This window comes from Kosakonia sp. MH5 (genome assembly GCF_009935945.1).
Taxonomy (GTDB): domain Bacteria; phylum Pseudomonadota; class Gammaproteobacteria; order Enterobacterales; family Enterobacteriaceae; genus Kosakonia; species Kosakonia radicincitans.
In genome coordinates, this window is sequence record NZ_QODH01000001.1 from 114,483 (window position 1) to 170,638 (window position 56,156).

The 56,156-nt window shown below is 53.0% G+C and carries 61 protein-coding genes, 1 other RNA gene and 1 pseudogene (1 of these 63 only partly in view); 14 read left to right on the forward strand and 49 right to left on the reverse strand.

Translation table 11 applies throughout. The annotated features are described in order from the left end of the window. Positions 1-55: 55 nt before the first annotated feature. Positions 56-823, reverse strand: coding sequence for a basic amino acid ABC transporter substrate-binding protein (locus DK872_RS00520; protein ID WP_035889233.1), 768 nt, complete (start codon positions 821-823; stop codon positions 56-58). A 172-nt stretch (positions 824-995) separates the two neighbouring features. Between DK872_RS00520 and DK872_RS00525 the strand changes: the two genes are divergently transcribed. The 4 genes and pseudogenes from DK872_RS00525 to DK872_RS00535 all read left to right on the forward strand — a co-directional run bounded on the left by DK872_RS00525 (position 996) and on the right by DK872_RS00535 (position 4,253). Then, a complete protein-coding gene (locus DK872_RS00525) occupies positions 996-1,787 on the forward strand; it encodes an inositol monophosphatase family protein (protein WP_071920693.1) in 792 nt (263 codons plus the stop codon). A 295-nt stretch (positions 1,788-2,082) separates the two neighbouring features. Continuing rightward, a pseudogene (locus tag DK872_RS27950) lies at positions 2,083-2,214 on the forward strand (hypothetical protein); the annotation flags it as partial. A gap of 80 nt (positions 2,215-2,294) precedes the next feature. Then, positions 2,295-3,707: a pyruvate kinase PykF gene (pykF, locus tag DK872_RS00530; RefSeq protein ID WP_007374747.1), complete on the forward strand. Its 1,413-nt coding sequence runs from the start codon at positions 2,295-2,297 to the stop codon at positions 3,705-3,707. 309 nt (positions 3,708-4,016) lie between these two features. Beyond that, on the forward strand, positions 4,017-4,253 hold the full coding sequence (locus DK872_RS00535) for a major outer membrane lipoprotein (RefSeq protein WP_007374746.1): 237 nt from the start codon (positions 4,017-4,019) through the stop codon (positions 4,251-4,253). 69 nt (positions 4,254-4,322) lie between these two features. On the opposite strand, the gene DK872_RS00540 is transcribed toward DK872_RS00535, so the two are convergent. The 8 genes from DK872_RS00540 to DK872_RS00575 all read right to left on the reverse strand — a co-directional run bounded on the left by DK872_RS00540 (position 4,323) and on the right by DK872_RS00575 (position 11,403). Continuing rightward, positions 4,323-5,333 carry a L,D-transpeptidase family protein gene (locus DK872_RS00540; protein WP_161517857.1) on the reverse strand — a complete coding sequence of 337 codons (1,011 nt, stop codon included), beginning with the start codon at positions 5,331-5,333 and terminating at the stop codon, positions 4,323-4,325. 96 nt (positions 5,334-5,429) lie between these two features. Further along, positions 5,430-5,846, reverse strand: coding sequence for a cysteine desulfuration protein SufE (gene sufE, locus DK872_RS00545; protein ID WP_072440601.1), 417 nt, complete (start codon positions 5,844-5,846; stop codon positions 5,430-5,432). A gap of 14 nt (positions 5,847-5,860) precedes the next feature. After that, the gene (gene sufS / locus DK872_RS00550; protein ID WP_161517858.1) at positions 5,861-7,081 is read right to left on the reverse strand and encodes a cysteine desulfurase SufS; all 1,221 of its coding nucleotides are present in this window, start codon (positions 7,079-7,081) and stop codon (positions 5,861-5,863) included. Continuing rightward, on the reverse strand, positions 7,078-8,349 hold the full coding sequence (sufD, locus tag DK872_RS00555) for a Fe-S cluster assembly protein SufD (protein WP_161517859.1): 1,272 nt from the start codon (positions 8,347-8,349) through the stop codon (positions 7,078-7,080). Before sufD ends, sufS begins: the two co-directional genes overlap by 4 nt. Then, the gene (sufC, locus tag DK872_RS00560; RefSeq protein ID WP_007374741.1) at positions 8,324-9,070 is read right to left on the reverse strand and encodes a Fe-S cluster assembly ATPase SufC; all 747 of its coding nucleotides are present in this window, start codon (positions 9,068-9,070) and stop codon (positions 8,324-8,326) included. Before sufC ends, sufD begins: the two co-directional genes overlap by 26 nt. Positions 9,071-9,087: 17 nt before the next feature. Then, entirely contained in the window at positions 9,088-10,572 is a 1,485-nt protein-coding gene (sufB, locus tag DK872_RS00565) for a Fe-S cluster assembly protein SufB (protein ID WP_161517860.1), read from the reverse strand. Between the two features lie 8 nt (positions 10,573-10,580). Then, a complete protein-coding gene (gene sufA / locus DK872_RS00570; protein WP_161517861.1) occupies positions 10,581-10,937 on the reverse strand; it encodes a Fe-S cluster assembly scaffold SufA in 357 nt (118 codons plus the stop codon). A gap of 145 nt (positions 10,938-11,082) precedes the next feature. Then, on the reverse strand, positions 11,083-11,403 hold the full coding sequence (locus tag DK872_RS00575) for a hypothetical protein (protein WP_161517862.1): 321 nt from the start codon (positions 11,401-11,403) through the stop codon (positions 11,083-11,085). A 94-nt stretch (positions 11,404-11,497) separates the two neighbouring features. Between DK872_RS00575 and DK872_RS00580 the strand changes: the two genes are divergently transcribed. Beyond that, positions 11,498-12,283, forward strand: coding sequence for an alpha/beta fold hydrolase (locus DK872_RS00580; RefSeq protein WP_007374737.1), 786 nt, complete (start codon positions 11,498-11,500; stop codon positions 12,281-12,283). 778 nt (positions 12,284-13,061) lie between these two features. Next, the gene (locus DK872_RS00585) at positions 13,062-13,799 is read left to right on the forward strand and encodes an EAL domain-containing protein (protein WP_161517863.1); all 738 of its coding nucleotides are present in this window, start codon (positions 13,062-13,064) and stop codon (positions 13,797-13,799) included. A gap of 2 nt (positions 13,800-13,801) precedes the next feature. On the opposite strand, the gene DK872_RS00590 is transcribed toward DK872_RS00585, so the two are convergent. From DK872_RS00590 to DK872_RS00605, 4 genes are all read right to left on the reverse strand, one after another. Beyond that, positions 13,802-14,152 (reverse strand): hypothetical protein, encoded by a 351-nt coding sequence (locus tag DK872_RS00590; RefSeq protein WP_007374734.1) that lies wholly within the window; start codon positions 14,150-14,152, stop codon positions 13,802-13,804. A 69-nt stretch (positions 14,153-14,221) separates the two neighbouring features. Continuing rightward, positions 14,222-15,136: a kdo(2)-lipid IV(A) palmitoleoyltransferase gene (gene lpxP, locus DK872_RS00595; RefSeq protein WP_007374733.1), complete on the reverse strand. Its 915-nt coding sequence runs from the start codon at positions 15,134-15,136 to the stop codon at positions 14,222-14,224. Positions 15,137-15,348: 212 nt separating this feature from the next. Next, the gene (gene menI / locus DK872_RS00600; protein WP_007374732.1) at positions 15,349-15,759 is read right to left on the reverse strand and encodes a 1,4-dihydroxy-2-naphthoyl-CoA hydrolase; all 411 of its coding nucleotides are present in this window, start codon (positions 15,757-15,759) and stop codon (positions 15,349-15,351) included. Beyond that, complete coding sequence (locus DK872_RS00605) at positions 15,756-18,812, reverse strand: FAD-binding and (Fe-S)-binding domain-containing protein (RefSeq protein WP_071920686.1); 3,057 nt, start codon at positions 18,810-18,812, stop codon at positions 15,756-15,758. The genes menI and DK872_RS00605 overlap by 4 nt, the downstream gene beginning before the upstream one ends. Positions 18,813-19,020: 208 nt before the next feature. On the opposite strand from DK872_RS00605, the gene ydiK reads away from it, so the two are divergent. After that, positions 19,021-20,130 (forward strand): AI-2E family transporter YdiK, encoded by a 1,110-nt coding sequence (ydiK, locus tag DK872_RS00610; RefSeq protein WP_161517864.1) that lies wholly within the window; start codon positions 19,021-19,023, stop codon positions 20,128-20,130. A gap of 191 nt (positions 20,131-20,321) precedes the next feature. Beyond that, an RNA gene (gene rprA / locus DK872_RS00615) (antisense sRNA RprA) lies at positions 20,322-20,429 on the forward strand. An 11-nt stretch (positions 20,430-20,440) separates the two neighbouring features. Here the strand turns inward: rprA and DK872_RS00620 are convergent. The 4 genes from DK872_RS00620 to DK872_RS00635 form a co-directional block, all read right to left on the reverse strand. After that, positions 20,441-20,629, reverse strand: a complete 189-nt coding sequence (locus tag DK872_RS00620; RefSeq protein WP_007374728.1) for a hypothetical protein — start codon at positions 20,627-20,629, stop codon at positions 20,441-20,443. A 131-nt stretch (positions 20,630-20,760) separates the two neighbouring features. Next, on the reverse strand, positions 20,761-20,961 hold the full coding sequence (locus tag DK872_RS00625) for a hypothetical protein (protein ID WP_007374726.1): 201 nt from the start codon (positions 20,959-20,961) through the stop codon (positions 20,761-20,763). A 258-nt stretch (positions 20,962-21,219) separates the two neighbouring features. Next, entirely contained in the window at positions 21,220-23,592 is a 2,373-nt protein-coding gene (locus tag DK872_RS00630; RefSeq protein ID WP_035889217.1) for a glycoside hydrolase family 3 N-terminal domain-containing protein, read from the reverse strand. Beyond that, the gene (locus DK872_RS00635) at positions 23,589-24,998 is read right to left on the reverse strand and encodes an MFS transporter (protein WP_007374723.1); all 1,410 of its coding nucleotides are present in this window, start codon (positions 24,996-24,998) and stop codon (positions 23,589-23,591) included. The genes DK872_RS00630 and DK872_RS00635 overlap by 4 nt, the downstream gene beginning before the upstream one ends. A 368-nt stretch (positions 24,999-25,366) precedes the next feature. Between DK872_RS00635 and DK872_RS00640 the strand changes: the two genes are divergently transcribed. Then, positions 25,367-26,458, forward strand: a complete 1,092-nt coding sequence (locus DK872_RS00640; protein WP_007374722.1) for a site-specific integrase — start codon at positions 25,367-25,369, stop codon at positions 26,456-26,458. A gap of 93 nt (positions 26,459-26,551) precedes the next feature. On the opposite strand, the gene DK872_RS00645 is transcribed toward DK872_RS00640, so the two are convergent. The 12 genes from DK872_RS00645 to DK872_RS00700 all read right to left on the reverse strand — a co-directional run bounded on the left by DK872_RS00645 (position 26,552) and on the right by DK872_RS00700 (position 39,013). After that, positions 26,552-26,974, reverse strand: a complete 423-nt coding sequence (locus DK872_RS00645) for a hypothetical protein (protein WP_035943398.1) — start codon at positions 26,972-26,974, stop codon at positions 26,552-26,554. Positions 26,975-27,116: 142 nt separating this feature from the next. Next, a complete protein-coding gene (locus tag DK872_RS00650) occupies positions 27,117-27,791 on the reverse strand; it encodes a hypothetical protein (protein ID WP_007374721.1) in 675 nt (224 codons plus the stop codon). Positions 27,792-27,794: 3 nt separating this feature from the next. After that, on the reverse strand, positions 27,795-29,858 hold the full coding sequence (locus tag DK872_RS00655) for a tail fiber protein (protein WP_202625903.1): 2,064 nt from the start codon (positions 29,856-29,858) through the stop codon (positions 27,795-27,797). A gap of 62 nt (positions 29,859-29,920) precedes the next feature. After that, positions 29,921-32,383, reverse strand: coding sequence for a discoidin domain-containing protein (locus DK872_RS00660; protein ID WP_161517865.1), 2,463 nt, complete (start codon positions 32,381-32,383; stop codon positions 29,921-29,923). A 1-nt stretch (position 32,384) separates the two neighbouring features. Continuing rightward, the gene (locus DK872_RS00665; protein WP_161517866.1) at positions 32,385-33,287 is read right to left on the reverse strand and encodes a DUF2612 domain-containing protein; all 903 of its coding nucleotides are present in this window, start codon (positions 33,285-33,287) and stop codon (positions 32,385-32,387) included. Continuing rightward, positions 33,274-34,488, reverse strand: coding sequence for a baseplate J/gp47 family protein (locus DK872_RS00670; protein WP_161517867.1), 1,215 nt, complete (start codon positions 34,486-34,488; stop codon positions 33,274-33,276). Before DK872_RS00670 ends, DK872_RS00665 begins: the two co-directional genes overlap by 14 nt. Further along, complete coding sequence (locus tag DK872_RS00675; RefSeq protein ID WP_161517868.1) at positions 34,488-34,838, reverse strand: hypothetical protein; 351 nt, start codon at positions 34,836-34,838, stop codon at positions 34,488-34,490. The genes DK872_RS00670 and DK872_RS00675 overlap by 1 nt, the downstream gene beginning before the upstream one ends. Positions 34,839-34,899: 61 nt before the next feature. After that, the gene (locus DK872_RS00680; protein ID WP_161517869.1) at positions 34,900-35,502 is read right to left on the reverse strand and encodes a Gp138 family membrane-puncturing spike protein; all 603 of its coding nucleotides are present in this window, start codon (positions 35,500-35,502) and stop codon (positions 34,900-34,902) included. After that, the gene (locus DK872_RS00685; protein ID WP_161517870.1) at positions 35,499-36,389 is read right to left on the reverse strand and encodes a hypothetical protein; all 891 of its coding nucleotides are present in this window, start codon (positions 36,387-36,389) and stop codon (positions 35,499-35,501) included. The genes DK872_RS00680 and DK872_RS00685 overlap by 4 nt, the downstream gene beginning before the upstream one ends. Next, the gene (locus DK872_RS00690) at positions 36,382-36,672 is read right to left on the reverse strand and encodes a hypothetical protein (protein WP_161517871.1); all 291 of its coding nucleotides are present in this window, start codon (positions 36,670-36,672) and stop codon (positions 36,382-36,384) included. The genes DK872_RS00685 and DK872_RS00690 overlap by 8 nt, the downstream gene beginning before the upstream one ends. Beyond that, positions 36,669-37,313, reverse strand: a complete 645-nt coding sequence (locus DK872_RS00695; protein ID WP_161517872.1) for a phage baseplate protein — start codon at positions 37,311-37,313, stop codon at positions 36,669-36,671. The genes DK872_RS00690 and DK872_RS00695 overlap by 4 nt, the downstream gene beginning before the upstream one ends. A gap of 2 nt (positions 37,314-37,315) precedes the next feature. Further along, positions 37,316-39,013 (reverse strand): glycoside hydrolase family protein, encoded by a 1,698-nt coding sequence (locus tag DK872_RS00700; RefSeq protein WP_161517873.1) that lies wholly within the window; start codon positions 39,011-39,013, stop codon positions 37,316-37,318. A 170-nt stretch (positions 39,014-39,183) separates the two neighbouring features. Here DK872_RS00700 and DK872_RS00705 point away from each other — a divergent pair, with 170 nt between their 5' ends. Continuing rightward, complete coding sequence (locus DK872_RS00705) at positions 39,184-39,444, forward strand: type II toxin-antitoxin system RelE/ParE family toxin (protein ID WP_161517874.1); 261 nt, start codon at positions 39,184-39,186, stop codon at positions 39,442-39,444. A gap of 72 nt (positions 39,445-39,516) precedes the next feature. After that, positions 39,517-39,888, forward strand: coding sequence for a helix-turn-helix domain-containing protein (locus DK872_RS00710; RefSeq protein WP_035943390.1), 372 nt, complete (start codon positions 39,517-39,519; stop codon positions 39,886-39,888). 197 nt (positions 39,889-40,085) lie between these two features. On the opposite strand, the gene DK872_RS00715 is transcribed toward DK872_RS00710, so the two are convergent. From DK872_RS00715 to DK872_RS00785, 15 genes are all read right to left on the reverse strand, one after another. After that, complete coding sequence (locus DK872_RS00715) at positions 40,086-40,472, reverse strand: hypothetical protein (RefSeq protein WP_161517875.1); 387 nt, start codon at positions 40,470-40,472, stop codon at positions 40,086-40,088. After that, positions 40,472-40,876 (reverse strand): hypothetical protein, encoded by a 405-nt coding sequence (locus tag DK872_RS00720; RefSeq protein ID WP_007374705.1) that lies wholly within the window; start codon positions 40,874-40,876, stop codon positions 40,472-40,474. Before DK872_RS00720 ends, DK872_RS00715 begins: the two co-directional genes overlap by 1 nt. 6 nt (positions 40,877-40,882) lie before the next feature. Beyond that, entirely contained in the window at positions 40,883-42,037 is a 1,155-nt protein-coding gene (locus DK872_RS00725; protein ID WP_161517876.1) for a DUF3383 family protein, read from the reverse strand. Positions 42,038-42,045: 8 nt separating this feature from the next. Beyond that, a complete protein-coding gene (locus DK872_RS00730; RefSeq protein WP_161517877.1) occupies positions 42,046-42,570 on the reverse strand; it encodes a hypothetical protein in 525 nt (174 codons plus the stop codon). Next, a complete protein-coding gene (locus tag DK872_RS00735) occupies positions 42,570-42,989 on the reverse strand; it encodes a hypothetical protein (RefSeq protein WP_161517878.1) in 420 nt (139 codons plus the stop codon). The genes DK872_RS00730 and DK872_RS00735 overlap by 1 nt, the downstream gene beginning before the upstream one ends. Positions 42,990-42,991: 2 nt before the next feature. Then, positions 42,992-43,459, reverse strand: a complete 468-nt coding sequence (locus DK872_RS00740; protein ID WP_161517879.1) for a hypothetical protein — start codon at positions 43,457-43,459, stop codon at positions 42,992-42,994. Continuing rightward, complete coding sequence (locus tag DK872_RS00745) at positions 43,456-43,878, reverse strand: DUF4054 domain-containing protein (protein WP_161517880.1); 423 nt, start codon at positions 43,876-43,878, stop codon at positions 43,456-43,458. The genes DK872_RS00740 and DK872_RS00745 overlap by 4 nt, the downstream gene beginning before the upstream one ends. A gap of 29 nt (positions 43,879-43,907) precedes the next feature. Next, on the reverse strand, positions 43,908-44,261 hold the full coding sequence (locus DK872_RS00750; protein WP_161517881.1) for a hypothetical protein: 354 nt from the start codon (positions 44,259-44,261) through the stop codon (positions 43,908-43,910). A gap of 2 nt (positions 44,262-44,263) precedes the next feature. Beyond that, positions 44,264-45,214 (reverse strand): DUF2184 domain-containing protein, encoded by a 951-nt coding sequence (locus tag DK872_RS00755; protein ID WP_007374698.1) that lies wholly within the window; start codon positions 45,212-45,214, stop codon positions 44,264-44,266. 14 nt (positions 45,215-45,228) lie between these two features. Further along, positions 45,229-45,756 (reverse strand): hypothetical protein, encoded by a 528-nt coding sequence (locus DK872_RS00760; RefSeq protein ID WP_161517882.1) that lies wholly within the window; start codon positions 45,754-45,756, stop codon positions 45,229-45,231. Then, a complete protein-coding gene (locus DK872_RS00765) occupies positions 45,756-46,955 on the reverse strand; it encodes a DUF2213 domain-containing protein (protein ID WP_161517883.1) in 1,200 nt (399 codons plus the stop codon). Before DK872_RS00765 ends, DK872_RS00760 begins: the two co-directional genes overlap by 1 nt. Before the next feature lie 18 nt (positions 46,956-46,973). After that, positions 46,974-47,843 carry a phage minor head protein gene (locus DK872_RS00770; RefSeq protein ID WP_237656146.1) on the reverse strand — a complete coding sequence of 290 codons (870 nt, stop codon included), beginning with the start codon at positions 47,841-47,843 and terminating at the stop codon, positions 46,974-46,976. Next, positions 47,773-49,164 carry a DUF1073 domain-containing protein gene (locus tag DK872_RS00775; protein ID WP_161517884.1) on the reverse strand — a complete coding sequence of 464 codons (1,392 nt, stop codon included), beginning with the start codon at positions 49,162-49,164 and terminating at the stop codon, positions 47,773-47,775. The genes DK872_RS00770 and DK872_RS00775 overlap by 71 nt, the downstream gene beginning before the upstream one ends. A 2-nt stretch (positions 49,165-49,166) precedes the next feature. Then, complete coding sequence (terL, locus tag DK872_RS00780; RefSeq protein ID WP_161517885.1) at positions 49,167-50,807, reverse strand: phage terminase large subunit; 1,641 nt, start codon at positions 50,805-50,807, stop codon at positions 49,167-49,169. A gap of 232 nt (positions 50,808-51,039) precedes the next feature. Further along, positions 51,040-52,062 (reverse strand): terminase small subunit, encoded by a 1,023-nt coding sequence (locus DK872_RS00785; protein ID WP_161517886.1) that lies wholly within the window; start codon positions 52,060-52,062, stop codon positions 51,040-51,042. Positions 52,063-52,367: 305 nt separating this feature from the next. Here DK872_RS00785 and DK872_RS00790 point away from each other — a divergent pair, with 305 nt between their 5' ends. Continuing rightward, complete coding sequence (locus DK872_RS00790) at positions 52,368-52,547, forward strand: hypothetical protein (RefSeq protein WP_161517887.1); 180 nt, start codon at positions 52,368-52,370, stop codon at positions 52,545-52,547. A gap of 97 nt (positions 52,548-52,644) precedes the next feature. Here the strand turns inward: DK872_RS00790 and DK872_RS00795 are convergent, their stop codons facing one another. Both DK872_RS00795 and DK872_RS27955 read right to left on the reverse strand, forming a co-directional pair. Next, entirely contained in the window at positions 52,645-52,863 is a 219-nt protein-coding gene (locus tag DK872_RS00795; RefSeq protein WP_161517888.1) for a hypothetical protein, read from the reverse strand. A 273-nt stretch (positions 52,864-53,136) separates the two neighbouring features. Further along, positions 53,137-53,247, reverse strand: coding sequence for a hypothetical protein (locus DK872_RS27955; RefSeq protein WP_370520819.1), 111 nt, complete (start codon positions 53,245-53,247; stop codon positions 53,137-53,139). 82 nt (positions 53,248-53,329) lie between these two features. On the opposite strand from DK872_RS27955, the gene DK872_RS00805 reads away from it, so the two are divergent. Together DK872_RS00805 and DK872_RS00810 are read left to right on the forward strand one after the other, a co-directional pair. Beyond that, a complete protein-coding gene (locus DK872_RS00805) occupies positions 53,330-53,797 on the forward strand; it encodes a hypothetical protein (protein WP_161517889.1) in 468 nt (155 codons plus the stop codon). A 335-nt stretch (positions 53,798-54,132) separates the two neighbouring features. Next, the gene (locus DK872_RS00810; RefSeq protein ID WP_161517890.1) at positions 54,133-54,597 is read left to right on the forward strand and encodes a hypothetical protein; all 465 of its coding nucleotides are present in this window, start codon (positions 54,133-54,135) and stop codon (positions 54,595-54,597) included. Between the two features lie 286 nt (positions 54,598-54,883). On the opposite strand, the gene DK872_RS00815 is transcribed toward DK872_RS00810, so the two are convergent. The 3 genes in view from DK872_RS00815 to DK872_RS00825 are tightly spaced (each overlapping or abutting the next) and all read right to left on the reverse strand, a layout consistent with a single transcriptional unit that may run on beyond the window. Next, complete coding sequence (locus tag DK872_RS00815; RefSeq protein ID WP_161517891.1) at positions 54,884-55,429, reverse strand: hypothetical protein; 546 nt, start codon at positions 55,427-55,429, stop codon at positions 54,884-54,886. Further along, positions 55,426-55,869 (reverse strand): lysozyme, encoded by a 444-nt coding sequence (locus DK872_RS00820; protein WP_145954142.1) that lies wholly within the window; start codon positions 55,867-55,869, stop codon positions 55,426-55,428. The genes DK872_RS00815 and DK872_RS00820 overlap by 4 nt, the downstream gene beginning before the upstream one ends. Beyond that, positions 55,850-56,156, reverse strand: the 3' portion of a protein-coding gene (locus DK872_RS00825) for a phage holin, lambda family (protein ID WP_007374687.1). Its footprint extends 17 nt past the window's final position; 307 of the gene's 324 nt are visible here — the last part of the coding sequence; its start codon lies beyond the right edge, outside the window — the gene reads right to left on this strand; the stop codon is at positions 55,850-55,852. Before DK872_RS00825 ends, DK872_RS00820 begins: the two co-directional genes overlap by 20 nt.

The following is a 56,156-nucleotide window of genomic DNA, read 5'->3' on the forward strand; positions in this document are numbered from 1 at the left end:
AAAATGACGGCTACCGGAATGTTCACGGTAGCCGGAATAAAAAAGAAGCGAAGTGTTATTGCGCGGGCAATTCAGGCACGTGGTCGTCAAACCAGGTTTTATAAATTTTGGCGTAGGTACCGTCAGCCACAATTTTCTTCAGGCCGCTGTTAATTTTCGCCTGCAATTCGGTATTCCCTTTTGCCACCGCAATACCAAAATATTGACGTTCAAACTTCGCGTCAGGTACCAGTTTGAACTGTTTTTCCGGGTGCTGTTTGATGTAATACTTCACCACGCCCACATCGCCCACGGCCGCGCTGACGCCATCTTCGAATAACTCTTGCAGCATCAGCGGCGTGTTATCAAAGCGTTTAATCGCCGTGCTGTTTTTCCCCAACACGTCTGAAACCACGATATCGCCGGTGCTGGAGTTCACTACGCCGACTTTTTCATCTTTCAGTGACGCCAGAGAGGTCACTTTTGAGCTGGCCGGAACCACGATCGACTGCTCCGCCGGGAAGTAAGGCGCGGAAAAATCAACCATCTGCTTACGTTTGTCGGTAATGGTAATGCCGGAAATAATGATGTCGCGATCGCCGGAGCCCAGCGTGGCGAAGATCCCTTCCCACGGCGTGTTGATCAGCTTGATATTAAAATCCTCGGCTTTAGCGATGGCTTTAATGATGTCGATATCAAAGCCTTCTAACTGCTTCTGGCTGTTTTCAAACTCGAACGGACGATAAGTTCCCCCAGCGCCCACCACGTAAGTTTGCTGGGCAGCAAACGCACTGCTCGCCAGCGCAGCAAAAAGACAACCTGCCTGCATCCACTTCCTGAACATACACACCACCTTTTTATGCAAATTATGTGCATAAAAATACATATAAGCCGCTATGTATGCAATCTTTATTGTATACAATCAATAATCTGTCATTGGGTTATGCTACAACCAGAGATTCAAGGTTCGGAAAATCCACTTTCAGCGTTCAAACAAGACACCGGAGAGTTACGCAATGAATCATATTGTGCCTGATAGCGCTTTTTTGCATGAACTGGCCGATGCGGCAGATCAACAGACACTGCCGCGTTTTCGCGCGCAAACCAATCTGCATGTCGGCAGCAAACCCAAAGAGGGGTTTCGCTTCGACCCGGTAACCGACGCCGATCGCGAGGCGGAGCGCGTAATGCGCGACATCATCACCGCCCGCTATCCGGAACACGCCATTATGGGCGAAGAGTTCGGGGTGACGGGTTCTGGCCCGTTGCAGTGGGTACTGGACCCGGTTGATGGCACGCGCCCTTTTCTCTGCGGTTTGCCAGTCTGGGGAACGTTGATTGGCCTGACAGTTGAAGGCCGCGCGCGTATCGGCATGATGGACCAACCCTTCACCCGCGAACGTTTCTGGGCCGATGGCGAGCAGGCGTGGCATCAGGGGCCGCAGGGCACGACGCAGCTACAGACGCGCCGGGGAATCGCGCTTGAGCAGGCCATTTTCCACACCACCTCGCCTGAACCCGTGTCGCGTTTCCCGGCAATCAATTTTGCTGCGCTGGAAGCGAGTACGCTGATGATCCGCTACGGCGGTGAATGCTACGCGATGGCCATGCTCGCTGCAGGGCAGATTGATCTGTGTCTGGAATATGCGTTGCAACCATATGACATTGTGGCGCTGGTCCCCATTATCGAACAGGCAGGCGGCGTGGTGACAACATTAGACGGCGGGAGACCGGAATCGGGCGGTCATATCCTTGCTTCCGGCTGCCCTTTTTTGCACGAACAGGCATTACGTATCCTCAATCGCTAAATAACATCGCTAAAACGTTACAGCGTGCACACTTAACGTGTTTCACTTGTTGATATTTTATACGTTCAAATTTGTGAATCCGGGTCGCAGATTACCCCTGCTTTTATCCATTTGGCGGTAAAAGTGCAATTTTGGCGGTAAATCTGCGGATTTTATTTTTGGGCGAACTTAACACGTTGATAACACTTCGTTGTGAAACTGCACAGATGATTTTTGAAACACCGTTTTCATTTTCCTTTTCGCTGAAAATTGGCGTATAATGCCGACCTATTCACTCTTGAATGGTTTCAGCTGATTGAACTGTAAAACACCAAACTTAAATCATACTTTTCCCTGTTGGGCTGAAACTCAGGCACACATTACTCTGCACGCTTTTTTGATGTCACCTATCCTTAGGCAGTGGCATCGCTCTTTTCGTAACACAGGTTTGACTCCGGGGCCATTGCGCGCCAGCCGGAGCGTGAATTCCCAATCCTTCTCAACTCAAACTTAAAGACCAGAACTGTCATGAAAAAGACCAAAATTGTTTGCACCATCGGTCCGAAAACCGAATCCGAAGAGATGCTGGCGAAAATGCTGGACGCGGGCATGAACGTCATGCGTTTAAACTTCTCTCACGGTGACTATGCTGAACACGGCCAGCGCATCAAAAACCTGCGCAACGTATTGAGCAAAACCGGTAAAAAAGCGGCAATTCTGCTGGACACCAAAGGCCCGGAAATCCGCACCATCAAGCTGGAAGGTGGCAATGACGTCTCCCTGAAAGCGGGTCAGACCTTCACCTTCACCACTGACAAATCCGTGGTCGGCAATGCCGACACTGTTGCTGTGACCTATGAAGGTTTCACCAATGATCTGAGCGTCGGCAACACCGTTCTGGTGGACGATGGTCTGATCGGCATGGAAGTTACCGCAATCGAAGGTAACAAAGTTATCTGTAAGGTTCTGAACAACGGCGACCTGGGCGAAAACAAAGGCGTTAACCTGCCAGGCGTTTCCATCGCGCTGCCGGCGCTGGCTGAAAAAGACAAGCAAGACCTGATCTTTGGCTGTGAGCAAGGCGTTGATTTCGTTGCGGCATCCTTCATCCGTAAACGTTCCGACGTGGTTGAAATCCGTGAGCATCTGAAAGCGCACGGCGGCGAAAACATCCAGATCATCTCCAAAATCGAAAACCAGGAAGGCCTGAACAACTTCGACGAAATCCTCGAAGCTTCTGACGGCATCATGGTTGCTCGCGGCGACCTGGGCGTTGAAATCCCGGTTGAAGAAGTGATCTTCGCGCAGAAGATGATGATCGAGAAATGTATCCGCGCGCGTAAAGTCGTTATCACTGCGACCCAGATGCTCGACTCGATGATCAAAAACCCGCGTCCGACCCGTGCGGAAGCAGGCGACGTAGCGAACGCCATCCTCGACGGCACCGATGCCGTTATGCTGTCCGGTGAATCTGCAAAAGGTAAATACCCGCTGGAAGCCGTTGGTATCATGGCGACCATCTGTGAACGTACCGATCGCGTAATGACCAGCCGTCTGGACTACAACAACGACAGCCGTAAGCTGCGCATCACCGAAGCAGTTTGCCGTGGCGCCGTTGAAACCGCAGAAAAACTGGAAGCACCGCTGATTGTGGTAGCGACTCAGGGTGGTAAATCCGCACGCGCAGTGCGTAAATACTTCCCGGATGCGACCATCCTGGCGCTGACGACTAACGAAATCACTGCCCGCCAACTGGTACTGAGCAAAGGCGTTGTCCCACAGCTGGTGAAAGAGATCTCTTCTACGGACGATTTCTACCGTCTGGGTAAAGAAGTAGCGCTGCAGAGCGGTCTGGCCAGCAAAGGCGACGTCGTAGTGATGGTTTCCGGCGCGCTGGTTCCGAGCGGCACCACAAACACCGCCTCTGTCCACGTTCTGTAATAATAACCAGACAATTTAGACTGTTTAAAAAAGCGCCCTCGCGGCGCTTTTTTTATATTTCCGTCTCCAGCTTAAATAAAAAATCAAATCGGATTTCACTATTTAAGCAGCACATTATCTAAGATGAATCCGATGGAAGCCCGATGTTTTAACACACATTTTTTAACCATTTATTCAAAGTCGGTGCTTCTTTGAGCGAACGATCAAATTTAAGGGTATTCCCATCAAAAAAATATTCTCAACCTAAAAAACTTTGTGTAATACTTGTAACGCTACATGGAGATTAACTCAATCTAGAGGGTATTAATAATGAATCGTACTAAACTGGTACTGGGCGCGGTAATCCTGGGTTCTACTCTGCTGGCTGGTTGCTCCAGCAATGCTAAAATCGATCAGCTGTCTTCTGACGTTCAGACTCTGAACGCTAAAGTTGACCAGCTGAGCAACGACGTGAACGCAATCCGTTCCGACGTTCAGGCTGCTAAAGATGACGCAGCTCGCGCTAACCAGCGTCTGGACAACCAGGCTCACTCTTACCGTAAGTAAGAGTTCCTGTAATGAAATGGCGCACATTGTGCGCCATTTTTTTGCCTGCGATTTACCCCTTCCCTGCTCCTACTGCGTTACCGTTTCTGCCGTTTCCGTATTCATGGCTGCCGCTTTCGTGCTGTTTTGCACCGATAGCACGCTTTCAGGGCTTGCTGCCTGCTTTGCCGCAGGGATTGTCACCGGATAACCTGCACGACGGTACAGCGCTTTATCAATCGCGACTTTGTCGCCGCCCGCCTGGCTAATAAACGACGCCAGCGTTGGGGAGAAGGTTATCGGCAGCGTCTGGGTATTCTCTTCCACCGTCTGCGACAACGGGCGATGCACCTCAATATAGTGCCTGCCGTCCGGCTCAACCGCATACTTCACCGGCTCGTTGATGATAGTGACCTTTGTTCCCACCGAGACCTGGGCAAACAGCGCAGCGATGTCCGGCGCGTTCATACGCATACAGCCGGAACTGACGCGCAGCCCGACGCTGTCCTGCGCATTGGTGCCATGAATAAGATATTCGCCGTGACCTATCCCCAGACGCAGCGCAAAGCGCCCCAGCGGGTTATTGGGCCCGGCAGGGATTACTGGCGGCAATTCAATACCGTTCGCCAGTGAGCGTGCGCGGATGCCCGCTGTCGGTGTCCAGGTTGGATTAGGTATTTTCTGGCTAACCTTCGTCACAGACACCGGCGTTTCCAGCCCTTGCTGACCAATACCAAGGGGATAAACCTGAACGCTGTTTTTACCCGGCGGGAAATAATAAAGCCGTAGCTCCGCAAGATTGACCACAATACCTTCCCGCGGCGTATCGGGGAGCAACATTTGCGAAGGAATAGTGACCACCGTTCCCGGTTTTGGCACCGGGGCAATCGTGTCATTAGCTTCAATGATCAGCATTGCAGCGGTATCAAAATGACGGGCGATAGTTTGCAGGTTTTTATCCCCCGCCTGCACGGTGTACGTCTGGTTTTGACCGATGATACGGCTCCCGTTTCCCGGCAGGGTATATTCCGCCGCATGAGCCACCGAAAGAGCGCTAATCGCGCCAAAAAGACAGAGAGCTATCAAAGACACGCGTTTCATTGTCGTTCCTGTATTCACTGGCAAAACGCCAGAAAGCTGAAAACCAGCGAGGCGAAAAAACGCCTCGCATAACAGAATGAAAGCTTTTCTTTGAGTTTAGCTAATGTTGGCAGCTTTGGAGCGGATTGCGCGGATCATTGCTTCCAGTCCCTGCGAACGAGAAGGCGTGAGATGTTGTGTCAAAGAGAGTTTTTCGAACCACGGACGAACATCAAACGCGACGATGTCCTGCGGCGTCATCTGCTGGTAGAGCGCAAAAACGATGGCAATAAGCCCTTTAACAATCGCGGCATCGCTGTCGCCCGCCAGCTCAATCACGCCATCGTCATTACGATGCATAACAATCCAGACCTGGCTTTGGCACCCCTGGATAATGTTTTGCGGGTTATGTTCCTCGGCGCTCAGCACCGGCAACCGCTGTCCCAGCTCGATAATATAAAGGTACTTCTCTTCCCAGTTGGCACAGCGGGCAAAATTGCGCAGCAATTTCTCTTTATCGGGTAATGCGGCCATTCTCGCCTCTTTCGTTAGCCCAGCAACTGATGAATACGTTTCAGGCCAGCCACCAGACGATCCACCTCTTCTTGCGTATTGTACATGACCAGCGAAGCACGACACATCGCAGGCACATTGTAAAACGCCATCAGCGGCATCGCGCAATGATGCCCGGTACGAACGGCAATACCGTAATTGTCGAGGAAACTGCCGACATCATAAGCGTGATGTTTACCAAGGTTGAAGGCAATTACCCCCTGACGCTGCGCCGGGCCGTAGAGTGTTAAATCCGGCACCTCCGCCAGCGCCGCCAGCGCATAACGCATCAACGTCTGTTCGTACTCGCCAATCGCCTCAAGGCCCAATGCGGCCACATAATCGATCGCCGCACCCAGCCCGATAATCCCGCCAGTATTCGGCGTCCCGGCTTCAAACCGCCACGGCGCTTTCGCGTAGGTAGTGCCTTCCGTCAGGCTGACAGTGGCAATCATTGAACCACCACCTTCCCACGGCGGCATAGCCTGCAAAATATCCTCTTTGGCGTACAGCACGCCAATGCCGGTCGGGCCATACAGTTTATGCCCGGAGAAGACATAGAAATCGCAGTCCAGCGCCTGTACATCAACCGGGTGATGCATCACCGCCTGCGCGCCGTCCACCAGCACTTTCGCGCCCTGCTGATGCGCTAGCGCGATCATCTCCGCCACCGGGTTTTCCGTCCCCAGCACGTTAGAAACCTGAGTGATCGCCAGTAGTCGCGTGCGTGCGTCCAGCAGTGTCGGTAGCGCCTCTAATTGCAGAGTGCCATTCTGATTAAGCGGGATCACGCGCAACTGCGCCCCCACACGTTCACACAGCATCTGCCACGGCACGATGTTCGCATGGTGCTCCATCGCGCTGATGATGATATTGTCGCCGGCACGCACCTGGCTGTTGCCCCAGCTATTGGCAACCAGGTTGATCCCTTCCGTCGTACCGCGCACAAATACCAGCTCTTCCGGCAGACGCGCATTAAGAAACGCCGCCGCTTTCTCACGTACCTGTTCCATACGCTGCGTCGCTTCCGCGCTGAGGGTATGGATCCCCCGATGCACGGCAGCGTAACCGTGGCGATAAAACTCCGCTTCGGCATCAATGACCTGATTCGGTTTTTGCGCGCTGGCAGCGCTGTCGAGGTAAGCCAGCGGCGTTCCGTTCACTTCACGCAGCAGCACCGGAAAATCGGCGCGTACCGCGTTCACGGGAAAACTCATGCTACGCCCCCTGCCAGGCGCTGACTGATACGCGCCAGAACCTGTTGTTTTAAAGCTTCGTCGCGAATCACTTCCGTCAGTTCAGCGGCAAAAGCATGGATGATCATTTTCTGCGCCGCCTGCTGGTTAATGCCGCGCGAGCGCAAATAAAACATCTGTTCATCATCAATACGGCCAACCGTTGCGCCATGACTGCACTTCACATCGTCAGCATAAATTTCCAGTTGCGGTTTGGTATCCACTTCCGCCAGACGTCCTAACAGCAGATTGTTGTTGGTCATCTGGCCGTCGGTTTTAATCGCGTGTTGCGCAACATTGATTAAACCGTTGAACACCGCCCGTCCTTTATCGCTGACAATAGTTTTATGTAACTGGCGGCTGTTGCAGTAGCCTTTGTTGTGCTCAAGCCAGGTGCGGGTGTCGCACACTTCCGATTTCACCGGCATCGCCAGGCTGTTGATATTAAGCTGCGTATTTTCACCATTCAGCTGCGTACTGGTGTTATGGCGCAGCACCAGGCCACCAAGCAGGAAGCTATGGCTGTCAGCCGCCGCATCGGCTCCCAGCAGAAGATCGTTATGCGCAAAGTGATAGTTTTGCGGGTTTTCAAATGCCAGTTTCACATGGTGCAAATGCGCATTCGCCGCCACATTCATCGTCAGACGCGAACCGGTAAAGTGCGGCTGTTCGCTGAGGCTGACATAGTGCTCATAAATCGTTGCTTCAGCACCCTGCGCCAGTTCGAGATGATGACGATAGTGCGCGGTGTTCATCTCCTCGCCTGCCAGCCCCTGCGTAATATGCATCAGCAGCAAGGGTTTCGCCGGGCGTTGATTGCGCGCGACCTGAACCCACGTCACGTTCTGCGCCAGGCTTTCAGTCAGGTGCAGGAACATCTCCGGTTGCACCGGCGCGGGCAGAGAATGGCGCGCGTCGCTGAACGTCACGTCAAAACCGGAACCAGCCGTGTCATCGCTTAACTCTGCGCTGAATTGCCCATCGACAAACACCAGCCTGATGGCATCTACCGGCAGCGCCAGCGCGTCACGCTGCGCGGTATTTACCGTGGCGCTCGCGCTAACAAACTGGCTGTTCAGTAAGCCATCGAGCGGAGTGTATTTCCAGTTCTCCTGTTTGCGCGTCGGCAGGCCTAAGCGCAACATTTGTTGCAAATGTTGTTGCGCCACTTCCGAGCGCGCGCCGCCCTGGGTTTCGAACAGGTGATGCCACTGCTGCAGCGCGTTACTGCTGTTCGGTAAGCCAGCCATAGCCCTGCTCCTCCAGTTGCTTAACCAGCGTGAAATCGCCAGATTTCACGATGCGCCCCTGATACAACACATGCACAAAGTCGGGTTTGATGTAATCAAGAATTCGCTGGTAGTGCGTGACGATAATAAAAGCCCGTTTCTCATCGCGCAGGGCATTCACCCCTTCAGCAACGATTTTCAGCGCATCAATATCCAGCCCGGAGTCGGTTTCATCAAGAATGCAGAGATCCGGTTCCAGCACCGCCATTTGCAGAATGTCGTTACGCTTCTTCTCACCGCCAGAGAAGCCGACATTCACCGAACGGGTCAACAGATCTTCAGGCATCTTCAGCAGTTTGATTTTATCTTCCATCAGATCCTGGAAATCGAAGCGATCAAGCTCCTCTTTGCCGCGATATTTCCGCACTGCATTCAGTGCCGTCTGTAAAAAGAACTGATTGCTGACGCCGGGAATTTCTACCGGATACTGGAAGGCCATAAAGACGCCTTCACCGGCGCGATCTTCCGGTGACAACTCCAGCAAATCTTTGCCTTTAAACTCCACGCTGCCGCCGACGACTTCATAATCTTCACGCCCGGCGAGGGTTGCAGAGAGAGTACTTTTCCCGGAACCGTTCGGCCCCATGATGGCATGCACTTCACCAGGACGAACGTCCAGACTCAAACCGCGCAGGATTGCTTTATCTTCAACGCTTACCTGCAAATCTTTGATACTTAACATTTATTATCCTTTAATTCTTAACCGACGCTGTGTTCAAGGCTGATAGCCAGCAGTTTTTGCGCTTCAACGGCAAATTCCAGCGGCAACTCGGAGAAGACGTCTTTACAGAAACCGTTAACAATCATTGAGATAGCATCATCCTCGCTGATACCGCGTTGCAGGCAATAGAACAGTTGATCTTCACCAATGCGCGAGGTTGTGGCTTCGTGTTCAAGCTGGGCGCTGTTATTGCGGCATTCAACATACGGGAAGGTATGTGCACCGCAGTCCGGGCCGATCAGCATCGAATCGCACTGGGTAAAGTTGCGGGCATTCGCCGCTGTCGGCATGATTTTCACCAGCCCGCGATAGCTGTTCTGGCTATGCCCGGCCGAGATCCCTTTCGAAATAATGGTCGATTTGGTGTTCTTGCCGATGTGGATCATCTTGGTGCCGGTATCGGCCTGCTGATGCCCGCTGGTCAGCGCCACGGAGAAGAACTCGCCAATGGAGTTATCGCCGCGCAGAATGCAGCTCGGATATTTCCACGTAATGGCCGAACCGGTTTCTGATTGCGTCCACGACATCTTGCTGTTTTCGCCTTCGCACAGCGCGCGCTTGGTGACAAAGTTAAGAATGCCGCCGGTGTTGTTGTCGCCGGGGAACCAGTTCTGCACTGTGGAGTATTTCACTTCGGCATCTTTGTGGATGATCACTTCCACTACCGCCGCGTGGAGCTGGTAGCTGTCGCGCACCGGCGCGGAGCAACCTTCGATATAGCTGACGTAACTGCCTTCATCGGCCACCAGAATAGTGCGTTCGAACTGGCCGGTTTTCTCCGCATTGATACGGAAATAGGTGGACAGCTCCATCGGGCAACGCACGCCTTTCGGGATATAAATGAACGTGCCATCGGAGGCGACAGCAGCATTCAGCGCGGCGAAGAAGTTATCGTTCGACGGCACAACTGTGCCGAGGTATTTTTTCACCAGCTCCGGATGATCGTGGATAGCCTCACCGAACGAGCAGAAAATAATGCCCTGCTCCGACAGTTTCTCGCGGTAAGTGGTAGCAACGGAAACCGAGTCGAAAATGGCGTCTACCGCCACTTCTTTCCCTTCACGCACGGGTACGCCCAGCTGGTTAAACGCGGCTTCCACTTCATCGGTCAGATAGGCATTCGCGCCCGTCTGTTGCACTGCACCCGGCTGCGAGGCGCAAGTGTCATCGCAATTACCGCAGGACGGGGCCGAATAGTAGCTGTAGTCCTGATAGTTCAGCTTGTCATAGTGCGCTTTCAGCCAGTGCGGCTCTTCCATTTCAAGCCAGGCGCGAAAGGCACTCAGGCGGAACTCCAGCATCCACTCCGGCTCGTTACGTTTCGCCGAGATCGCCCGCACGACATCTTCATTGATGCCTTTCGCCAGCTCATCGGTGGTTAATTGCGTGAAGAACCCCTCTTTATAATTGAGGTTACCGGTCCAGATTTTGACATCGTCAGTTGCTTCAGTATTACGAGACATAGTACCGCCTATACCCCAAAGCTTTCGCCACAGCCGCATTCATGCTGGGCTTTCGGGTTATGAAATTTGAAGATCTGATTTAACCCTTCACGTACATAATCCACTTCCGTGCCGTCAATAAAGGGCATCGCCTGAAGCGGAACGTAAAGGCGCGCGCCTTCGGATTCGTACAGCAAATCGTCGGCATTCGGTTCCGTCACCGTATCCAGCACATAACCAAAGCCCGCGCAGCCGGTCTGCTTAATGCCGAGCCGCACGCCCAGCACGCCGGCCTGTTTGCTGACCAGCGTACGAATATGTTCAGCAGCGGCAGGCGTCATGGTCAGCCCGCGCCACGCAAAATCTTCCGGATTAAATGATTCCATCGCATTACCTCACATCACCAGATTCGAAGGGCTTGATGCTATGTTAGTGATAATAATTCTCACTTCAACCTCTTTCCCGCAGGGTTATTCCCCCGGTAGCCCCTTTTTTGGCTGTTGCTATAAGCATAGACGTTGCTGAAAGGCATTACAGATAAGTGAAAAATTGTTTAATAAATTGATAAATAATGACTTTAAATAGCCAGCCGCAGACAGTCCGGTGAAAAAGATAAGATGTATAGGCAATACCTATTTTTGAGATAGGATCGAAAAAAAACGTCGCATTAAAAACGTAGCGGATTATCAAAAAGTTATCGGCATCACCGAACTGACGCACAGACTCCACTTTTCCCCCTTCATCTTCGACAATCGCCATAAAATCCATAGTGGTATGAACATAAATCGCGATGGAAGAGACGGCGCCATTTCCGGGAACGCATTGCTCACGGCTTAAGACGTTTCTCTGCAATTAGGATTTTCTCAGCCGACGTGGCGAAAATATCTCCTGTAAGATATCGCCTGGTTTAAATCCGGGCAGCGCCCTGCAAACATGGAGAGAGTTAATGAAGGCAACGATGTCATATTTAGATACTGGTTCAGGATTTCCCGTTTTACTCGGCCACAGTTATCTGTTCGATAAATCGATGTGGTCACCGCAGATTGAAGCTCTGGCTAAACAGTTTCGCGTGATAGCGCCGGATTTATGGGGCCACGGCGATTCTCCCGCCCTGCCCGCATCAACAACGTCGCTGGCGGATCTGGCCGCCGATCATCTGGCGCTGATGGATGCGTTGCAGATTGAGGAGTTCGCGGTGATGGGGTTGTCCGTTGGCGGCATGTGGGGAGCCGAACTGGCCGCTGCCGCGCCGCAGCGGGTAAAAGCGTTAATGCTGTTTGATACTTTTATCGGTGATGAAACCAGTGAAGCGCGCGAGCGCTACTTTGGCATGCTCAACGCCATTGACACCGCCGGTTTCATTCCGCCCGCTATGCTGGATTACATTGTCGGGCAATTTTATTCGCAGCATGCCGCACCGGCGGATGTCCAGCGGCTCACCGCGTATCTCTCTTCACTCACAGCGGAACAACTGCGCGGCAGTATCGTTCCGCTCGGTAAACAGATTTTTGGCCGCCCGGACAGGCTGTCAGTGCTGGATTCCATTCGTTGTCCGACACACGTTGCCACCGGTGAACTGGATCTGCCGAGGCCGCCGGTCGAAGGTCGTCTGATGGCAGAAAAACTGGGCTGCGATTTCACGCTGATCCCGAATGCTGCGCATATCAGCAACCGCGAAAATCCCGGGGAAGTGCTGAGCTTGATTGAGAATTTCCTCTCCAGACATTTATAACCTCCGTGATACTCCACTCCCCGCCGATGGAGAGTGGAGATCGCACGGTAAGTACACCGGTTTTAGTTCCACGCACTTTTTTTGACGTACAGCAATACCGTATAAAAATACCGTGACCGAATTTTGTTATTTTTGGGGCTCATCACACTTGTTGTTTGCATACGAAATTCATTAATCGCAAATTTGAAAAAGTTTATTACGCTTTCTGAGCAGATTTATCTCTTTAAGGCTTTGCCTCTCAAGGGTACGCAAACGCAAGAGTGATATTGCCTTAAAATGTCATTTTATTTTTACTCTCCGCTTTTCTGCGCCGATATACATATTAAAAATACATGTTTACGGACATCATCCATGACAGAAAAAAGATCAAAAAAAATGAACAACGGATCGCGCCGAGTGAGGCAGTAACAAGCCACCCTCCGGTCGAAAAGCGGTGATGTGCGCTAAAGTTTACACTTTTGGCAAATCATTCCGCAGGCGATAAGAACGCATTAATTTGCGTTGAGTCCACTTTCCTGTCCAAAAACAAGGAGATAAATAGTACAAAACGCAAATCATTAGTTGATAAACCTGACACAATAAAAATACTTAAAACAAAAGGCCACCCTTATTTATAGATTTAAGCGATCATTTTAATAATAGTAATAGATACAGACTATCGAAAAGAGAGGATCGATCATTCAAAACAATTTTCAAAGATTATGATTAGTTGTGTAAAATTGAAAAATTATATAGTGGTTAGACCTGTTCTTGTGAGTGGGGAGCTGAATCAGGGATAATGAATATAAAAACACTCGAAATTGCGGACAAAAAACTTAGCGTTACTGCAGAGTTCAAACCCGTCATGCACCTTTCTGGAAAAACTATTTTCCGCTACGAAGTTCTTGCCAAAATTTATAATGCCAGCGATCGTTGGCTTTCAGTGGAACAATCCTTCGATATTCTTGAGAGAGAAACCATTAAAGCCATTAGCGATTTTTTGTTTGAGACCGTCTGCGAACTGCTGAAAATGAAAGAAGGCATCACGGTTTCATTCAAACTTCCCGCTCGGTTAATGAATGATATGGCGTACCTTGCCAGCCTTTACCAGCAGTGTGGACATCATCACGTATCGCCGCAACGCATTGAGATTGAGATTGGCGAGTGGCTGACTGATATGCCACAGAGGCCTCGTCAGGCGTTTTTACAGCAGGCGAGAACCTATGGTTTTATGCTCTCGTTAGATGATTTTGGCGCCCGGGATGAAGCCGCCGACAGTCTGCGGCTGTTTCGCTTTGACACAATTAAACTCGCGCGAACGCTGGTCTACGGAATTGCCGCCAGCCCGGCAAAATTATCAACACTTCACAATTTGATCGACAAGGTGATCCCGGCAGGCACACATGTAATTTGCGAGGGTGTGGAACGTTCATCCGACCTTGCTCTGCTCAGCCGCTACAGCCATATCGGCATCGAGGGGTACATTTTCTCTCCCCCTTTAACCTTCAGTCAGTTGCGGCTGCTGGAAGACTTTTAACCTTACTGCCCTGCGTCTTTACGCGTACAGATGATAGCTTTGTCATCCGTGTGTTTGCTGTCCGAAAAGAAGAAGGCTTTTTTACCGCTGGAGAGCTGCGTGATGATGTTGATAGCGACCCAGTTGGTCTGGTTGTTCTGATCCTGGCTGTCGGTATAAATCAGCGAGCGACCAGTATAATCGTCAGAGATATTGAACGGCTTCTCTTGCGGATTGGTATAGCGGTGGCCGTTAACGGTAAGCCCTTCAGGCTCAACAACAGCGGTATATTCATCGCAGGAGAGGTTGATACCAGCGGCGAACGAACATGCGGAAAAGAGAGTAAAACTGCTGACCACAATAAACCTGATCATAAGCATCCCGAGTCAATTTTAACGCAATGATAATACAGCGCCCCGAAGCCGGGACGCAGAGAAAAGAGATCAGTTATAGAGCGAAGGTTCACCGAGCGGACGGGTTTTGAAGCGGCGATGGATCCACAGATACTGTTCCGGCGCGCGCAAGATTTCGCGCTCAATCACTTTATTCATATAACTGGCTGCCGCAAACTCATCCTCGCCAGGATAATCATTTAATGCAGGACCAATATGCAATGAATAACCTGAGCCATCGGTTTTGCGCACCATCGTCACCGTCAGCATTTTAGCGCCCGACAGGCGCGAAAGTACAAACGTGCCGTTGGTAGTGGCGGCATTTTTCACCGAGAAGAATGGCGCGAAGGTACTGCCCTTGCGGCCATAATCCTGATCCGGCGCGAACCAGACAGCTTCACCCTGTTTTAACGCATTCACCAGCCCTTTCAGGTTACGGCGGTCGATCATATTTTTATTTGAACGCATACGTCCACGCGTCTGTACCCACTCCATCAGCGGGTTGTTGTGCGGGCGATAGGTGGCCATCATCGGCTGGCACAATCCCATCACGCGGCCGCCCAGCTCCAGCGACATGAAATGCACGCCGACAACCATCACGCCCTGCTCGCTGGCCTGCGCGGCCTGTAAATGCTGGTAACCTTCAACATCAAACCAGCGGCGCACGCGCTTATCTGACCAGAACCATGCCATGCCGGTTTCAATTAACCCCATACCCAGCGACATAAAGTTTTTGGCAATCAGCGCATCACGCAGCGCTTCGCTCATCACCGGAAAACAGAGTTCAAGATTACGGCGCGCAATACGTTCGCGACGCTTCAGAAAACGGCGGGAGTGATGTCCAAGCCCTGCGCCAAGGCGGGCCAAAACGGGATAAGGAAGTTGAACGAGCAGCCAGAGCAAAGCCAGGCCGACCCAAGTCACCCAGTGGCGCGGGTGTAAAAATGAGAGTTTAAACGATGTCATCACTGTTACCTTAAAGCCTAAATTCAGTAGCGCTTAAGGAGACAATGAATCACTTCATCAGGTCATTATGCGTTACAGCTATTCGCCGCGGCAGAAGGTGCCGAAACGGTACATCCAGTGCCACGCACTATAGCACGAAGCGTTAAAGGGAGATGGAGAGAATAATGAAGAAAAGGTGAATATTTTCGGCGGATTGCTTCCGCCGAAACTGGTCAGACAATTGCAGTGGTCAGACGGGATGAGCAGCAAAGCCGCGACTGTTCATCAAACAGATCGATTTGCCAGACCTGATGACGTCCGCCCGTATGTAGCGCACGGCAAACGCCGCGCACCCGGCCGCTGCGCACCGAACGCAAGTGGTTAGCATTCACCTCCAGCCCGACCACTTTTTGATCCCCTTCGGTGCATAAATAACCAGCCACCGAGCCAAGCGTCTCCGCCAGCACGACCGACGCACCGCCGTGCAGCAGGCCAAACGGCTGGTGCGTGCGTTCATCTACCGGCATGGAGGCTTCCAGCGCATCATCCGTGATGCGCTCAAAACGAATATCCAGCAGACCAACCATATTGCCGTCGCCCATGGCATTGAGCGCTTCCAGCGTGACTGCACGTTTCCAGATCATCCCAGTATCTCCAGCAAAGCCTGTAATGGATGGCGCACCCCGTTACCCTCAACGCGCTTCACCTGGCTACGGCATGAGTAGCCGGTCGCCAGACAGCGGTTACGCGGCAGACGCTGTATCGCCTGGTGCCAGGAAAGCTCATAAATGCCCAGCGAACTGGCGTGGTTCTTCACTTCGTGGCCGTAAGTACCAGCCATACCGCAGCAGCCCACGCTGACATTTTCCAGCTTCGCGCCGAAACGAGCGAAGATCGTCGCCCACTGCCCCGTCGCGCCCGGCAATGCCGTCACTTCCGTACAGTGGCCAAACAGATACCACGGTTCACCGCTCACCGCGCGGGCCTCGACATGCTCCAGCGCCGCAGGCAACCACTCATGCACCAACTGAACATGGAAATCACCGCGCTTATCGCCCAGCGCCAGTTTGTACTCGTCGCGATAGCACAGCACCAGCGCCGGATCGACGCCCACCATCGGCATTCCCAGTTGTGCCACGCGATTGAGGAAATCGGCGGTCTTCTGCGCAGTTTTGGCAAAGCGATTGAGGAACCCTTTAATGTGTTGCGCCTTGCCGTTCGGCGAGAAAGGTAGCACCACCGGCTCAAAGCCGAGTTTCTCCACCAGCCGCACAAAGTCAGCCACCACCTGCGCATCGTAATAGCTGGTAAACGGATCCTGTACCACCAGCACCGTTTTCGCTTTCTGCGCCGCATTGAGCTGTTCAAGCTGCTCCAGCGTCATATTTGCCGTGCGGTGACCCACCATCTGACGCTGCAGGGAGGGCACCGACAGCAGCGGTAAATCGACCATGCCGATATGTTTGGCCGACAGCGAACGCACCCACGGCTGGCTCATAAAGAAGTTAAACGTCTTCGGCGCCCGCGCCATCAGCGGCGCATAGCTTTCTACCGTAGCAACCAGATGATCGCGCACCGGGCGCAGATAACGGCTGTGATAAAGTTGCAGGAAGCGCGAACGGAATTCCGGCACATCGATTTTAATCGGACACTGCGTGGAGCAAGCTTTGCAGGCCAGGCAGCCGGACATCGCCTCTTTCACCTCGTGCGAGAAGTCATACTCGCCACGCCGTGCATGCCAGCTGTTGCGGGTACGCTCAATCAATGTACGCAGGCTGGCGCGTTTCTCCGGCAGCTCTTTTTCCAGTTTCAGCGGATCAACGCCGCGATCCGCCAGCAAGCGCAGCCACTCGCGTACCAGCGTCGCGCGCCCTTTCGGTGAATGGATTCGGTTGGCAGAAATCTTCATCGATGGGCACATCGGGCTTTTCACATCAAAGTTAAAGCACAGACCGTTACCGTTACACTCCATCGCCCCGCGCCATGAAGTGCGCACCGCAATAGGAATTTGCCGATCCAGAGTCCCGCGTTTCACGTCATCCACCTGTTTCATTGGCGCATCCACGCCCTCTGGCGGACAAATTTTACCGGGATTCAGGCGATTCTCAGGATCGAATGCCGCTTTGATTTTTCGCAGCTCGCCATAAAGCTGAGCGCCGAAAAAGGCCGGGCTGTACTCGGCGCGGAACCCTTTCCCGTGTTCCCCCCATAGCAGACCGCCATATTTCGCCGTCAGCGCCACCACCTCATCAGAGATGGATTTCATCAATACTTCTTGCTGCGGATCGCACATGTCCAGCGCCGGACGCACGTGCAACACCCCGGCATCCACGTGACCAAACATGCCATAGCTCAGACCGTGGCTGTCCAGCAGCGCGCGGAACTCAACGATATAATCCGCCAGATGTTCCGGCGGTACGCAGGTATCTTCAGCAAACGGGATCGGTTTGGCCGCCCCTTTAGCGTTACCCAGCAGACCGACCGCTTTTTTACGCATCGCATAAATGCGCTCAATCCCGGCCAGATCCTCGCAAAGCTGCCAGCCAATGACCCCGCCTTCACCGTTGGCCATCAGCGCATCCAGCCGCTGGCACAGCGCCGCGACCTGGCCGTCAATCAATTCCTGATCGTCACCGGCGAACTCAACAATATTCAGGCCGAGCAGCGTTTTATCCGGCACATCGGTAATCAGCTCTTTTACTGAATGCCAGACGATATCTTCCCGTGCCAGGTTCAGGACTTTCGAATCCACGGTCTCTACCGACAGCGCGCGCGCTTCCACCATAAACGGCGCATTGCGCAAGGCGGAATCAAACGAGTCATATTTGACGTTCACCAGGCGACGCACTTTCGGTAGCCGGGTGATGTCGAGCCGCGCTTCGGTGATAAACGCCAGCGTTCCTTCCGACCCGGTTAACACGCGGGTAAGATCGAACTCAGTCATCTCATCATTAAAGACGTGACGCAGGTCGTAGCCGGTCAGGAAACGGTTCAGTTTCGGAAATTTATCGAGGATCAACTGGCGATTGTCGCGGCAGCGTTCAAGTACGGTTTTGTAGACGCGACCAATTGCCGTGTTGGCCTTGCCCAGCGTTTCCGCCAACGCCACCGGCATCGCCTGCGTGTCGAGAATATCACCGCCCAGTAGCACCGCGCGCACGCCCAAAACGTGATCGGAGGTTTTACCGTATACCAGTGAACCCTGACCAGAAGCATCGGTGTTGATCATTCCGCCGAGCGTTGCGCGGTTACTGGTGGAGAGCTCCGGCGCGAAAAAGAACCCGTAAGGTTTCAGGAACTGGTTAAGCTGATCCTTAATGACACCCGCTTCAACACGCACCCAGCCCTCTTCAGGGTTGATCTCCATGATGCGGTTCATATAGCGGGACATATCGACAATGATGCCCTGGTTCAGTGCCTGTCCATTGGTGCCGGTGCCGCCGCCGCGTGGCGTAAACACCAGCGTGCGGAAGCGTTCTTCCGCCGCCAGACGGGTTATCAGTGCAACATCGGATGTTGAACGGGGAAAAACGACTGCATCGGGTAATAACTGGTAAATACTGTTGTCTGTCGCCATCGTCAGCCTGTCGGCATAATTCGTGGCGGTATCACCTGTAAAACCTTGCTGCTCCAGTGCTTGCAAAAAATTCAGCACCAGCTGAACAACGCCGGGTGCCTGGGAAATCTGTGGGATCATTATGCTTGACCCTGCCTGATGGTGAGTGTTGTGAATAGTTAATCGTTTGCTTTAAGCATGCATCGTTGTATCACATTTTTTTCTTATACGCCCAGAGAATTGCAGGCACAATCGGGCTGGGCAAACGCGCTGAAATCATTAATCATTATCACGGGCGTCTTCCTGCAACGCCCACTCTTCAGCAACTTAATAAAGGTGTGTAAATCATATGGTTGATCTACGTCAGTCCAGGGATGTGCCGCAAGTGATGCTGTCGGTACTGTTTTTAGCAATCATGATTATCGCCTGTTTGTGGATTGTTCAGCCCTTTATCCTCGGTTTTGCCTGGGCGGGAACCGTAGTGATAGCCACCTGGCCGTTGCTGTTACGTCTGCAACACCTGCTATTTGGCCGACGCTCGCTGGCGGTGCTGGTGATGATGTTGCTCTTAATCCTGCTGTTTATTGTTCCCGTTGCCCTGCTGGTGAACAGCCTGGTGGACTCCAGCGGCCCGGTTATCCATGCCATTACCACCGGTTCGATGTCACCGCCCGATCTCGCATGGCTGCACAGCATTCCGCTGGTCGGTGAAAAGCTCTATAGCGGCTGGCATAACCTGCTCGATATGGGCGGCACCGCGATCATGGCGAAACTGCGGCCTTACGTTGGCGCAACCACTACGTGGTTTGTCGGCCAGGCCGCGCATATTGGGCGTTTTATGCTGCACTGCGGCCTGATGCTGTTATTCAGCGCCTTGCTCTACTGGCGTGGTGAGCAGGTTGCGCAGGGGATTCGCCATTTCGCCGTTCGTCTGGCGGCCAGGCGCGGCGATGCGGCGGTACTGCTCGCCGGTCAGGCTATCCGCGCGGTGGCGCTGGGCGTGGTCGTGACCGCGCTGGTGCAGGCGGTTCTGGGCGGAATCGGGCTGGCCATTTCTGGCGTCCCTTACGCTACGCTGCTCACCGTCGTGATGCTGATGACCTGTCTTATTCAGATTGGGCCATTGCTGGTACTGGTTCCGGCGATCATCTGGCTTTACTGGAGCGGCGATTCCACCTGGGGTACCGTGCTGCTGGTCTGGAGCTGCGTGGTCGCCACGCTGGATAACTTTATCCGCCCGGTGCTTATTCGCATGGGCGCAGACTTACCGCTGATTTTGATCCTCTCCGGCGTCATCGGCGGGCTGATCGCATTTGGTATGATCGGCCTGTTTATTGGCCCGGTGCTGCTGGCCGTCTCATGGCGTCTTTTCTCCGCATGGGTGAATGAAGTACCCGAACCGACCACGCGCCCAGAAGATATATTGAATGACGAGCAAAATTCGGGAGCCTCTTCCTGAAATAGTCTTAAGGCGGGGTAGCCCGCCTTAAGTAATTATTAAGCCACACTTATCATTTAAGATAATAAAATCTGGTCAGACCCCTCTGTAGCCCGCAGAATGCGGCATCTTCGGCATATATTCTTCAAGACTATTAAACTAATGAGACGAATCTGATCGACTCAAAAAATCAGCATGCCTACTATAAGTCCACGGTTATAAATCAACACCTTGGTTTATAAGCATGGAAATCCCCTGAGTGAAACAACGAATTGCTGTGTGTAGTCTTTGCCCATCTCCCACGATGGGCTTTTTTTTCACCTCAAAAACGTCACTTCGCATTACCGGCCACCGCGCATGTACCATTATCAAGCGCTGCGCCAACAGGCAGATAATCTAACGCTAAATGTACTGCGCTGACGTCCCGGCCATCACAGGCCCGTATATGATCATTATACGAGGCGCAGCCGTTGAGCACCGTACAGGCCAGTACAGCAATAACCATCAATAAACTTTTCATGCAAACCATTCCAGATAATACAGGTGAGTCAACATTGCATTTAAAAAAACGCACGCTGATGCAAAACAAAAAAATTAACGACTAAAGAGAGTTGGAGAAGTAGAAATAAATAGCAGAGATCGCGTAAATCCTTATCCCACTCTGCCAGCAAACAGATTGTGTTGCGCCAGAATATGATCAACCACATTGCGTAACCTTCCCTGCAACGCCATATAAGCCCGGCGATCGCCCGCGTAATTCACCCACATGGCACCTTCAGGTTCCACTTCCACAAAGCCTGTTTGCCCATTACAAATAAAATGAACGTAATGCCGTTCATGGTTTTTTTTCATATTACATTGCCTCGAAACACGCCGCTTAAATAAAGCATGAAATACTATGCGGGATAAATAAAAGTGAACAAAAGGGATTATATTCAGGGTAATTATCAATACAATAAATATATTCAGGATCGCGGCACAAATAGCTTACGATCACACGCATAGCTTACGTTTATGTGAGAAATAAAGTGGGCTTGTTATTTCTCACATGTATTTGTTATCTGCATGCTAACCAGAAAAACAGCCCACCTGGCGATGGGCTGCGGTTTGCTAGCGGTTGATTTCGCAGTGGCTCATCATCCTCCATGCGGCTGGCAGCACCCGCGTTTCACCGGTAACATTCACCGTTGCTGTCGCGCGTATATCTCCCGATGACGCGCCAGCCCGCAACTCAAACTCCCCCGGCTCGACGATGCGCTTGCCGTCGCGCCGCGTGAAATTGAGCATATCCACGGGCAGCGTAAAGGTCAGCGTTGCGGATTCTCCTGGCGAAAGGTCCACGCGCTGGAACGCTTTCAGCTCCTGTACCGGCCGCACCATCGAAGCCACTTTGTCGCGCACGTAGATCTGCACAACCTCGCCGCCGCTGCGTTCGCCAACATTGGTGACCCGAACCTGCAATGCGATCTCGCCATCAATAGCCACTTCCGGCGTTAACAACACCAGAGGCGCGTAATCGAACTGCGTCCAGCTCAGGCCGTAGCCGAACGGGTAGCGGGAGCCAAAATGGAAGGCGAACGGCGTCCCGCCGCTTTTCAGTTTGTGGTTGTAATAATAGGGCATTGCGCCCGCGCTTTTCGGCACGCTCACCACCAGCCGTCCCTGCGGTTCCGCGCGGCCGGTCAGCACATCGGCAATTGCGTAGCCGCCCTCCTGGCCCGGCGCCCATGCCATTAACCAGGCGGCGACACGCGTTTCCAGCCCTTGCAAGTTGTAAGGGCGCCCGCCGGTCATCACCACCACCACGGGTTTACCGGTCTCTACCAGTGCCTCAAGCAATCGCTGTTGTACGCCCGGCAGCGAAAGACTGTCCGTATCGGAGCCTTCACCCACCGTGCCGCTCTGGAATAGCCCGGCGAGATCGCCCACACAAGCAATCACCACATCGCTCTCCTGCGCTGCACGCACTGCCTGCGGGATCAGGCTTTGATCCATGGAAACCGGCGATTGCTGCATCGGTTTGCCGGAGGCATCGCCCGGGAAAACCGGCGCTCCCGCCATGCGTTTTTCAATGATATGGCAACCTTTCGCATAGCGAACATTGCCCTCGCCCAGCGCCTGGCGCAAGGCTGCCAGCGGCGTGGTAACCTGCGAGGTCTCTTCCAGCATATCGCTGATGATCAAATGTACCGGGAAGCTGTAACCGCTGAGCAGGGCCAGCGGATCGTCCGCTGTCGGGCCAACCACCGCCACTTTTGCTGCTCCTCGCAGCGGCAGAATGCCGTTGTTCTCCAGCAGGGTCAGCGAACGGGTTGCCACGTCACGCGCAGCCTGCCGCGCCGCATCAGACTGCAACACGATGCGACGCTCATCCGTATAGGGCTGTTCGAACAGCCCAAGGCGGAATTTAACCGCCAGCACGCGGGCGACAATTTCATCGATCTTCGCCATCGAAATCAGTCCGCGCTCAACCGCCTCCGCCAGATGACGGGCGCAGTCATCTTTCGGCAATTCAATATCCAGCCCGGCGTTGAAGGCTAATGCCGCCGATTCTGCCGCATCATGACTGACGCCGTGATGCTGATGGAGCAGGCTGACGCCGCCATAATCGGCAACAATAATGCCATCAAAGCCCCACTCTTCGCGCAGCAGCGTGGTCAGCAGAAAATGATCGCTGTGCCCAGGTTGATTATCGATGTCGTGATAAGCGGGCATCACCGAACCGGCTTTCGCCAGTTTGACAGCCATTTCAAAGGGCAACAAAAAGGTGTCGTTAAGTTCGCAAAAACCCAGGTGCACCGGCGCATGGTTGCGCGCGCCTTCGCTGAAAGAGTGGCCAACGTAGTGTTTAAGCGTCGCCAGCATATCGCCCCGCTCGCCCTGCAACCCCTCAACATAAGCGCAGGCCATCACGCCCACCAGCCACGGATCTTCACCAAACGTCTCCTCGGTGCGGCCCCAGCGCACATCGCGCGAAACATCCAGCACCGGCGCCAGCCCCTGCTTGCAACCGGTGCTGCGCGCTTCTTCGCCGATTTGCTGTGCGGTGCGTTTGATCAGCGCCGGGTCCCAGGTCGAACCATAGTTGAGCGATGAAGGAAATAGCGTGGCGTCTTTGCACAACAAGCCCACCAGGCACTCTTCGTGAAACAGCGCCGGGATCCCCAGCCGCGTCTCTTCTACCATGGTTTTTTGCAGCCGGTTAGCGGCTCTTACGCCGCTTTTCGCATCAACAATATGCGTACCGAGCGGACGGGTAATCTGCCCGATACCGCGCGTTAACCGTTCCGCCAGCGCCGCCTGGGCACTGACGCCAGCAAATTCGTCGCTCAGATCGCTGCGTTCACGGTGCTCGCCATCTTCTGACAGCACCAGCCACAACGCATGCATCTGGGCGAATTTCTCTTCCGGTGTCATCCTGGCAAGCAGATCGGCCACGCGTTCGGAAACCGGGCGGCCAGGGTCCTGATAAATTGCGCTCATCGGGTCACTCCTGTGTTACTGAAATCCGGGGAAGTTTGTGGGGTTGTCACTGAATTGCTGGCGTCGCGTTTGCGGATCAGTTCGCGGGCAATCGTGTTGGTCAGCTGGCTATTCAGTTTGTAGCGGGTAAGCAGCAGCACCATGCCAATAAATAGCAGACACGGGATCAGCGTAAACAACGCATTGATAGTGGTCAGTACGCTGGCCGTTTGCTGCGCCTGATTTGGTACATAATCCACCGCGCCCAGCACCCAGCCAACAACGGCGCCGCCCAACGCAAGACCGAACTTGATGGCAAACAGCGCCGTCGAGAACACCAGGCCATCAAGGCGTCGCCCGCTGCGGTGCTCTTCGTAATCCACCACATCGGAAAACATGGTCCACTGTAGCGGCGTGGTGAGATTCTGAATAAAGCTGAAAACAATGTTGAGGCCGAATATAAGCCACACTTGTGTGGGCGGAATGATAAATATCAGCGCGGCAAACACCACAAAGGTAATGATGGTCCACTGATAAGCACGAACACGATCAAATTTCCCTAACAAACGTGCGGAGAATAATGCGCCAAGCAGCGCTGCAATCATGCCGGAAACAATAAAGGTAAAGACCATTTCCGGGCGCTGTAATACATATTTGACGTAATACATAGTTGCCGAACCGCGCGTAACCACAGCGGTAAGCAGTAAAATATTAAACAGAAAAACAATGCGCCACTGGCTATTTTTCGCCAGTAATTTGAGATCGCTAAATATTGATCCTGAGCTGTCATTATGCGGCGTATAACGCTCACGGGTCATAAAGAAGCAGCCGAAGAACAGTAAAATACCCAGCACGCCCATCATACTCATAGCGTAAAAATAGCCCTTCTGATCGTTACCGTTACCGAGCTGCGCCACCAGTGGTAACGCAATCACCGTCACGATCAATCCGCCGATAAACGACAGGCAAAAACGCCACGATTGCAGGGAATGGCGCTCCTGCGGGTCCATGGTCAGCGCGCCGGGCATGGCGCAGTACGGTACATTTATCGCAGAGTAGATAAAACTCAGGATCGCGTAGGTCACGCAGGCATAGATGATTTTCGCCGTTGGACCGGCATCCGGCACATAGAAAGTGATAATGCAACTGACGCCAAACGGAATCGCAAACCATAGCAGCCAGGGGCGGAAACGTCCGTGACGGGTTTGCGTGCGATCGACCAGTGCGCCGATACAGGGATCGGCAAACGCATCAATCACACGCACCACCAAAAACATGGTGCCCATAATAGCGGCGGGTAAACCAAAAACATCGGTATAGAAATAAGCGAGAAACAGTGTGGCCGTTTGCCAGACCAGCGCGCTGGCCATATCGCCGAGGCCATAACCTATTTTATCTTTGGTACTGAGAACAGAGGTGAGGGTCATTTTTTATCAGCCTTGTGAGGTGAAAATGGATATTTCAACCTGACGCGAACAGGGCTTCGCGCCGCTTACTACAGGCTAAAGTATTAGAAGAAGCGCTCACCCGGACAATTGTGATAATTACCAGGCTTTTTACGTTTTTTAGTAATTGTGATCGCCGACGAGTTAGCGGCTAAAATAAAAAAATCCCCGACATTGTGTCGGCATCCGCATGCCAGACAACAAAATAAAATCAATAATAATCATAAAGATGAAAGCAATACTGATTATGTAACCAGTATTTATTTAGTGCATTTTTTCTCAATTCAGGCTAATTTTGTCGTCCCAGTCCCCCACACAGCACCCCACAGGACACCAGTAAGGAACGACATATGGCTTTTTACACGGTAGAGAAAAGAATCAAATCAGACGGCACCCTGCGCTACCGTTGCACTGTTGGGGTGAAAAAGGCTGGGAAATATATCTATCGTGAGAACAGGACATTTGGAAAATTGTCTCTCGCAAAAGCATGGGGAATAAGCAGGGTTTCGCATATAGAAAGCAATGGGATCCCTTCCGATGACCAGTCACCAAAAGTGACGCTGGGTGAACTTATACAAAAATACACAAGCCACCCAAACATAAAATACGGACGTTCAAAAGCTGATGTACTAAAACTGATATCCCGATCACCTGTAGCCAACGTTGCAGTTTCTGATTTGTCAGCAGGTACACTCATTGAGCATTGCGAGCAACGACGGGCCTGTGGTGCAGGTGCTGCGACGGTAGCACAAGATCTGGCTTATATTGGTTCTGTCCTTAAAGCGGCTAAACCGATTTTTAATATTGATGCAGACCTGCAGGCATATAGTCTGGCCAGGCAAAACCTTACGCAAATGAAAGTTATAGGGCCAACACAGAAGAGAAGTCGGCGCCCCACGCGCGAGGAATCTGAACAGATTATTGCCGGCTTAAGAAACAGAGAAATGACCTCCTATAAAAAAGTCCCTTTCTCTGACATTTTTTTATTTTCCATACTAACCTGCATGCGTATTGGGGAAGTTTGCAGAATTCAATGGGAAGATGTCGATATGCAGCAAAAGGCTGTTCTGGTCAGAGACAGAAAGGATCCGAGAAAGAAAGCCGGAAACCACATGCTGGTACCATTACTTGGAGAATCCTGGGATATATTGCAGAAACAACCAAAAATCTCAGAAAGAGTATTCCCCTTTAACAGTCGAAGTGTCACGCAAACATACCGCCAGGTGCGCGATAAGCTCGGTATAGAAGATTTACGCTATCACGATTTACGCCGGGAGGGCGCCAGCAGGCTATTCGAGTCAGGTTTTACCATTGAAGAAGTAGCCCAGGTCACAGGACATAAGTCACTGAATATCCTTTGGCAGGTTTATACCGAACTTTTCCCTAAATCGCTGCATGTAAGACTGGAGCAACTGAAAAAAGAAAGGCACGGACAGGTTTAAAGCATTACCAGACAGTCCCTGTCAGCCCCTTTCTACTATTTATTTAACGCTGCGATTCTCCCCTGCTGGAGTCCATTCAATACCCTTGCCGCATCATGCTCTTGCATACGTGTGATGTGGCGCATTTGATTGCACACTTCTACTGGTCACGATCTTTTCCGTGACACCAATTGATGCACGTTTAAGCGCCTGGTTGAATGCGATAACAGTGACGGGACGTTCTTTATACTTAACCCGGTTGGAATGACTCTGAAAGATAAATGTATCATCAGGATAAGCCTGTTTTCGTCTATTTATAATATTCAATACAGCAGTGGGAATATGTATAGATTTCTCTTTAAGGCGCCTTTTTTGCTTAATTATTAAATAATTACCTATAATATCACTATACTGCAACTCAACAATCCTACCCACACTTACAGGAATATAATAAAGGAAAAGCCACAGATCTGACCATGTATCGCTGATCAGCCTTAATTTGTAGTTAATAGCCGCAACTTCTTGAAACGTTAGCAAACCCTTATACCTGAGCTAATTTAGGACATCTGTTACACACTTTACTAAATTGCTGCTCAATAATAAAACCATGATACATCACATAACCACCTCCAGAATAAAAACATGAAAAGAGGTTATCACCCTGTGAAGTTAGAAAATGTCAGCTCAACGCATTCAGCACCATGTTTCCATTCGTGAAAATATACTCGTAATATTTTCTGTGCTGCTGGCTGTGCCAGCGCCAGCGGATACCGATCTGCCTGCCATAAAAGGCCGAATAATCATACCATCCGTATTTGATGTACATCTCTGTGCCAGTGCTGCTGGATGATAACTGGCTTATCCAGTCGCGCGGCGGCGGGCAGTGGTTAGACGGGTTAACCACAGCGATCACACCATTCATCCGGGTGTTGGTCACCACGCCATCTTTAAGCTCTACCTTAGTCCACATCTCATCCGCAGTCCCCGTGGACCAGACGCCGAAGGGCAGCACCTCCTGCGTATCGATGGCAATGATATCCAGCGCTGACCAGCCCACATCTGTGTTACTGGAAGAGAGATTTTCTTTCAGGGGAATTACCAGTTTGTCTATCTTCCAGGCGTTCTGCGTGGCGCTTTCGGATGTTCGCGAAAGGGTTAGCGAAGGAATGGTGGCGCCAGCCATGTCATAATCAGCGGATGGATCCGCATAAACGATATCAGGGAACACTTTCTTAAACGCCCCCCCGTCGTTCACCCAGGCTGTAACCACGGATTTAAATTCGCCGCCCTCGTTGATATTCAGCGCGCTGACAGGTGCAAAATCGCCCCCTGCAGTTTTACGGTAAATGGTCATGGTTCAGCTTTCCTCAATCTGGTACCAGATATGACCAGCAGCGTATCCGCTCGCGTCTGCGGGGGCTGCATCGGTCGATATGGTGTAACTCACCCCGATGTTTTGCCGAGCCGTTGCAACATCGGCCACGTCAGAGAGGTTATTTGCAGCTTCCAGATAATCCCCCGCACCATTTAATGACCAGTTACTGAACACCGGAGCGGCCGCCGTGGCGTCCTCGCAGTAACGGTGATAAACGTCCGTGGTGTTGTACGGGTAGTAAATCTGCCGGATGCCGGTTTCCGTGGTTCTGATAACGTCCAGCATGCCCGCCAGCGAAACGGGGTAATGCCGTTCCGTGGTGGCATTGCCCGTCAGGGACTGGAACTTACGCCCCGGAGAAACCACAGTGTTCAAATCCGCCGTGCCGAGCGATTGTGTATCCTGAGGAACGGCGCCAGTATCGGCCGCCGTCAGGGCGTCTTTTATTGCCAGCGCCCCCAGCCCCAGATTTTCGCGCGCGTCCGACTGCGCCTCCCTGCCGCTGGACGCAATTTCGGACAGGTTGTTGGCGATCAGAAGCCGGGTTTCCTGGATAACTTCCTCCGTTGCCGTGATCGTGATCGAATCCGTGACGCCGGAACTGGATCCGGTCAGTGACAGTGTGGCCGTACCCGCACCGCTGACCGTCAGCGTACCATCGGCGGATAATGTCGCCACAGATGCATCCGTGGACGCGGAGTTAACCGTCTCTGTGTAATTCGCCGGAGAATAGTTGATGGTCAGGGAATAGCTGTTACCGGCCAGCAGGCCTGTCGGTACTGCACCGATGTCTATCGAGGTCAGGTAAAGCTGTTGCGTGACTGCGGCTGTTGCCGTCAGGCCAGTGGAAATACTGGCGATGATGGTCTGGGTACCGGATTTGCCCGCCGTCGCGGTATACAGCCCGCTGCTGTTGATACTGCCCAGTGACGGATCGGATACTGACCATGATACCGGATATCCCGTAGCCAGCGCCGATGGCAAAATCGTGCCGGTAAACTGCTGCGAGGTTCCCGCGTTCATCGTCACCGAAGCCGGTCTGATAACAATGGCTGAGGGTGTTTCCGCGCCGGCCTCTGAGTCAGCCTTATCCGTTTTGATGATGTACATCGCCGCAACGTTTTTCGGGCGGGTTTCATCGCCGCCAGTCAGCAGATCGGCATTTGGAGAGTTATGCCAATTGGGGTCATCACCACCGGCGTAGCGAAACCCTCCTGGTCCGCCGGCATCTCCCAGACCATTCAGGCTGCCCACGTTATCAAAGCCAAGCCAGCGGGAATAATGATAGTGCTCACGAAACGCGTCGCTCTGAAATGACAGAATCGCACGGTTTGAATCCGGATCAACGGATGACCCGTGCGCCCATGCACGCACAAAATTACCGCGCCAGTCCGGCACACGCCCGGACGGGTACAGCGCAGCCAGTTCAGGGTTCTCTGCGGTATCGAATGTCTGGCCGTTCAGTTCCAGCCAGCCTTCTGGCGGCGTGGTGTTTCCCCACAGTATGATTGCCCCGACCGGCAGAATGAATGGAGCCATTGCGGTGGTAATGGTTTGATGTAACTGGTCATCCAGATAGTCGGCCAGTTGTTTTACCCGGCGAGGTGTCATTACCTGCGCGCTGCCATCACCGGCCAGAGCTTCCTGTTCGGTTGCCTCACGCTGAATATACAACTGCCATTTCGTCGCATCAGCACCCGGCGTTGCGGTGTTGTTGCTGACAAGCGACAGGTACATTACGCCGTTATAATCCACCACCACGCCCGCATCGTAACCGAAAGCGGCCCCGTTATTGTTCGCGGTAGTAATCCACTCGGGATAGCCGTTCGTCTGGTACTGACGAATCGCGCCGGTAATGGCGTTCAGCACCGCATTCATGGCCTCGCGCTCTACGGGTTTTGCGCTCGCATCCGCCCCCGGATCTTTTGCGTAGTCAGGCCCCCAGCCTGAGGGATAGCTCACGGAGCCATTAGTGGGTGCCGCGTCCGGGATGGTTTGTCGGTCACCGACCGATGCGAACGGTACTCGGAAAAATTTCTGATCCATTCAGTACTCCAGAAAATAAAAAAGGCCGCGATATGCGGCCTGAAGATGCGTTGAGTGGGTAGTTAGTCCGGGATTTGATACGCCAGCTTGTAATCACCGGCAGTGAGAGTTTTGAAACTGACGCTGTCCGCATACCAGCGGATTTCCACTTCCGCAGGCGTCTGTAACTTCCAGGCGGAAACTTCGTTCACACTGAGCACATTGCCGGTGATTTCCGCTTTATCGGCTGCCGCATCGGCAATATGCAGCGCGTAAGCGAAAGCCAGCCTATCAGGCACACCCGCAGGCCACAGTTGCGCCCACTGTACGGCAGTGAGGGCTGACACTGCTGCCGCGGCCATTCCCTGAGCGATTAATTTTTCGGCCCCCGCCGTATCGGCAGTCAGCCCCCCGATACTGACCCATGCCGTTCCGTCAAAAACAACGTAGTCGTTTAAATCCCTTGTCACGGCCACCCCTGTCGCGCCGGCACCGGACAGGCTGGCGGTAATAGTCGCACTGTTGACCGTGCTCCAGGCCGACGCGCCTGTCAGTTCCAGCGGCAGTGCAATCTGGTCATCAGGGGTTAATACCCCGCTGATTTCCACGCTTTCGCCGGTAACCAGTTTCCAGGCGTCGCCCAGTTGCTGCTGCATGGACTCCGTCAGGGTGACACTGGCCACGCCCTGATTTGCAATGACGGTACTGTCAATCGCGCCTGCAACCTCTGACAGCGCACCGCTGACCACAGTGTAATATTTGCCGTCACTGCCGTTTAACAGAAACCGGGTGGAGGGATCGCCCAGCAACTCGAGTTCACCCAGTGTCACAGACCCGGACTGGAATACGGCGGTCACCGTTAACCGGTAATAAAGCCAGGCGGCTGGCGCCGGAATAGTGACTGTTGTCTGCGCATCACCGACGTTACTGGTGCTTGTCCCGTTGGCCAGCAAGGTAAAGTTTGTGCCGTCATTGCTTCCATACAGGGCAAATGTTCTGGGGTTATTCTGGAAGGGCTGTGACACGGTCCGGTTTGTGATCCTGAAGCGGTTCACTTTTTTGGCTTCAGGTAATTTGATCTGAATCCATTGCGTCGGGCCGGATAATGTCACCCATGCAGTAGTGGCTACCCGGTCAAACGCAGAATAAGCCGGAGAGCCTGAATCATATACACTACTTGCACTCACCGTATATCCGGCAGGTGCGTTGTTGGCTGTCATTTTGGGAACGATGCTGTTGTCCGCATTGGTGGACAACACGAGGGATTTTCCCTTTTTAAGCACCTCCGCGCTGAACAGGCCACCCTCCGCAGCGGTGACGTAATTTAGCTGTGTGATCAGCCCCAGTTTAGCGTTAAAGACGATATCCGCCGTGGTATTAAAACCGGCCTCACTGCCTGCGGGGAAAGCGTCCTGAGTGTATGACTTATTCTGCTGCCCCTGCTCGGACTTCAGTGCGTAGGCACATAAATTAAAACCGGACTGTGGGGCAAAACTGAAGGAATGCACCTGGCCTGCTGTGGCACCGGCGCGGTCCACGACGATATAACCACCACCACCACCGGCACCACTGCCGGAGGCGCTGATGATAGTTTTCCCGCTGACCGGACTTTGCCCCAGCGTGATGCCGGACCCCGCTTCCAGCGAGTTAACGATGAGCGCCTGAGTCTGCTGCGTGAAATCAGCAATATCGGCGACGGCGTGCGTGTGCTGTGTGGCGGCAGCGCCCATCTGCGCTGGCGTCGGCGCCAGGTTACCGGAGCCGGTCAACGACAGACCGAACAGCGAGCGGATGTTGCTCCCGGACACCAGCACATCCTGCTTTGCGCTCCATGCCGATTTCTCTGCCGGGGTAACAAATTTCCGGTCAGCCGTCTCGTTAATCTGGTCAGCGCTGTAATCCCCCGCCTGTGCCGTCACGGCCCCGGTGCGCCCGAATACAGATGACACGCCGGAAACCGTGGCTGACTGGCCCTGCACCCAGTTTGCCGCCACTGCCGGGTTAGCGCCGCCATTGAGGTAAAACAGCGTGTCGATGTCCGCCTGAGCGCAGATAGTGAGGTTTGCCGACGACGCCAGCGCCAGACGTGCGGTCTGGTCAGCAGCAACAACATAACGTGATGCGATGGCGGAGAGCTGCGCCGCCGGGATTTTTCCGGAGGCGTCCAGTTGCAGCCAGCCGTTGCCGGTGTTCGCGAGTGACACCTGCACATAGCGCACATCACCGCGCGTCTCGTTGAAATACTGCGGATGCGGGTCAGCATCGTTTACGTGCGCCGTCAGCAGGCTATCCGCCGTTCCCGCCGGATCCGCGCCGACATCACTCACAGTCAGCGTGACGGTACCGGATTTACCGTTGACGGAGCGCACCTGCGCCGTCAGCAGGTTATCGACGCGCTGTTTCAGCCATTTCGTGCGGTTCGCCAGCCGCTGCGCCTGCTCGTTATCCGGGCCGATATCCACACCATCGTATCCGCGCGCGGGCGTATCCAGCTCCAGCAGCGGGATGTCGGCGGTGAATTCATTCAGTTCGGTGATACTCGGCATGTCAACCTCTGTGGGTGTGCAGGCCGTTATGTGTCACGGCCCCGTTGTGAAAAATGTTCGTTGTTACTTCTGCACTCTCAACGTCTTCCCATTCGCAGAGCGGCGTCCAGACCTGCGCGTGGGCAATGACGCTGAACGGCTCAGCGACCGGCGGCGTGACGGTAAACCGCCCTTCTGTATCCGTGATAGCACTCTGGAAAGTGCTGATACCGGATGCGGTGTAAATCATCGCCACATCGATATCTGAAACGGTGACACCCGGATTTGCCGTCAGCGTGCCGGATACAACATCACCGGACCAGATAAGCCCCAGTTGCAGCCCGGCATAAAATTTAACGCCATCACCGTGCCAGAACGGCGCGCGGAAATTGCTGTAGTGCTGGCCGAAACCGAAAGGCCTGTAAGTCAGGGTGCGGGCCTGTCTCATCCCGACGCCCTGCGGGCGGGGTATCAGATCGTAATCAGCAACGAGTTTTTGCGAACCAACATCCAGATATTCGAAAAATACCGGACGCATGGTCATATCCTGGCCATCCAGGATCCTTGCGGCTGTATTCAGGATGTAATCAGTAGCGCGTTTGATTTCATCAATCGTCGCGATGCTGTTGTTTTTAAATATTTTTGCTTTGATCATCCGGCGGAAAAGATCATCACTCACCGCCGCAGGTGCGCATAACGGGTAAAATGTCCCGACCGGCCGTTTGGTGTACCCCGCAATGCGGCCACAAATATTGAGTTGCTCACCTTCCGCGCTGTCGATATCCAGCATGACCTGTATTTTTGCCAGTTGATTCTCAATGCCGGCCTGCGCGATATCCGGCAGCGCCAGCAGCAGCGCAATCAGTTTCGGCGCGTTTTTGTACTGCCAGTAAGCCCGCGTCAGCGCCTTATTACGGTGTTGCATAAGACACCTCAATCGCGTCCATCGAGAACACGGCCAACTGGTTAAAAGCGATCGGAATGATGCCGTGAGTTACATCGCCAGCGCTGCTCCCGACGGTGATCGCAGCAACATAATCATCACTGCCAACAATTTTATTTACTGGCGTGTACAGGCGGCCCGCACCGATGGTTTCGCCGATACGAAACCCCTGCTTTGCGAATCCGTTTGTTTCAGGAAAGCCTTGCAGCGAGTAATCGATGATTGCCTGTTTGATTTCATCATCGTTGGCGCCGGACAGCGAATCAGAGACGATTTCCACACGGACATGAGCGGATACATATTCCGGCCTGAAGAACGTCGCATTGAAGGGGTTTCCGCCTGGCGTTGTTGTATCGATGCTAATCTGGTTCGGAATCCCCGTGTTATAGCGATTCAGCCCGCAACCAGGGTTTTTCCGCACCGCCAGCGTGGACACAATCTCATCCACAGCACCACCATCAATGAAAATCGCCATCGAATGGCCCAGCACGCCGTTTTCATCCGGAGCATCATCGACGTTTTCATAAATCCTCACCTTTTTTACACCGCCGAGATTGACCAGCGCGGCATAAATATTGTCAATCTGGTTATTGCCGGGCAGCGCCACAGACTCATTGCGCCGGATCCGGAAGGTATCATCGGTTTCCTCGTCCGCACCCAGCGATGCGGAATCCGGATTAGTAACGGATGTGATTCCGCCAACCGGCGTGGCAATGATCGACAGATTGTCACTGTTGGCTCCCTCCGCACCGGCAGTGGTACACGTCACGCTTACTGTCGCGATTCCGGCGTTACTGGTCGCGACCGTCGTATCGGTGGCCCACAGCGTCCCCGTTATGCGGTTACGCACCAGTGTGCCTGCGGGGATCTCCACAAGCGGCGTGCCAGTGAACACCACCGTAGCCGTGGAGAACGTGGAGTCCTGCCGCGTAATACCCGCGAATGCCGCAATGCGATCGAGTTGCTGGCCAACCGCTGAATTCGGGTCAGCAGAGTGATAGGCGTTAATAACACCTTCATCAAGATTTGCCAGCGTTTCGCACCATGCCGCAATAATCAGCCCGTCAGGTGATTCCGGGTTAATATTCCAGCCATCATCAATATCCAGATAGCGCTGACGCATTACGGTGAGATATGCATTCAGCGTCTGACCCACCGCGCCATCTTTGGTGATTTCCGCCATCAGATGATCTCCTCATTGAAGAACAATTCGAATTGCTCGTTATTGATGTCCACCAGTGAGGCGAAAACGGTTATTTTTCTGGTCTTCTGATCGATATCGAATTCAAACTGAGAGATGCCGATAACGCCTGGCGCGGTCAGGATACGTTGCTTGATACTGGCAGCAGCGATATCTGCCTGTGTTTTGCCGAGGATGTTCTGAAACCACGGGGTACCCTCCGTTGAATCAAGAAAATACTCCCTGAGGAACAAACGTAGACGGCGGATAATGCCCTGCCGCGTTGCCTCTTTCCCGGTCGCGAAATGGTCGCCATGTGTGACAATATCGCCATCCACAAAATTTCGGATCACGGATCAGACTCCATAAAAAACCCCGGCAAATGCCAGGGCGTGAAGTTGTAATGAGATGGATTCACTGTGGGCCATTGGTGTTACTTCCGCCTTTCTCAACACCACCATGAATGTGGTCGCTTCCGATGTTGATACCGTTGTGTGTCAGCCCACTCTCGGTAAGTTCCAGCGTTTGCCCGCCGCACGTCAGCATAATGCCGCCGTCGGTCAGATGGAGGCGAACCGAACCATCGCGATTGCTCATGCCGATCCCGCTGGACGGCAATCCGGGAATGGCCGTTTTTGCTGAGCGGTAACCGGGCGAGAAAAACGCGTCACTGGCGCTGAACATCCCAGGCCCGACAGGTTGTGCAGGTCCGCCCATATCCAGCCACGCATCAACCGATCGCTGGCTGAAATGGATATACCCTTCTGTGCCAGCGGGCAGTTCATGGAAAACAGCCCACTCTGGTGATCCTGAAAATCTGACAGGTACGTTAACCAGCAGCGGCAGGGTTTCGAGCGTTCCATCAGACATCTGGCGCTGAATGCCGCACTCAACCTGCGCACGCTGCGTGTCAGCATTAAAGGCAATGACATGCCCGGGCATACCAATCATAAGGTCGCTGATAATGCTCATCCCGGCAGAGTGGACAGCGCTGAATAACGGATTGGTGTTTTTCACTGAGCGGTGCTCCATAAGCATCGTAATGTCGTTCGCCAGTCGTCCCCCCAGTAATCCCCCTGATGCGTGGTGGACAGTACGCGAAACGATCCCGTGCGGCGCTGAATATTCGCCATGTCATTCAGACCCGTGTTGTACATGCCGCTGTAGTTGATGGTCCAGAAATCAGAACGGATTTTGATCAGGTCTCCGGGCTGGATGATGTGATTCATGCGAACATCCACCTCCAGTTCTTTTTGATACCAGCGCGGCGCGCCCTCCATGCCGTTATCGACATTGATTTCATACGTTGTCGGACGCGTAGCCCCATCGCGGATGATCACCGTCCGGTTTTCAGACAATAACCAGTCATAGCGCCACGCCGATTTCATTCTGTCGAGGAACGCGCGGCTGGAGGTGTAAGCCATTGTGTAACCGTGGTTGAAAACCGGCAAATCGGAAAAATCGCCTATCGTCTGCACCGGCTTCCCGAATGAACGCGCCACATCCTGAAGGATCTCGATGGCGCGCGCTTTCTCCCCCCAGGTTTTACCTGTGGACGCTTCAGTCCACATCACTGACCAGCAGTTGAGCCGTAAATAGACGCTGACACCGTCCCGCCCCACTTCGACGCTGTTTATCTGCCCGGTATAAATTTCACCTGAAGATTCATCGTACCCGGCGGACAGGCGCACCGTTCCATAGCGGAGGCGCTTTTTATCCCAGCGCTGTATAAGCTGCCGGTATTCACTGGAGACGCCATAAATCATGATCATGGCTGTCGCCACGCTGTCCTGTGGCATGTTGGTAATGAGGAACCGAACCTGCGCTGGCGGGTCGCAAATCAGCTTATTACCTTCCGCTGACGTAATTTCCAGATGATATGCGCGTCCAAATAATTTAGTCATTGGGATACCAGTTCAGGTTATTTGTTACGCCCAGATTGGCGACCGTGGGCTTTTCACCCTCCAGCACGATCTTGCCGATAGTACTGTTCAGACCTGCCAGCAGGTTCACTCCGACGTGCAGACCGCGCCCCAGAGTGATCGGCTCATTACTGGCATTCCGGATATCCACCACGAAATAGCCGTACCGCGTCAGCCAGCGGATATTGAACTGAAGCAACGAATCGTTGAGCGTTGTGGTAAAAGAAAAATCGGCAAGGCTCGCCGTCAGGGGAATGGTTTTCATTGCGGGGTTACCTCGCCCAAATGCACGTTCGCCTGCCCCTGTGTGGCCACTGAGTCACCTGCAGGAAGTTTGCTGTTTATCGTGGCCGGGCTGTCATTCCGGTTCTTTATCAACAGTGCGCGCATTTCGACGACAATTTCCTGTCCGCCCTCGTTTTCCTTGCTTTTCTGCACTCGGGTGTTGGTAATGATCAAGTTGTCGTAGGCGGAATTAATTCCTACGACCGTCAGTATTTGTTTTTTAGCCTGCAAATTACGCAGATCCAGCAGTGCCGATTCCGAACGTTTTGTACCCGATGCCGCAAGCGTCAGACCAACGGAGGATGCCAGCCCGGCCAACGCAGCCGCACCGCCCGCCAACAGCGAGCCGACGGCACCAGTTGCAACGCCAGCACCAACCCCTGCGACAGTAGAAAAAGCCCCTGCCTGTGCCGTCAGCGCCTTAACCGGGTTGTCGGAGATCGCTACCGTCATCGTGACCGTCATCGGTCGCGTTACGGCGTTGTCATTTGCCGTCTGTCCATTTTCCAGCAGATATTCGCTAACGTCAGTCCGCAGCTCGCTGGTCTCCTCCAGTATTGCGTCAAAAAAAATCCCGCCTATTTCCGGGCGGGACTTATTGAACACGCCGACGATTGACATGATCACCCTCTGTTTTTATTGAATGAACGCTCCAGCGTGTTCGCAGCTTCAACGACCACTTCCTCTGCAACATGCCTTACCTGTTTTTCATCCAGCCCCAGACCAGAAATATTAAACTCGTTTCGCTGGGTAACCTGCGCGGGCTGCGACGACTCAGAGCGGCTGACTGACGGGTTATAGGGTGCCTGACTGCGGCGCTGGACATAATCCGGCATATAGTAATTTTCCATTTCCTCCTGGCTGCGTTTGGGCTGAGCATAGGGAGATGACGGCAGCGACGCCCAGACACCACCGAGATGGTTTGTCGCCGTCATAAAGTCACCGCTGAGGACATTATCCAGTTGCCCCGCCCGCTGGATAAGCCACAGGGCCGCCATATCCTGGCTTCGTGGTGAAAAGTCGGTGAGACCCAGCGCCTGCGCCGCCTCATCCCATGATGTTTGCGTGAACTGATAACGCCCGGCTGCCGATGTCTGATTCATTGTTCCGTCTGTCTGCCGGAATGGTTTCAATACCCGTGGATGGTCAGACAGATCGCCGAACTGTTCACCACCAAACATCGTGTTATAGCCACCACCAGGAAGGGCGGCGGTTCCCTCAGCGCGTGAAATGGCATCCAGATAGGCGCGGGCGTTTGGGTTATCGATCGCGCCATGAAGATCACCGCCTTTTTTTTGTCTTAAATACGCCTCATAAGGAGTGACGCCTCCACCATCAGAGCGCCCACGGTTAAGTGCAGGGTTACTCATGGCGCGAGCATCTTTCTCATCAACAAAGGCGTTTCCGGGGGTAATCGCCGCTGCGGCGCCAACGGTAAATGGATTGAGAAGAAATCGGGATAACCACCCGCCCCCCGAGCCAGAAGAAGAGCCACCACCAAAGCCAAGCAGGCGCCCGCCGATTTTCAAAGCGCCAGCGGTGCCTGCGACACCACCTGCCGTAAGGAGAGCCTGTGAAACACCGGGGTTTTCTTTAATAAAACTATTAATGACATCAAGAACTGAATTAACGATCGGCAACAATTTACTGCCCATTGAGTAAGCGAGCACCTCAAAATTGCGGCTTAAATCTGCCATTTCGTCGTTAAATATTTGAGAGTTTTTTAATAACTGAGCATCAATTTTATACGGGTTTGCGTCTGATTTTGCCTGTGAATCACTGAGGAATTTTGGCCCCATTTCCAGCAGACGAGTAATCGGTGAGTCACGCCCCAGACCAGCCCCTTCCTGCAGGAATGCCCGTTGGTCGCGATTCATCTTCTGATAAGCATCGGACAGATACTGTAGCCCCTGATCCGGAGCCATATTCGCGAATTCGCCAGGGTTAAACGCACCGTTCCAGTACGCCTTATCATTCAGTTCCCCGAACCGGGCTTTGCGCTGTAAATCGGGGATCATTTTAGCGATATCGTGCGCAGCATCAGGAGAAAGATTAAGCCGTCGCATAGCCATCTCCAGCCCCTGAATCTGGCGGATCGTAAAACCGGTATTATTGCTGAGGCGCTGCATTTCCAGTGCAGAATTAGCAACACCACTGGTGAGCGCTTTCATGCCCATCCCAACACCAGCAATGGCGGCAAGTTGAAGCATTCCATCGGTGACGCTTTTTATGGCGGTGGCGCCTTTCTCGAATGATTTTGCATCAGTTTCAAGGCCAAGCGAGACCAACAGGGAATCAATGGTTCCAGCGTTTTCCGCCATTACTGTTCTCCTGGTACAAAAAAACCCGCAAAAAGAAGCGAGTACGAGTTAAAAATGGGGCTCACATAAGATAATAATAAGTAAATAAGGTTTCACCTTGACGGTTAAGACTTATTTTCTTATTATTCTCTTATACCAAGACGGTATGGCTCTTTAAAAACTGAGGGGTTATGGTTCAGGTTAGTTGGTCAAAACGGGCGCTAAAACAACTCGCAGCGATTGACATCAGATACCGTAAACGCATCAAGGACAAAGTGGGCGAACTGACTGACTTTCCCGATGTGACACTGGATCTGAAAAAACTCGAATCATCTGGCAAGCAGTACAGGTTAAGGGTTGGCGATTACCGCATTATCTTTGAGTTAATCGACGGCACACCACGAGTTTGCGAGATACTCGAAGTCAAACGCAGAACATCAACAACATACTGAGGCGGGGTTATCCCGCCTGAATCCCTGAGTTAAAGAGATTTCGCCAACCGAAATTAAATGTTGGAGTGACATATGAGCATACAGGTAATACACGACAGAAACGGTAACCCCGAGTACGCCGTGATCCCATACGAACTCTATCAACGCCTGATTAAAAACTCTGAGGATGACTCCCTTTATGAGAGCATCCCGTACAGCGCGGCTGACGATGATGACGTCACCATTCCTCATGAAGTGGTTAGCATCCATATCGATCAGGACGTGAGTATTCAGGCGGCGTGGAGAATCTTCCGTGGGCTGTCCCAACGAGAAGTTGCCGATTCCCTCGGCATCACTCAGGCAGCGGTTTCACAACTCGAATCACCGGACACCAGACCACAGAAACGCACCAGAAATAAACTGGCCGAACTGTATGGTTGCAAACCGGAACAGTTGATTCTGTAACAGATAGCCCGGAGCGCCGGGCTATCTCGTCTCTCTTTGTCTCTCAAACTGTTCAATCAGATCATCAAGCACATTGTGCATTGCCTGCACGTCGTCTATCGCATACGTCCCGTCGAGCATATCCGACCATTTCGCCAGTGGCGGACAGGCATCACCCGCCCCCACACATGGACGCCACAGAAACCAGTCTTTGACAGTTACTGAATGGTCGGCGTTGCCCCTGCGCCGTTTTCGCTCTGTTCGCTGAGCTGCCAGAAAGGGCCGACATTCTCCTTCAGCGCGCGGCCGAGCAACAGCAGGAAGTTATGCGCGGCGTCCTGAAAGAGATTTTCAGCCACCGGTACACCATCAGAATCGCGAACAATTTTGCCTTTCACGATACACAGTTCTTTCAGCCGGGCTGTTTTCACGCCATCCAGCGAAGCCATAGCAACGGTAATGCCCATCGGGGTCACCCCCTCTCCCAACAGCGGCAGAAGGCCAGCCTGCGCGGAAATCTGCAACATTTCCACCTGGTCTTTTGCCGATGCGGTCACACCACTGTACGTCGCGCCATCGATTTCAATTTCAATTTTGCGTCCCATCACGTTTCCTCACTGTCTGCAAATTCAAAAATAAACTGCTCGTCACTGACGCTTGTTTTACCACCGCGCCCCATTGAGCCACGGTTCACCAGAACGCCATCAAACCCCATGACGGTTTCTGCCGTGCCTGTCTGGAAAAACGTAAAGGAAGCATCCACGCCCGTTTTTGCCACTGCCAGAATCTGGCGCACCTGATCGCAACCGGGGATCAGGTTAATGGTGAGGCGCTTCGGGCGCGTCTGGCTGTCCAGGCGTACCGACGTTTTACCGATACCGCGTTTCAGAGTGGCGCGCGGCTCCAGATCCTCAATCGTGATCGGTGGATCTGTGTCGCCGAAATCGTCAATCGGAATACCGAACACGGTTAAATTGGCTCCGTCAGCGCCATACCGTTTCATTGTCATAATGTATTACTCCACGGTGATATTGATTTCAGCCACGTGCCCGGCGCGCGACAGAATGACCATCAGGGAAGTGGGCGGATAAACGCGCTGTTTGCGCTGGCTGGATGTCAGGCTGAGGACATCTTCAGGGGAGGACCGCAGCACAAAACCAAACTGCGCCGTTTTCGTCTGACCATCGTCGGGATCGACGTATGACCCCGAACCCAGCACACCGTTATCATAAAAACGTTTGCAGGTAGCCGTGATGGCAGACAGCAATCCGGCATAGTCGCGCGGCGTCAGCGCACGTTTTGAACCAGCGTTAGCGATGTAGTTATAGCCATCCACCTGAATATGGTTTTTCAGCACATCCAGATTGATCACGTCGTCGATAAACTCGCCATAAGACGACATCGATTTGCTGTTAATTACGCGGCTGTTGTCGGTTTCGCCCGCCAGTTCGATTTGTGTAAAAAACACCGCATTTTTCGCTTTCAGCGCGTTATAGGCACTGGTCGTGAGATCGTCACCGCTGATACCAGGCAATACCTGATACTCGCCCGTGATGGCAGTATTGTCGCCCGTCGGACGGAACTTGTGGAACGCCGCGGCCAGTTGCACCATCGCGTACGCCTGAGAGGCGTCAGCGGTCACTGAGGATGCTGATTTGTACCCGGCGAACATATGCCGATTGCCTTTGGCTTTCAGGGTAGAAATCACATCATCCGTGGTGCTCTGGTCGATGATGTTGTCATCGCTGAACGTGAACCATAATGGATGGCTGGCGGCATCAGACCAGTCGGACAAATCCGGTAACATGGCCGCCGTCACGTCTGCGTTTTTGAAAAAGTAATGGTAGCGCCAGAGTCGATCGTTCGCGCTGTTAATGATTTCCAGCAGCGTGTCGGTTTCGTTTTTCATCCATACCGTAATGGTCGGCGGTTTAGGCACGTTGGCGAAATAGCGGGTGGCAATGCGGTAAATGTCGCTGTCAGTTTTGAAATCCGCCGCCACGTCTGTTACAGAGCCGTAATCGCGAAAAGTATCAGCCGCAAACACCGCCCCCTGAACCAGATCGGCAGCATCAGCAAAAACGAGTGCGCTCGAAAAATCCGCATACCCCAGGCCAGCCGGACTCAACAGCAGGTTGATGGGGATAATATTATCGACTGAATAAGCCATAGGGAGGTTTACCCCTCATTGATAAATTGAATATTGAACCCTGCCGCGCACAGCAGCTCGTAAGAAAGGGTGTGTTCGATAAACAGATGGATATCTGCCTGCCAGCGCGGCTGGATCCCCGCCTGTAATATTCCGGTGAGATTCCTGCACGCACTGACGTAACGCCACGCAATATCATTGCGGTACAGGAATTCACTCACCGGCTGGCGAAAATTGGCGTTATGCAATCGCAGAATGGCTGTATCCGCGCCCTCATTGAGGATGTTCACCGACAACATAAATTCCATTGAAGTGACTATCGTTTCACGCAGATCCTGCCATTGCCCCAGCGATGTATCGGCTTCCTCCGTTGCCGGAATGAGATCTCGTCGCCGCTGCGACCAGCCGTATGCACGGATCGGGATGGGTTTGTAGGTGGCATAAAGCCCGGCTGGCGCATCACGGCCCTGGTCGGCCAGAATGACGGTATCCACACCCGATGCCAGTGCCACCAGTTCCTGAAAAACGGTATACAGCTCGTCGATGCGTTCCATCAGCCCGTCCCCCGGTATCGTTCCACCACCGCGCGGCAGAAATTTCGCCACGGGCGATTGTCACAGGACATCACCCGCCACTGGCGCATCACCTGTCCGTCGCTGAACTCGAGCAAATCGGCAAATTTCCCGTTGTCGTCCGGCCAGAGATAATTCACGCCGTCGTTGATATGAATGACCCGCGCATCCTGTGGATTCACCGTGCCACCCATGCCAATCAGCATCTGCATGTCTTTCCACTTCGCAGGCTGAATGTTAACGCGCGTCAGTTCGACGGTTTCACCCGGCGAATCCGCCCATCGCCCGCCGGGTCCGGTGTAACCACCTGCACCGGCCCGGATTATTCGCACGCCACCGGGAACGGGAGAATTGAATGTCGAATCGATATGGCCGTTCATATCCAGACCATTTCCGAACATCGTTAATCCTCCACGACATGGGTGATAGCCTGCCGCAATGTTCCGGTGTCAATGAGTGGCGTTGCAGATCCCTTGCGGGCGATAGTTGATGGTGCGTTTGCCGGCTCAATGCCAGCACTGATTGCGTCCTGGCAATACCCCGCCGCCCGGGCACCGATCTGGTCGAGCATCTGGAATGCCGTAATTTCTCCACGAGCAACCTTTCCTGAGAGGGCGCGGAAGCCCTTTTTGATGTTGTCCTGATTCTGGCGCAAAGGGACACGCAGGAAAGAGCGTTCGGGGATGAGGCCGTTTGCGGAGCCGAATTCCTGCACCGCACCAATAACCACCAACGGCGCGCCGTCTTCGTAGTTACCGGAGCCAGCGGGTAATCCCACCAGCACCCGGCGTTTTGCCGCCAGTCGGTCCTGAATCTGCTTCAGCTTCTGGGCGATTTTGTTGCCGCCATGCACTTCTGCATTGATTTTCATATCATCAGTCCCCCGGTGCCTGCACGGCGACGCAGGCGCATAAATTCCACACCGTACGCTGTCAACGGCAAATCGCCGTTGATGGTCAAATCATCCATCGTCACCGACGGCACAGCGAACGACGTGGATTCATCACCTACAGACTTGCCAGAAATGGCATAAGCGGCACCAACGTCTCCCCCGGCGGAACGTTTACGCATCACCAGTCTGTGGGCAGCAAACGCGAACATGCCGCGCTTTTTGATGCTGACCACCCGACCGTCTGGATAGATGCCCCAGCGCTTGCCGGTTTCTGCATCTCCTTCTGCCAGTGCGGTAATCACCCCAGAATCCGGCCACAACGCCACGTCGCCGAATTCGGGGTAATACGTCCGGAAATCGGTCACAATTTGCGTAGTGATCTCCATCGTTACCCCCATAAAGCAAAACCCCGTCACCAGGACGGGGTTTATTCGGTTTCAGAAGTACTGCCGGAGGGATCGGGCTGTTGCGTCAGCGCCTCGTCGATGGCCTTTTGCAGTGTCTCTGCTTTAGCCGCCGATGGAGCCTTTTTGCCCAGCACCTCTTCGTACCGGGTGCGCAACGCGGCGATATCCACTGCCGTTTCACTGGTATTCTGCTGCGCCAACGTCTCGTCGCTCTCGTCATGCTCCGCACGCAACAATTTAGCCTTAACAAACAGGTGATCGCGGAAATCACCCGCCACCAGAGCAGAATGGCCGCGCTGGATGGTGATGCGCTTGCCAGTCACTGCATCGGTGACGGTCAACTGCGCAGTATGAAGATTAAACAGTTCAGCCATTGTTACACCCCATCCACGTAATGAGCCGCTTTCGGAATACGCCATTCCGTCCCGCCGGTACGCAGCAGCGCCGGTACCTTGAAGTTGATGTTATCCGCCGTGGCCGGAGCCAGGAAACGCAGCGGCATCACATCGTGCCCTTTGACCACTCGGAGGTCTTTTTTATAGACCATCATGCGATCGGTTCCACCTGCACCCGCGCCTTTCAGCAGAATGTCGTCTTCAAACTCCATATCGCGGAAATTCTGGCGCAGGAATTCGAGCAGGGTAACGTTGCTGGCGTTTGCGGTTGAAAGCAGGGTTCGCTGGAGCAACTGGAACTGCTCAGACGGGATCACAAATCCGTTTGGTCGATGAACGGTCAGCGTATTTTCCAGATAGACCTGGTTATAAGCATTACCAAAGAAATCGATAATCGGCTGCGCACCATAGGTTGGAATTGCGGCAACCAGTGCGGCCAGGGTGGACGATGCCGACTCCACGCCAACATTAGGACTTTTATAAAGCCCCTCTCCTACGCCCTTATCGCCCAGAAGATAGATTTTGTTCAGCCCCTGCTCAACGACATCACGTACTGCCTGCCCGCGTTCGGCGTCCAGGTTAACGTTGTTCAGCATGGCAAAGCCGATCTCTTCCAGAGAATAGGTGTAACCCAGTGCTGCGGTCGTGATTTCTTTGAAACCCTGCGACATCGCAATATCAACGGTCGGCACATCGGTGCTGTTCGGACCAAGCACCTGCAATTCACCGCGGGCATCAATCGCGCGGAACACCACCATTTTTGCCCAGTCCGGCGCGCTGTTATCCAGCGGCAGCAATGTGCCATATTTGAACTGGGGATACTCCAGCCGGTAGATCTCCGCTTCGACATACGCGGCCTGCTGGATCAGGAACGACAGCGCCGCGACCGGTGACACGTCGAAAACAGCAGCGTCAGAAAATTTTCGCTTCATTATTAACCTCTTTATTAATTGCCAGCGGAAGGAGCAGCAGGAGCAGCAAGAACGCCATCAACGCGGATTTCACCAATTTCACCGGCAACCACATCATCAACCCAGCGGACAAAATTGAGCGTCACCCCCGCAGCGGACCCGGCGGATAAACGCCCCAGATTGTCACCGGCCGCAGTGATAACGATCACCGAATCACCCGCGTTAGCCCCATCCACGCACAGCGCGAACATGGGACCACGATGCAAAATGGAAGCGACATGGCTCACCGGATAACCCGTTGCATAGGCATCCGGATTTGTGGGTGAGCTGTTGCTGAATTCAGCCAGAGAGCGGACGGAAAACCCGATAATATCCTCTGCCGTAGTGACGGCAGTCACCGGCGCACATGAGCGGGCAGCGGTTCCGCGGATCACCGCACGGCCAAACGGAACCAGCGCAGATTCAACAACGCGCGATACCACTTCAACCACGTCAGTGGTGGAAATCTGCCCCTCGTACGCCTTGCCGCGATAAAGCGTGAAATTGTTCTGAGCAATAGCCATTATTTGGCCTCCTGTTTGCCGTAGCGTTTATCGAGCCAGGACTGACGGACGCTGTCACGGGTCGCCTGCGCCCCGGTGGTTTTCGCGCCCCGCATATCGCGGCTGAAATTAAAGAGCGAGTCATCGGAGCGCTGCTTGCTGTCCGGATCGTCCTCTTCATCGTCGTCATCGTTTTCTTTGCGCCCTTCTTCCGCATCGAAATAAGCCGTGACATACGCATCAGGTGCTTTGTCCCACGATTCGTATTTGCGGCACTTGATACCCGCGGCATCCAGCGCAGCACGTTTGATTTTCAGAGGATCGGTTGCATCGCAGGTAAAACCGGCACCCGCCACCTTCACGGCTGAGTCGCGTACCGCCAGCAAATCCGCCACGCGTTTAGAAATCGAATCTTCGGAAGTTTTCTCTTTCAGTTCCTCGATCTCTTCGTCTTTGGCGTCTGACTGGGCCTTCTCTTTTTCCAGCTCTTCCTCTGCCGAATCCTTCTCAGCTTCGGCCTTCTCTTTTTCTTCCTCCGCGTCTTTCACGCGTTTTTTCAGGTTGTCGATGGTGGTCTGGATCAACTGCTGAGTTGCCTCATCAGCCACTTCCACCCGCACGCCTGAATCCAGAACAACTTTAAATGGCATGGGCTTTGCTCCCGTTGGTTTATGGTCGAACAATCGCGCCAGATGCCCGGCCCTGGCCTGGTCACACAGTGCGATGTGGTTGATAGTGATGTCCCGTTGAATGAACTCGTACGGGGTGCCATCCGGCGCCGTGCCGGGGGTCTGGTCATACTCGGAGGTATAACCGGCTGACAGTTCCGCCTTACCACGGTCAATGGCATCAATCGCGGCCTGGTCTTTGATCAGCAGATCCACAACAACGAAATCGCCATCCTGGCGGCCCGGCGAAATCACGTGGCCAGCAGTCACCTCTTTAAACGTCCCGGAGTCCACGAGGTCATCGGGGTGATCAATGGTGACGTCTTTGTTGTCGTAGCTCGTCAGGCTCTGAGGTTTAAAAACCTCTTCTGGCGGACGATAAACATTAACGATCTGACCGGGTGGCCTGTCCGTTAACCCCAGTTCGGCGGCCAGATACTGCTGAATACCGGAACGGGCAACACGCCCAGGGACTTTGAGATAGCCCTCAGGTGTGATTTCGCGCTGGGATGTGACGGGGAAGGCCACGCGGTCACGGACTGTGATCCGCATGCGTGTTACTCCAGATGGTTAGTAATCGAGACCCTGTATCAGTGGGGTGGGAGTGCAACGGCAATTAATGTGCGCACGCCCGGGAAACAGGCCGGTTTCGCCGTTAAAGCTTGCACCTTTTGACCAGAGATAAACGCCGGGTCCGTAGCCCACATCCTGCCTGGCGATGTTAAAGCATTTGATTTTCGCTTTCGGATATCGCCCTGCAGGGTTGCCGCTGACGCGCACATCCTGAGACGTTGACCAGCGGAACCGGTCAATGCCTGCCTGCTGCTGGCGCTGGCGTGTGATGTCGCTACGGATTTTCGCGGTCTGGTCACGGGCGATGAGTTTTGCCCGGTTGTATGTCGCGCCGGTGGTGTTTTGCAGATTGCGGGTTATCGTGGTCAGCGAGTCGCCCCGCAAAATACCGTCCATGACCTGCCGCTGAATGTCGTCGAAGTAGTCTGATGACAGCGATTTGATCAGTGCAACATTCTGTTCTACCGATGCGTCGAAATAATCCACCAGCTCGCCATTAACCATCAGGCCGGTCATGTCAACGCCCAGCGCGCGGTTAATCTGCTCAACAAACACCGCTGAACTTTCAGAGTCGGCACGGCTGACGACGCGCTGAGCGAGTTTTTCTGTTGCTGCGCCAAACGCAACAGAGAAGAACCGGTCCGCCGCCTGCCGAATTGAGGTCATGATGATATCGGTTAAACGGCTGTCGGCGGTGTACTCACGGCGCAGTACCGGGATCAGTGCTTCATCAATCGCCTGCGCCATTTGCCGGACAATATCGCGCAACTGCCCATTGTAGTAACGTTCAGTTTCGTCAGTTTGCCTCGCCGGTCTCAGTGGTGCCCGTCGGCGTGGTGGCGTCTTCTTCAGGATTTCCGCCAGCATTGCCGAGCCGGAACTGATAATCGCCGCCTCGCTCGGCTTTTTCGTCTGCCTCAATGTCGGCAATATCAGATTCGTCGATACCATAGATCCCCTGCTCCATGAGTTTTCGCGCTACCTGAGATGGTTTCACTACCCCCTGTTGCAGACGAATATCATCTGCCTGTGCGTCAGCGAGTCGCTGCGCTGACAGTTCGGTGTCGGTCGGTTGCGCCAGTGGAGAGAATTCAAAATCCAGTCCGTCCGGCATGGTGCCCAGCGTTGAGCGGATCAGGACTTCATCAATGCGTTTCAGAAATGGCCGGTACTTTGATTCCTGTCCGCCCCTGATGGTGTTGTAGTAGTTGTTCATATCGCCCTGGCCGGAGTCGCCAATCCCCTTGGACTGAACACCAAATAATCGTGTCATCGGGATGCCCGCTGCACCGGATGTCCATTCCATAAGGGATGAAAGAATTTCACCCAGTCCGCCGAACGAGATCTGCTTGCGTTCAAAAACTTCTTTACTGTCCAGCAGCGCCAGCCGGTAAAGGGATTTCATCATGCCAAAAATGTTGTAGCGGCGGGCTATCGACTCATCCATATCACCAGAGGACAGATCGGAGGCGAGGTTCTCACGATTGATAACATCAATGTTCGCTTCCTGAATCAGCGCCGCGATGCCGCCCTTTGCACTGACGGCATCTTTGACGTCCTCAAGGCAGCGCCGCAGACGGCTGTCGTCCCAGCCACCGTTGATCATGCGCAAACGCATAGGCAACGGTGCGCCGGGTGCTTTGACGAAATGGCTGTAGTGAATGCGCTGAGTACCACCGTTAACCACGTAGTAGTCCGGCAGCATGTAATTTTCTTCCAGGGGATTCGTGACGTTGAATTGCTGGCCATTGATAAACATGCGGTCAAGCACCAGCAAACGGCGCAGTGAACCCTTTTTGATTCTTTTCATGTCCAATGGGGCATCGAACGATTGATCAGTGATCATCAGCACACCCGCGCCACCATATACCCCAGCCCACTTGAAGGCCTCCTGTGTCGCCCCCTGAACATTAAACGCCTTTTCTGCCTCACGAATGGCTGTGGCGTCGTCAGCGGCAAATTCCCGCCACTCGCGCGTTGAGTCGTCAACCGGAATATCAATGATGTCGCGGGCGATCCAGTTTTCGATATACGCGGCTTCCAGTTCGCCAAAATCCTGCATCATGCCGAACTGAAAACGGTTAAACATGCGGCGGTCACGATCTGTACCCATGCCGGTCATGACGTTCATTAGCCCGTCAGAGGTCACGCGAATACGCGGTTTTCCGCCGTACTGGTTATTGCTCATCGTTAAACCCATCCCCACCCGGTGCCGCCACCGGAAATTAATTCGATCTCGATTGCATCCATGAACGTGTCGAGGATGTCGTCATTTTTGTGGCTGTCATCTGCGGAGAAATCGGCGCACTCGGCCAGAGCAGGCAATACCCAACTGGTTTGTGCTGCTGGCGTACCATCCCAGTAAAAAACCTGATTGACGGGTTGGCCATCGTCGGTCATCAGTGCCGGAATGAATACTTTGCCGGTTTTGATCTGAGGGACGCTATTCAGGCAGCGAACCAGCTTGTTCTGCCCGGCGCCACGGGGGATTTCCAGCACAGGGATCGATTTACGTTTTTTCAGCGTGGTAATCAGTCCCTGCCCGGCCTGTTTATCCTCAATGCCCATATGCCGGAGCGGCGCCGGGCGTTTCGGATTGTATGGTTTCCATTTTTCCCACAGCGCTGTTGCCTGCTGTAGCAAATCCTCCGGATCCCACCTGCCGCGCACGCTGTCGATGAGGTACAGATTGTTGTCCGTCCCCATCCCAGCCAGCGTAAAAACGGTGTAATCGTTGTAGTCCTCGACCTTGCCGCTGTTGGTGTCCACGTAAACGGCGCGGTGTGTCAGCGGCGGCAGATGCGTGTACCGCTTAAACCAGTCAGTATCGATCAACCCACCCGTCAAAGCGCGCGGACGCTGCATGTACTGCGACAGAAACGTGTATTCGTCACGCTCCCACAGTCGCAACAGATCGCCCACGTATTCGTTAGCTGGCCAGTACGACCAGTAACGAACACCACCGACGACCACGCTTTCTGTGTCTTTAACAGAGAACCAGCACAGCGAGCGCCATGGTTCCGGGAGCGCATCGATATATTCTTCGCTGACCAGAGCCGGGATTGTGACGTGGTGGAAATCCACCCCCATTCCGCCCGACAGCATAAAACCGGTGGCATCGTCGGTATGCAGGCGCTGCTGGATACTAACGAACGGGGTTGGGTGGTCTTTCGATTTATCGCCACGGCGGGAACGGATGGTGTTTACCAGCAGACGGTTCGCGTTCTCGCGTTTCGTCGCGGAGAACATGTCCTCTGGCTTGTTGTAGTCATCCAGGCACACAAAGCCGGAAAAATCAGGCCCGGGATATCCCGCGCGCCCACCTGTGATTTGCCCGCCACTGGAGCGGGATACTGTCTGGCCAACGGTTCGCCCGCGGGGATTAACAACCTCCCATTCTTCGGCCTGGTTAACGCCAAACTTGCACGGCCACAGTGACTGATATTCAGCACTGGCGATAATGTCGCGGGTGCGTCGGCTGTTACGCTTGACCAGCGAATCAGCAAACGAAACGTTCAGATTACGAAACCGGCGTAACTTACCCGTTTGCACCAGCATGTTGATGTATGCCGCTGCGTGGATCGAAACGAACTCTGTTTTTGTCCCGCCCGGCGGCACGTTGATAATGAGGTTTCGGGGCTGTAACCGTCCGAATACCAGATCATCAATTTTGCTGGCCATCATGCGGTGATGCCAGTTAACCAGCAGGCGATCACCCTGCAACAACTCAAACCAGAGGCGGGTGAAATTCAGGAAGGATTTTTCGCTTTTTGACTTAAGGGCGACACGATCAGGAAAATCGAGGTCTTCCCACTCGAGTAGCTGCGACATTTTCAATCCCGATTTTTACCCTTTTTTGGGGCTATTTAACATAATGGACGTTACCCGAACAGCGGGATTGGCACTCATGGCAAATTCGCCACGAAAGCGTTAAAAGGACAGGTTTTCCCCGGGGATAAACAGGCATTTTTAGCAATAACATTTTGATAACAAATCACCATTATTACGGTCCGCTTAAAATGACAGACGAAACCCGCTTTTTACCCTGTTTTCTCTTTTCTGCTTAATCCAGATCGGGGAGTTGTTTTTCTAATGCCGCCTGCGCCTTCGCGTAATCTTCCGGCGTGTAATTAACCTGGTTGATGGGGCCGCCGTCAGCGCCAGTCAGCTCGGTGCGGTTTTTCAGCATGCCAAGATGCTGCGCCACCATTTTCAGGGCTTCATCCTGATTGCGCATCTGAACTTCCAGGCCGAAACGCCCCTCTTTAATTCCGGCAATTAAGCGGCGGGGGGCGCCATAGACGTCACGAAAATCATGGAAGTATGCCCTGCCTACCCCCATCCCGTTACAGCGAGGGCATTCGGGATTCGGATCAAGGGTGGCATCGAACCCGTAGCCTCCGTCATCAAGTGGAGCGGCTTTTTTCTTTTCCTTTGCCTCTGCACAGGCTTCCTCAAATTCAACCGCATCCCGCCACTGATACTGGTGGCCGAATCCCCAGCAATGGCGGCAGCACAAACGACGATGTTCGGTGATTTGCGTTGCATCTGCTGTCGCAAGTTCCCACCACATTTTCAACACGGCATCCTGCGTGATTTGAGTGCGCCGCTCTCTTGCTGCCAGAGCATCGCGAATCGCCCGGCTCACCTTATCGTTTCTGTACATTCGCGAGGCTGCTACATACGCAGTGTTCCCCTCGCCTTTTCCACCAGCACGCTTATAAGCCGCCACGCGGTTCATATCGATGAGGTACTCGCTAACGAACCGGGCCTGCATGTCGTTAAGCCCGTACTCATCAGGGTTTAAACTCCATTTATCGGTGGTGTTTGCAGGTGGCAGGCAATTTGAATCAATTTGATTTTCAATTTGAGGAATCGTTTTTTTGGGGTTGTTTTGCGCATGCGCACTGCGCAATTTTTTCTGCGCAGTTTTTTGCGTACTTTGCGCAGCGGGCTTTTTGATGTAGCGACGAGCTGATGCGTAATTCAGTCCCTGCGCTTCACACCACTCTTTCGGTGATATTCCGTTTTTGGCATGGTCGGCGAGGAACTGGTTTTGCAGCGCTCCCCAGTCCGGTTTTGCCATAGTCATTTACCTTTCTTACGCCATTACGATGAGGCTGCTCATTGTGATGGCAATAAAAAAGCCACCAGCGGATGCCAGTAGCTTGGATGTTGTAATCAGGAATGGATTCGAACTCTTGAGAAGATTGGTGTTGGCCGTCTGTACTATCTCAACTCTTGTAGCAGCGTCACGCTTAGCTCTGTACGGTATACCTCTATATGGGGCACCTGATCGCAGTGAAAATATTTCAAGTTGAAAAAATAGGCATCTAACTCCACATAAATAACGCCACTAAATATGTGGCATTACCTTCTAAGGATTAAGTCATGGGATTAAAACCTGGCCAAAACTCTGGCAAAGATGGTGGTATTTATCAGGAAAAAGGTCCGCGCGGCGGATTGAAAGACAACTACAGCACGATTGCTGATAATAAAAAAGCACCGCCAACTCAAAACCCCAACAGCACTTGGGTTCCGGTGAAGAAAACCCCCGATAGTAATCGATAGTTAATTCCCACCTAACTAAACCGGCTTTACCGTAGCCGGTTTTTTGTGCACCAAGTAAGCAATATCACAGGCACACAGTGAATCCCTGCTGTAATGCCTATTCAGCTTGACGGATAATTCGCAACTCCGGGTTTTCGTGTCCATCACCTAACAAAAGCGGTACATGTGATTGATTGTAGCCATTAACAAAAACGGCATTTCCATCCTCGGTTAAATGGGAGAATCTACCTAATAGCGTGTGCACTAAAATGAAATCAATATGTTGGGCTTCATCCAGGCCATTTGCTGAATGCAAAAGCTCATAGAATGTTGGCATTTTCTCCACTCCTTCATTATTAACTTATAGGAGTATAGACACACTCTCGCAGTGTTCGCGCTTATGCCCTTGAGTCAGTCACCCCGGTTCAACTTTGTTCCCCGTTGACTCAGACCAGTGCGTGGTTGGCGATCATCTGCGTCAAAGGATCTTCTTTTCGATACACCGATTACAACCGGCAACTGCTGACGGATGTCAATAACGTCCATCTGGTCGATATCAACCAAGCCCCGCAGCACATAATCAGCATCAATAGCCACAATCTCGTTGCGCTTACTTTTCAGTTAGGCGATTCTGTTTCGGATGTCTACATTTTGATAATAAATGTGCAGCTACAGAGTTTGCGGTTTTGATGCGGTACCCAGCCCGAATAGCCGCCTGCATGGCGTTAAAATCGATGGGTTACTCGTGACAGAACACTTCTTGTTTGTCGATGAGTGCCTGATCGTTGGGAAAAGGAATTGAAATGATTGAGACGTTCGTGTCCCGCCCTACATGGGCTCCTCCTGTGATAGAGAGCAATCTATTGAGTTTTTACCAGTTGCTCGAGGATCAAGGATTCAAAGCGAATACCATAGGTAAAAGTCTGTCCCCTCTTAGAAGCCCCTTTGAAGACGTAAAAAGGCTTATGAAAAAGTGCCAATGCACGATAGTTCTTGGCTTACCGCAGATTTTCATGCACTCAGGAACAGTTAAGCATGCTGATATTGTGCAAAATCTTAATCTGCCTACTGAGTGGAATCACATTGAAGCTACTATGTCATTGATGCTGGATCTTCCAACATTGATGATGGTTCATAAAAATGTCAGCACCAGAGGAATCTTTGAAAAAGGTGCTGCTGATGTTTTTATATATGAATTTGATTCTATGTCTCCAGATTGGCTGGAGAAAATCAGGCCCACATTGAACGCGTTAAAAGATGCTGTTGGTTAGCCTCACCGAACCTTCTGCTTCACTGGCCTCCAGTCCTGTGTTGCCATACCTTTCATTTCTTATGCAATAAAAGCATATAAACTCGGGACAGAAGGAAGGATATGTGAAGACAAATCTGTTTAGGAAAGCAGGTTTCCCCTATATTGTTTTTAATTACTCAATTGAGAGAATCTGTAATATGGCCAACAAACACCCTGGAGATAAACCCTCCACTCCTTCAAATCCATCTAAAACCCCCAATACCCCAAGTCAACGGGATCGTAAACCTGATGCTACCCGCAAGCATACGGATGGAGTTAGACCTCCGAAACCAAGCTCAAGATAAGAGAAAACTTATGGAGAAGTGGGAAACTGAATATTCTATTTTCCTTTCTTACTATAAGGAAAAAATGTTCGGAACTTTGTTAGGCCGAATAGATAAAACTATTAATTTTGCACTAATCCTTAGTGGGTCAGCTGTTTTTGCTGATTTTGGAAGTAACAAGCTCTTTGGTGCATTAGTCGCTGGGCTCTCCGCTCTCGTTTATGTTGGAGAGTTCGCAAAAAGATCGTCGGAAGCCTTTGGTGTCGCTAAAGAATATCATGAGCTAATACTCACTCGCGATAAGCATACTGATGAAAGCCTGTTACAGGCATTTTGTGCTCTGAATAAAAAGGATTCTCCGGTTTGGAATTGTCTTTCTGTGGCCGCGCGAAATAGAACACGGCTGGCATTGTATGGCAAAGAAAAAGCTGGGAAACTAGGCCTCTACACAACTTTTGAAGCGATTATGTCATGGCTTGCTGGCGACAAGCCATGATTTATCTCTTCCTTGTCGTTATCTAATTTATTCTATTAATACAGATCATATTACTATCATGCAGCCGCAGCACTGGCGGTGCTGCACTGCATTTGGCGCAGCTACGTTTTCAACCCGCAACTTTTTCACACACTCCTGGACAGCAGCCTCAATTTCATCAGCGTTTGCGGCAGCGGCTTCTGTTTTCGCTTCGGTATGCATTTTGAACCAGTCGTGAATTTTTACCCAGTCACCAGCGATGCCGAAACTGCGGTAGAAAAGTACAGCATCAAATTGTCGGTGAATGTCATTTTGTTTTTCCCTGCCTTAGTTGCTCAGCCTGTTGAATGGCTGAAAGTTGATTGTTGGCTTTCTCTATTGTTGCCAGCAGTGGCTGAATCCACAGCACCGCCTGGCAATACGTCAGCCCGCCGGGGGCAATGGAACCACCATTGGCTGCGTCAGGCTCGCCGGAATCGGCGTGCATTGCGCTGGCACGTAAACGGTTTGCGTACGCGAGCAGCCCGTCAGCAATATGAGGAGGAACAGGCAGATCACAGGTTTTCTCACGGCGAAGAATCTCCCGGTATTCAATTACGGTGTTTTCGGCATCGCTGGCGACGGCGGCATTAGTTCTGGCTGCTAACTGTGCCACCTGGTTAAACCGATTCACGTTGAATGCCTGCGTGGCTATCACCTGGCCCTGCAACGCGTTATCTGACTTCAGCACGCGCTTTTCACTCTCCGACACGCTGAGGTCCGCCCGCGTTTTCATCAGTAATGCCGCCAGCACGGCCACCAGCGCTATTACCGACAACTGAAGCCAGTAGCGTTTTACCAGCGCGCCAATCACGACAGGAACAGAGCACGCTCTGCCTCACGGCGTCGGGTTAGACCAGCCAGCAACTGCCCGCCTGCTTTGTTCCAGCGCAGGAACTCATCGGCGGAGCCGCGGTAATCTCCTGCGTTAAGCTTTTTCAGCAACGTAGAGGTGGAAAGCGATCGTGTGCCGAGGTTATAAGCAAACGACACCAGCGCATCAAACTGCCCCTGAGTCAGCTTCACCTTCACCAGTTTCGACACGTCGTTTTCGTAACTCACCAGCCCTGTTTTAAGCAGGCGCTCAGCGATTTCAGGCTTGATGACCATACCCTTACCGACAGGTTTGCCGTCAACCGGCTGCGTCCAGCCGTAGCCAATCGTCCACACGCCGACGCTGTCCTGATATGCCGTAAGCCGCAGACCTTCAAACTGCTTGATTAACGCGATCCCTTTATTGCTGATTTGCATCATCCCCCCCTGCTTTTCTGGCGGCGAAGCGTTTGATGAAGCCGCCGATAAAATCCGTACCTACGTAGCCTATAAAGACACTGGCGATGTATGACAGGTTTTTAGCCAGACCGAAGAAATCCAGCAGGTCACGGGCAAACCAGGCAATCATCGCGCACATGGTGGCATCGATTAGCGTTTTCATGATCGGGCCGCCGTTATAGCGTCCCCGGAGATACGCCATTGCAAACGCCAGCATTGCGCCAATACCCTGCTCTTTTGCAGCCAGCAGAGCAGCAATGAAATCTTGT

Bases quoted from the DNA above. Each gene is read 5' to 3' on its own strand.
- DK872_RS00520 (WP_035889233.1), bottom strand. From the start codon at position 823: ATGTTCAGGAAGTGGATGCAGGCAGGTTGTCTTTTTGCTGCGCTGGCG.
- DK872_RS00525 (WP_071920693.1), top strand. From the start codon at position 996: ATGAATCATATTGTGCCTGATAGCGCTTTTTTGCATGAACTGGCCGAT.
- pykF (WP_007374747.1), top strand. From the start codon at position 2,295: ATGAAAAAGACCAAAATTGTTTGCACCATCGGTCCGAAAACCGAATCC.
- DK872_RS00535 (WP_007374746.1), top strand. From the start codon at position 4,017: ATGAATCGTACTAAACTGGTACTGGGCGCGGTAATCCTGGGTTCTACT.
- DK872_RS00540 (WP_161517857.1), bottom strand. From the start codon at position 5,333: ATGAAACGCGTGTCTTTGATAGCTCTCTGTCTTTTTGGCGCGATTAGC.
- sufE (WP_072440601.1), bottom strand. From the start codon at position 5,846: ATGGCCGCATTACCCGATAAAGAGAAATTGCTGCGCAATTTTGCCCGC.
- sufS (WP_161517858.1), bottom strand. From the start codon at position 7,081: ATGAGTTTTCCCGTGAACGCGGTACGCGCCGATTTTCCGGTGCTGCTG.
- sufD (WP_161517859.1), bottom strand. From the start codon at position 8,349: ATGGCTGGCTTACCGAACAGCAGTAACGCGCTGCAGCAGTGGCATCAC.
- sufC (WP_007374741.1), bottom strand. From the start codon at position 9,070: ATGTTAAGTATCAAAGATTTGCAGGTAAGCGTTGAAGATAAAGCAATC.
- sufB (WP_161517860.1), bottom strand. From the start codon at position 10,572: ATGTCTCGTAATACTGAAGCAACTGACGATGTCAAAATCTGGACCGGT.
- sufA (WP_161517861.1), bottom strand. From the start codon at position 10,937: ATGGAATCATTTAATCCGGAAGATTTTGCGTGGCGCGGGCTGACCATG.
- DK872_RS00580 (WP_007374737.1), top strand. From the start codon at position 11,498: ATGAAGGCAACGATGTCATATTTAGATACTGGTTCAGGATTTCCCGTT.
- DK872_RS00585 (WP_161517863.1), top strand. From the start codon at position 13,062: ATGAATATAAAAACACTCGAAATTGCGGACAAAAAACTTAGCGTTACT.
- DK872_RS00590 (WP_007374734.1), bottom strand. From the start codon at position 14,152: ATGATCAGGTTTATTGTGGTCAGCAGTTTTACTCTCTTTTCCGCATGT.
- lpxP (WP_007374733.1), bottom strand. From the start codon at position 15,136: ATGACATCGTTTAAACTCTCATTTTTACACCCGCGCCACTGGGTGACT.
- menI (WP_007374732.1), bottom strand. From the start codon at position 15,759: ATGATCTGGAAACGTGCAGTCACGCTGGAAGCGCTCAATGCCATGGGC.
- DK872_RS00605 (WP_071920686.1), bottom strand. From the start codon at position 18,812: ATGATCCCACAGATTTCCCAGGCACCCGGCGTTGTTCAGCTGGTGCTG.
- ydiK (WP_161517864.1), top strand. From the start codon at position 19,021: ATGGTTGATCTACGTCAGTCCAGGGATGTGCCGCAAGTGATGCTGTCG.
- DK872_RS00620 (WP_007374728.1), bottom strand. From the start codon at position 20,629: ATGAAAAGTTTATTGATGGTTATTGCTGTACTGGCCTGTACGGTGCTC.
- DK872_RS00625 (WP_007374726.1), bottom strand. From the start codon at position 20,961: ATGAAAAAAAACCATGAACGGCATTACGTTCATTTTATTTGTAATGGG.
- DK872_RS00630 (WP_035889217.1), bottom strand. From the start codon at position 23,592: ATGAGCGCAATTTATCAGGACCCTGGCCGCCCGGTTTCCGAACGCGTG.
- DK872_RS00635 (WP_007374723.1), bottom strand. From the start codon at position 24,998: ATGACCCTCACCTCTGTTCTCAGTACCAAAGATAAAATAGGTTATGGC.
- DK872_RS00640 (WP_007374722.1), top strand. From the start codon at position 25,367: ATGGCTTTTTACACGGTAGAGAAAAGAATCAAATCAGACGGCACCCTG.
- DK872_RS00650 (WP_007374721.1), bottom strand. From the start codon at position 27,791: ATGACCATTTACCGTAAAACTGCAGGGGGCGATTTTGCACCTGTCAGC.
- DK872_RS00655 (WP_202625903.1), bottom strand. From the start codon at position 29,858: ATGGATCAGAAATTTTTCCGAGTACCGTTCGCATCGGTCGGTGACCGA.
- DK872_RS00660 (WP_161517865.1), bottom strand. From the start codon at position 32,383: ATGCCGAGTATCACCGAACTGAATGAATTCACCGCCGACATCCCGCTG.
- DK872_RS00665 (WP_161517866.1), bottom strand. From the start codon at position 33,287: ATGCAACACCGTAATAAGGCGCTGACGCGGGCTTACTGGCAGTACAAA.
- DK872_RS00670 (WP_161517867.1), bottom strand. From the start codon at position 34,488: ATGGCGGAAATCACCAAAGATGGCGCGGTGGGTCAGACGCTGAATGCA.
- DK872_RS00685 (WP_161517870.1), bottom strand. From the start codon at position 36,389: ATGACTAAATTATTTGGACGCGCATATCATCTGGAAATTACGTCAGCG.
- DK872_RS00690 (WP_161517871.1), bottom strand. From the start codon at position 36,672: ATGAAAACCATTCCCCTGACGGCGAGCCTTGCCGATTTTTCTTTTACC.
- DK872_RS00695 (WP_161517872.1), bottom strand. From the start codon at position 37,313: ATGTCAATCGTCGGCGTGTTCAATAAGTCCCGCCCGGAAATAGGCGGG.
- DK872_RS00700 (WP_161517873.1), bottom strand. From the start codon at position 39,013: ATGGCGGAAAACGCTGGAACCATTGATTCCCTGTTGGTCTCGCTTGGC.
- DK872_RS00705 (WP_161517874.1), top strand. From the start codon at position 39,184: ATGGTTCAGGTTAGTTGGTCAAAACGGGCGCTAAAACAACTCGCAGCG.
- DK872_RS00710 (WP_035943390.1), top strand. From the start codon at position 39,517: ATGAGCATACAGGTAATACACGACAGAAACGGTAACCCCGAGTACGCC.
- DK872_RS00715 (WP_161517875.1), bottom strand. From the start codon at position 40,472: ATGGGACGCAAAATTGAAATTGAAATCGATGGCGCGACGTACAGTGGT.
- DK872_RS00720 (WP_007374705.1), bottom strand. From the start codon at position 40,876: ATGACAATGAAACGGTATGGCGCTGACGGAGCCAATTTAACCGTGTTC.
- DK872_RS00725 (WP_161517876.1), bottom strand. From the start codon at position 42,037: ATGGCTTATTCAGTCGATAATATTATCCCCATCAACCTGCTGTTGAGT.
- DK872_RS00730 (WP_161517877.1), bottom strand. From the start codon at position 42,570: ATGGAACGCATCGACGAGCTGTATACCGTTTTTCAGGAACTGGTGGCA.
- DK872_RS00735 (WP_161517878.1), bottom strand. From the start codon at position 42,989: ATGTTCGGAAATGGTCTGGATATGAACGGCCATATCGATTCGACATTC.
- DK872_RS00740 (WP_161517879.1), bottom strand. From the start codon at position 43,459: ATGAAAATCAATGCAGAAGTGCATGGCGGCAACAAAATCGCCCAGAAG.
- DK872_RS00745 (WP_161517880.1), bottom strand. From the start codon at position 43,878: ATGGGGGTAACGATGGAGATCACTACGCAAATTGTGACCGATTTCCGG.
- DK872_RS00750 (WP_161517881.1), bottom strand. From the start codon at position 44,261: ATGGCTGAACTGTTTAATCTTCATACTGCGCAGTTGACCGTCACCGAT.
- DK872_RS00755 (WP_007374698.1), bottom strand. From the start codon at position 45,214: ATGAAGCGAAAATTTTCTGACGCTGCTGTTTTCGACGTGTCACCGGTC.
- DK872_RS00760 (WP_161517882.1), bottom strand. From the start codon at position 45,756: ATGGCTATTGCTCAGAACAATTTCACGCTTTATCGCGGCAAGGCGTAC.
- DK872_RS00765 (WP_161517883.1), bottom strand. From the start codon at position 46,955: ATGCGGATCACAGTCCGTGACCGCGTGGCCTTCCCCGTCACATCCCAG.
- DK872_RS00770 (WP_237656146.1), bottom strand. From the start codon at position 47,843: ATGCTGGCGGAAATCCTGAAGAAGACGCCACCACGCCGACGGGCACCA.
- DK872_RS00775 (WP_161517884.1), bottom strand. From the start codon at position 49,164: ATGAGCAATAACCAGTACGGCGGAAAACCGCGTATTCGCGTGACCTCT.
- terL (WP_161517885.1), bottom strand. From the start codon at position 50,807: ATGTCGCAGCTACTCGAGTGGGAAGACCTCGATTTTCCTGATCGTGTC.
- DK872_RS00785 (WP_161517886.1), bottom strand. From the start codon at position 52,062: ATGGCAAAACCGGACTGGGGAGCGCTGCAAAACCAGTTCCTCGCCGAC.
- DK872_RS00790 (WP_161517887.1), top strand. From the start codon at position 52,368: ATGGGATTAAAACCTGGCCAAAACTCTGGCAAAGATGGTGGTATTTAT.
- DK872_RS00795 (WP_161517888.1), bottom strand. From the start codon at position 52,863: ATGCCAACATTCTATGAGCTTTTGCATTCAGCAAATGGCCTGGATGAA.
- DK872_RS27955 (WP_370520819.1), bottom strand. From the start codon at position 53,247: ATGCAGGCGGCTATTCGGGCTGGGTACCGCATCAAAACCGCAAACTCT.
- DK872_RS00805 (WP_161517889.1), top strand. From the start codon at position 53,330: ATGATTGAGACGTTCGTGTCCCGCCCTACATGGGCTCCTCCTGTGATA.
- DK872_RS00810 (WP_161517890.1), top strand. From the start codon at position 54,133: ATGGAGAAGTGGGAAACTGAATATTCTATTTTCCTTTCTTACTATAAG.
- DK872_RS00820 (WP_145954142.1), bottom strand. From the start codon at position 55,869: ATGATGCAAATCAGCAATAAAGGGATCGCGTTAATCAAGCAGTTTGAA.